The organism is Streptomyces sp. NPDC005820 (genome assembly GCF_040630255.1).
GTDB lineage: Bacteria > Actinomycetota > Actinomycetes > Streptomycetales > Streptomycetaceae > Streptomyces.
The window spans coordinates 1-43,119 of the sequence record NZ_JBEXXE010000067.1; the positions used below are offsets into that span (position 1 = coordinate 1).

At 69.1% G+C, this 43,119-nt stretch carries 38 protein-coding genes and 2 pseudogenes; 20 read left to right on the forward strand and 20 right to left on the reverse strand.

The features are described from left to right. Nucleotides 1-37 precede the first annotated feature (37 nt). On the reverse strand, nucleotides 38-337 hold the full coding sequence (locus tag ABZ464_RS47415; protein ID WP_359288289.1) for a hypothetical protein: 300 nt from the start codon (nucleotides 335-337) through the stop codon (nucleotides 38-40). Between the two features lie 480 nt (nucleotides 338-817). Here ABZ464_RS47415 and ABZ464_RS47420 point away from each other — a divergent pair, with 480 nt between their 5' ends. Further along, entirely contained in the window at nucleotides 818-1,519 is a 702-nt protein-coding gene (locus tag ABZ464_RS47420; RefSeq protein ID WP_359288291.1) for a TetR/AcrR family transcriptional regulator, read from the forward strand. Nucleotides 1,520-1,546: 27 nt separating this feature from the next. On the opposite strand, the gene ABZ464_RS47425 is transcribed toward ABZ464_RS47420, so the two are convergent. Beyond that, on the reverse strand, nucleotides 1,547-2,707 hold the full coding sequence (locus tag ABZ464_RS47425) for a saccharopine dehydrogenase NADP-binding domain-containing protein (protein ID WP_359288293.1): 1,161 nt from the start codon (nucleotides 2,705-2,707) through the stop codon (nucleotides 1,547-1,549). A 314-nt stretch (nucleotides 2,708-3,021) separates the two neighbouring features. Here ABZ464_RS47425 and ABZ464_RS47430 point away from each other — a divergent pair, with 314 nt between their 5' ends. The 9 genes from ABZ464_RS47430 (at nucleotide 3,022) to solA (ending at nucleotide 13,957) form a co-directional block, all read left to right on the forward strand. Continuing rightward, entirely contained in the window at nucleotides 3,022-4,530 is a 1,509-nt protein-coding gene (locus tag ABZ464_RS47430) for an APC family permease (RefSeq protein ID WP_359288295.1), read from the forward strand. 82 nt (nucleotides 4,531-4,612) lie between these two features. Continuing rightward, nucleotides 4,613-6,052, forward strand: a complete 1,440-nt coding sequence (locus ABZ464_RS47435) for an aldehyde dehydrogenase family protein (RefSeq protein WP_359288298.1) — start codon at nucleotides 4,613-4,615, stop codon at nucleotides 6,050-6,052. A gap of 32 nt (nucleotides 6,053-6,084) precedes the next feature. Continuing rightward, on the forward strand, nucleotides 6,085-7,374 hold the full coding sequence (locus ABZ464_RS47440) for an NAD(P)/FAD-dependent oxidoreductase (RefSeq protein ID WP_359288300.1): 1,290 nt from the start codon (nucleotides 6,085-6,087) through the stop codon (nucleotides 7,372-7,374). Nucleotides 7,375-7,439: 65 nt separating this feature from the next. Beyond that, the gene (locus ABZ464_RS47445; protein WP_359288302.1) at nucleotides 7,440-8,486 is read left to right on the forward strand and encodes a 3-keto-5-aminohexanoate cleavage protein; all 1,047 of its coding nucleotides are present in this window, start codon (nucleotides 7,440-7,442) and stop codon (nucleotides 8,484-8,486) included. Between the two features lie 100 nt (nucleotides 8,487-8,586). Then, the gene (locus ABZ464_RS47450; protein WP_359288304.1) at nucleotides 8,587-9,333 is read left to right on the forward strand and encodes a glucose 1-dehydrogenase; all 747 of its coding nucleotides are present in this window, start codon (nucleotides 8,587-8,589) and stop codon (nucleotides 9,331-9,333) included. 40 nt (nucleotides 9,334-9,373) lie between these two features. Beyond that, nucleotides 9,374-10,981: a long-chain-fatty-acid--CoA ligase gene (locus ABZ464_RS47455; RefSeq protein ID WP_359288307.1), complete on the forward strand. Its 1,608-nt coding sequence runs from the start codon at nucleotides 9,374-9,376 to the stop codon at nucleotides 10,979-10,981. Then, complete coding sequence (locus ABZ464_RS47460; protein ID WP_359288309.1) at nucleotides 10,978-11,661, forward strand: TetR/AcrR family transcriptional regulator; 684 nt, start codon at nucleotides 10,978-10,980, stop codon at nucleotides 11,659-11,661. Before ABZ464_RS47455 ends, ABZ464_RS47460 begins: the two co-directional genes overlap by 4 nt. Continuing rightward, entirely contained in the window at nucleotides 11,661-12,833 is a 1,173-nt protein-coding gene (locus ABZ464_RS47465) for a saccharopine dehydrogenase NADP-binding domain-containing protein (RefSeq protein ID WP_359288311.1), read from the forward strand. Before ABZ464_RS47460 ends, ABZ464_RS47465 begins: the two co-directional genes overlap by 1 nt. After that, nucleotides 12,830-13,957, forward strand: a complete 1,128-nt coding sequence (gene solA / locus ABZ464_RS47470; protein ID WP_359288313.1) for an N-methyl-L-tryptophan oxidase — start codon at nucleotides 12,830-12,832, stop codon at nucleotides 13,955-13,957. Before ABZ464_RS47465 ends, solA begins: the two co-directional genes overlap by 4 nt. Before the next feature lie 243 nt (nucleotides 13,958-14,200). Here the strand turns inward: solA and ABZ464_RS47475 are convergent, their stop codons facing one another. The 17 genes from ABZ464_RS47475 to ABZ464_RS47555 form a co-directional block, all read right to left on the reverse strand. Continuing rightward, nucleotides 14,201-14,956, reverse strand: coding sequence for an SDR family oxidoreductase (locus ABZ464_RS47475; protein ID WP_359288315.1), 756 nt, complete (start codon nucleotides 14,954-14,956; stop codon nucleotides 14,201-14,203). Between the two features lie 183 nt (nucleotides 14,957-15,139). Next, the gene (locus ABZ464_RS47480) at nucleotides 15,140-15,664 is read right to left on the reverse strand and encodes a TetR/AcrR family transcriptional regulator (RefSeq protein ID WP_359288317.1); all 525 of its coding nucleotides are present in this window, start codon (nucleotides 15,662-15,664) and stop codon (nucleotides 15,140-15,142) included. Between the two features lie 138 nt (nucleotides 15,665-15,802). Next, nucleotides 15,803-16,765: an electron transfer flavoprotein subunit alpha/FixB family protein gene (locus tag ABZ464_RS47485; RefSeq protein WP_359288319.1), complete on the reverse strand. Its 963-nt coding sequence runs from the start codon at nucleotides 16,763-16,765 to the stop codon at nucleotides 15,803-15,805. A 52-nt stretch (nucleotides 16,766-16,817) separates the two neighbouring features. Beyond that, nucleotides 16,818-17,606: an electron transfer flavoprotein subunit beta/FixA family protein gene (locus tag ABZ464_RS47490; RefSeq protein ID WP_359288321.1), complete on the reverse strand. Its 789-nt coding sequence runs from the start codon at nucleotides 17,604-17,606 to the stop codon at nucleotides 16,818-16,820. A 15-nt stretch (nucleotides 17,607-17,621) separates the two neighbouring features. Next, a complete protein-coding gene (locus tag ABZ464_RS47495; RefSeq protein ID WP_359288323.1) occupies nucleotides 17,622-18,275 on the reverse strand; it encodes a CoA transferase subunit B in 654 nt (217 codons plus the stop codon). Further along, on the reverse strand, nucleotides 18,275-19,030 hold the full coding sequence (locus tag ABZ464_RS47500) for a CoA transferase subunit A (RefSeq protein ID WP_359288325.1): 756 nt from the start codon (nucleotides 19,028-19,030) through the stop codon (nucleotides 18,275-18,277). Before ABZ464_RS47500 ends, ABZ464_RS47495 begins: the two co-directional genes overlap by 1 nt. 37 nt (nucleotides 19,031-19,067) lie before the next feature. Beyond that, nucleotides 19,068-19,853 carry an SDR family NAD(P)-dependent oxidoreductase gene (locus ABZ464_RS47505; protein WP_359288327.1) on the reverse strand — a complete coding sequence of 262 codons (786 nt, stop codon included), beginning with the start codon at nucleotides 19,851-19,853 and terminating at the stop codon, nucleotides 19,068-19,070. A gap of 162 nt (nucleotides 19,854-20,015) precedes the next feature. Beyond that, entirely contained in the window at nucleotides 20,016-21,044 is a 1,029-nt protein-coding gene (locus ABZ464_RS47510; RefSeq protein WP_359288329.1) for a 3-keto-5-aminohexanoate cleavage protein, read from the reverse strand. A 58-nt stretch (nucleotides 21,045-21,102) separates the two neighbouring features. Further along, nucleotides 21,103-21,942 carry an SDR family NAD(P)-dependent oxidoreductase gene (locus ABZ464_RS47515; protein WP_359288331.1) on the reverse strand — a complete coding sequence of 280 codons (840 nt, stop codon included), beginning with the start codon at nucleotides 21,940-21,942 and terminating at the stop codon, nucleotides 21,103-21,105. After that, nucleotides 21,935-22,768, reverse strand: coding sequence for a 5'/3'-nucleotidase SurE (surE, locus tag ABZ464_RS47520; RefSeq protein ID WP_359288334.1), 834 nt, complete (start codon nucleotides 22,766-22,768; stop codon nucleotides 21,935-21,937). The genes ABZ464_RS47515 and surE overlap by 8 nt, the downstream gene beginning before the upstream one ends. Then, nucleotides 22,765-23,940, reverse strand: a complete 1,176-nt coding sequence (locus ABZ464_RS47525) for an FAD-binding oxidoreductase (protein ID WP_359288336.1) — start codon at nucleotides 23,938-23,940, stop codon at nucleotides 22,765-22,767. The genes surE and ABZ464_RS47525 overlap by 4 nt, the downstream gene beginning before the upstream one ends. Then, a complete protein-coding gene (locus tag ABZ464_RS47530) occupies nucleotides 23,937-24,737 on the reverse strand; it encodes an SDR family oxidoreductase (protein WP_359288338.1) in 801 nt (266 codons plus the stop codon). The genes ABZ464_RS47525 and ABZ464_RS47530 overlap by 4 nt, the downstream gene beginning before the upstream one ends. 3 nt (nucleotides 24,738-24,740) lie before the next feature. Further along, complete coding sequence (locus ABZ464_RS47535; RefSeq protein WP_359288340.1) at nucleotides 24,741-25,925, reverse strand: saccharopine dehydrogenase NADP-binding domain-containing protein; 1,185 nt, start codon at nucleotides 25,923-25,925, stop codon at nucleotides 24,741-24,743. After that, nucleotides 25,922-27,478 carry a class I adenylate-forming enzyme family protein gene (locus ABZ464_RS47540; RefSeq protein WP_359288342.1) on the reverse strand — a complete coding sequence of 519 codons (1,557 nt, stop codon included), beginning with the start codon at nucleotides 27,476-27,478 and terminating at the stop codon, nucleotides 25,922-25,924. Before ABZ464_RS47540 ends, ABZ464_RS47535 begins: the two co-directional genes overlap by 4 nt. Beyond that, complete coding sequence (locus tag ABZ464_RS47545; protein WP_359288344.1) at nucleotides 27,472-28,491, reverse strand: phosphotransferase; 1,020 nt, start codon at nucleotides 28,489-28,491, stop codon at nucleotides 27,472-27,474. The genes ABZ464_RS47540 and ABZ464_RS47545 overlap by 7 nt, the downstream gene beginning before the upstream one ends. Beyond that, a complete protein-coding gene (locus tag ABZ464_RS47550; protein WP_359288346.1) occupies nucleotides 28,488-29,930 on the reverse strand; it encodes an aldehyde dehydrogenase family protein in 1,443 nt (480 codons plus the stop codon). Before ABZ464_RS47550 ends, ABZ464_RS47545 begins: the two co-directional genes overlap by 4 nt. Before the next feature lie 19 nt (nucleotides 29,931-29,949). Continuing rightward, a complete protein-coding gene (locus ABZ464_RS47555; protein WP_359288348.1) occupies nucleotides 29,950-31,104 on the reverse strand; it encodes a saccharopine dehydrogenase NADP-binding domain-containing protein in 1,155 nt (384 codons plus the stop codon). Nucleotides 31,105-31,231: 127 nt separating this feature from the next. On the opposite strand from ABZ464_RS47555, the gene ABZ464_RS47560 reads away from it, so the two are divergent. The 3 genes from ABZ464_RS47560 to ABZ464_RS47570 all read left to right on the forward strand — a co-directional run bounded on the left by ABZ464_RS47560 (nucleotide 31,232) and on the right by ABZ464_RS47570 (nucleotide 36,045). After that, on the forward strand, nucleotides 31,232-31,837 hold the full coding sequence (locus ABZ464_RS47560; RefSeq protein WP_359288350.1) for a TetR/AcrR family transcriptional regulator: 606 nt from the start codon (nucleotides 31,232-31,234) through the stop codon (nucleotides 31,835-31,837). 248 nt (nucleotides 31,838-32,085) lie between these two features. Beyond that, a complete protein-coding gene (locus ABZ464_RS47565) occupies nucleotides 32,086-33,552 on the forward strand; it encodes an APC family permease (protein ID WP_359288352.1) in 1,467 nt (488 codons plus the stop codon). 171 nt (nucleotides 33,553-33,723) lie between these two features. After that, the gene (locus tag ABZ464_RS47570; RefSeq protein WP_359288365.1) at nucleotides 33,724-36,045 is read left to right on the forward strand and encodes a SpoIIE family protein phosphatase; all 2,322 of its coding nucleotides are present in this window, start codon (nucleotides 33,724-33,726) and stop codon (nucleotides 36,043-36,045) included. A 57-nt stretch (nucleotides 36,046-36,102) separates the two neighbouring features. Here the strand turns inward: ABZ464_RS47570 and ABZ464_RS47575 are convergent, their stop codons facing one another. Continuing rightward, on the reverse strand, nucleotides 36,103-36,870 hold the full coding sequence (locus ABZ464_RS47575) for a hypothetical protein (RefSeq protein WP_359288354.1): 768 nt from the start codon (nucleotides 36,868-36,870) through the stop codon (nucleotides 36,103-36,105). Between the two features lie 3 nt (nucleotides 36,871-36,873). Between ABZ464_RS47575 and ABZ464_RS47580 the strand changes: the two genes are divergently transcribed. The 7 genes and pseudogenes from ABZ464_RS47580 to ABZ464_RS47610 all read left to right on the forward strand — a co-directional run. Beyond that, on the forward strand, nucleotides 36,874-37,053 hold the full coding sequence (locus ABZ464_RS47580; protein WP_359288355.1) for a hypothetical protein: 180 nt from the start codon (nucleotides 36,874-36,876) through the stop codon (nucleotides 37,051-37,053). Nucleotides 37,054-38,015: 962 nt separating this feature from the next. Beyond that, nucleotides 38,016-38,714: an NAD(P)-binding domain-containing protein gene (locus ABZ464_RS47585; protein WP_359288357.1), complete on the forward strand. Its 699-nt coding sequence runs from the start codon at nucleotides 38,016-38,018 to the stop codon at nucleotides 38,712-38,714. Nucleotides 38,715-38,818: 104 nt separating this feature from the next. Beyond that, a complete protein-coding gene (locus ABZ464_RS47590; protein WP_359288359.1) occupies nucleotides 38,819-39,412 on the forward strand; it encodes a TetR/AcrR family transcriptional regulator C-terminal ligand-binding domain-containing protein in 594 nt (197 codons plus the stop codon). 63 nt (nucleotides 39,413-39,475) lie between these two features. Then, nucleotides 39,476-39,724 carry a hypothetical protein gene (locus ABZ464_RS47595; protein WP_359288361.1) on the forward strand — a complete coding sequence of 83 codons (249 nt, stop codon included), beginning with the start codon at nucleotides 39,476-39,478 and terminating at the stop codon, nucleotides 39,722-39,724. Between the two features lie 103 nt (nucleotides 39,725-39,827). Further along, nucleotides 39,828-40,883: an LLM class flavin-dependent oxidoreductase gene (locus ABZ464_RS47600; RefSeq protein WP_359288363.1), complete on the forward strand. Its 1,056-nt coding sequence runs from the start codon at nucleotides 39,828-39,830 to the stop codon at nucleotides 40,881-40,883. Between the two features lie 228 nt (nucleotides 40,884-41,111). Beyond that, nucleotides 41,112-41,399, forward strand: a pseudogene (locus tag ABZ464_RS47605) (ATP-binding cassette domain-containing protein); the annotation flags it as partial. A gap of 1,101 nt (nucleotides 41,400-42,500) precedes the next feature. Further along, a pseudogene (locus tag ABZ464_RS47610) lies at nucleotides 42,501-43,119 on the forward strand (transcriptional regulator); the annotation flags it as partial.

The following is a 43,119-nucleotide window of genomic DNA, read 5'->3' on the forward strand; positions in this document are numbered from 1 at the left end:
CAGCACCCCCCGGATCATCAAGGACAGGGGCAACGAGTCATACCGGCCCTGAAGGCCACGAGCCCGAACCGGGCTCTACGAGGAAGGTAATGGGCGTCGCACCGCCCTTCTCGAACTGGAAGTGCGCTCCGCTGTTGTCGGCGGAGCAGTTCTGGGCGTGCAGGTGGGCCATGTCGACGGAGCCGAGCTTGAGTCCGGTCAGGGAGACGCTGACCGTGGTGCCCTTGTCACCCTGTGCCAGCCAGGCCGTGCCCTTGACGTCGTCCATGCCCGGCGGGCGGGTGTCCAGCAGCTTGAAGGCACCCTTCACCACGGCGGCTCCGGTCGTGCGCGGCATGGCATCGGGCTCCGGTCTTCGGGTCGTGGCGAGAACGTCGGGACGGGCCCTCGGGGCGCAATACGGCCTCCGTGTCACGAGAGGTCGCCTGGAAGGTCCCGGATGAGAGCCGTGACGCGAGGCACGGCTCTGACTTGGCACTGATTCCTCTGGAACCTCCGTCCCAGTCTCCCGGCATCCTGCCGCAGGGGGTGCTTCATACCCCTTACGACCCACGCCGCGCTTCCTCGGCCGCCGAGTCTCACCCGACCACCGCGCCCCGCGTGTCCAAGATCACCGTCGCGGCGGCCGTAGGGCTGAAGGAGCCGCTGTGGTCGACCTCGGCAGCTGGTCGCACGAAGGAGACGGCAGCTACACCCCGACAGCATCTGCCGCACCGCGTCTCCGGACGGAAGGTGCTGCTGACCTGCCTAGGTAGGTAGCCGCAGGGTCACCGGCTACCCGGAGTCCGTTCGCTGCTGGCAGTATGTGTCTGTCGGAATGTCGGTCGAGGACGGTCAGGGGCGCATGGCGGCGCGAAGTGCACGCAACGGCAGCAGGGTGCGTGCTGCGTCGCGTCCGGATGAGGCGGTGGGGCGGGACAACGTCCTGCGTACTGCGCTCCAGCTCTTCCTGCAGCACGGATATGCCGGCACGAGCATGAAGGCGATCGCCCAGGAGCTGGGGATTTCTGCCCCGGCTCTTTACTGGTACTTCCCGTCCAAGGAAGAGATCTTCGCCAGCGTTCTGGAGAAGGCCCTCGCGGACTTCTGGTCCGCCGTCCGGGACGCGCTCACGGAAGAGGACCCGGTCGTCAGGCTCGGTCAGCTGGTCAGGGCGCACGTGGTGTGGCAGTTGCAGCAGTCCGACGTCGCCCGAGCGTTCGACGTGAATGCCGGTATGCGGCACCTTGTCCGCGAACTCCCCGAAGAGCGAGCCAAGGGCATCATCTCCATCGAGCGCGAGTACGTCACCGAGCTGCGCGGCATCCTCGAGGAGGGCAGGCGTCGAGGGCTGTTCGACTTCGATGACGCCAAGGTCGCGGCTTTCGCCATCACGACGATGTGCGAGTACGTCCACACCTGGTTCAACCCGGCGCGGGAGATGACCGTGCAGGATGTCGCGGCCCGTTACGAGCAGCTGGCGCTGGCCATGGTCGGTGCCCGTCGCGACGGTGGACATCGGGCGGCTACCGAAGCCTGATCGACGTCCACCGCGACGAGACCGCCCTTACCCGGTGGGTCGCTGTAGCGCCTGGCCGTCCAGAGGCGTTTCGCTCTGCACGATCGGGATGCAGTTGCGTTCCTCGAGGGCGGTCAGGAACGGGCCCGGTTCGAAGGCCAGTTCAGGGTCGACCCAGCCTTTGTGCTTGGGCGGCTGGACGGCGAGGAGTTCGGCTCCCACAGCCGCGGACACGCCGGTCACTCGGCCGGTGGTGTCGTGGCCCCACTGGGGGTGCCCGGTCTGGTAGGTACGCACGACCGAGCGGCCGCCACGCAGGCCGACCACTTCGACGGTGCACATGAGGGCCCAGCCGCGGTCGTCGCGCTCTCCGCCCCTGACCTCCCAGATGCGGTCGCGGACGGCCTCACGGATGGTGAGCCCGTCGGCGCCCACGACCTCGGCGTCGTCCAGAAGGCCGTACTTGTTGAGGACCCGGACGTCCTCCATGATCTCGTCGCGCCAGCTCACCCGTGTGGCGCAGAACTTCAGCTGGGGGAAGCTGCGCACCAGCGATGTGGTCTCCGGGTGGGGCACGTAGTAGACGCGGTGGCGTCCGACGGGTTCGAGGAAGTCCACCCAGCGAGAGCCCTCCAGATACGCGGCGCCGTGGAAGCGGCCGTTCTGGAAGTACTGACGGGTCGGTGTCCGGTCCGCCAGCTCCCACAGCACCGTCTCCAGTCCTCCCCGGGAGGGTGCGATGGTGCGCCAGGACACCCCGGACACATGGATCTCGTCCACCTGGTCGAACTCGTCCACAGCGTGCCGGGCGAGCACCTGGGTGACTCCCGGACTGATGCCGAGGCCGGAGACCGCGGTGATCCCGGCCTCGACGGTGGCTGCGCGCTGCTGCGGGGACGGCTCGGAGATCAGGTCGGCGTAGTTCACACGCGCCTCAAGGGCGAGTTCGAAGACCTGGTCGAAGAAGACGTGGCTGGTGCAGTTCATGAGCAGGGAGGCCTCCCGCAGCTCCTCCAGGAGCGGTCCCCGCTGCCGCATGTCCACGGTGATCACCCGAGCCTTCGGGCCCAGCTCGGCCGCCAGGGCGCGCGCACGGTCCAGCGAGACCTCGGCGATCACGACCTCCGAGATCGACGGGCGGGCCGCGAGATCGCGCGTCACCCACTGTCCGACTTCTCCGGCGCCACCGAGAATGACGATCTTTGTCATGGACTCTCCTTACGACGACGCATGCGGAGTCAGTGATTCCCTGGGCGGGTGACGGGCGTGAAGATCGGCGCCCCAGGGGGATTGACGGCCCGAGTGGACCACCTCATACTCGCCCTTAATGAACGTTAAGTAAAGGGCTGGATCGACCCACTCCCGCCCCTCCCTCTGCCCGTCGGAAGACGTCCGACCGGCCGGAGGCCTCTTCGCCCGTCACGCCCGCGGACACCCTGCGGCTCCGCTGCTCAGGCGCACATCCCCAGGCCGGCACTCGACCGGCCTCCACCCTCCCTCCCCGCGTCGAGGAAGGAAGCTCCATGACTCAAGACAGCGAAGCCGCCTCCGGCTTCAACAGGCGAACCGCGGTGGCCCAGTCGAAAGCCGGTTCCGACCAGACGTCCGGTGACCCGGAGACCCGGCTCTCCGGTCACATGAGCACCTTCGACATCGTCTTCACCGTCCTGGCGTTCAACGCCCCGATGTCCGTCTTCGTCGGATTCATCACCGTGATCATCGGCTACGGCAACGGCGTGGGCACACCGGTCACCTACCTGGCCTGTGGGGCCCTGGTGGCGCTCTTCGCCGTCGGTTTCGCCGCGATGAGCCGTCGGCTGCCCAACCCCGGAGCCTTCTACGCCTACATCACCGCCGGGCTGGGCCGGCCGCTGGGGCTCGGTGCCGCGTTCGTCGCGCTCGTGTCGTACCTGTTCATCCTCGTCGGCGGGTACGCCTTCGGCGGCATCTCCTGGCAGGCGCTCGTCCACGACGTGCTCGGCGGACCCGACCTTCCCTGGTACGTCTACACGGCGCTGGCGATGGCAGTCGTCGCCGTACTCGGCTACTTCCGCGTCCAGCTGTCGGCGCGCATCCTCACCGTGTGCATGTGCTGTGAGGTCCTCCTCATGGTCGCCTACGACACCGCCGTGTTCTTCCGGGGCGGCGGTCCGCAAGGCGTCAACATCGAGTCGTTCCAGCCCTCGAACATCGTCTCCGGGTCCGTCGGCCTCGCCGTCCTGTACGGCGTCGTGTGCTTCTCCGGATTCGAGGCGACGGCCATCTTCCGTGAGGAGGCGCGGGACCCGGAACGGACCATCCCGCGGGCGACCTACTACGCCGTCGCCCTGCTGGCGATCCTGTACGCGCTCACCAGCTGGGTCATGATCCTCGGTATCGGCGTCGACCGTGTCGTCGCGAAGTCGGCCGCTGACCCCACGGGCGCGGCACTGGCCACGGCGCTTCAGTACCTCGGCAAGGTAGGCCAGGACGTGATCACCGTCCTGCTGTGCACGAGCATCTTCGCCGCCAACCTAGCCACCCACAACGTCGCGACCCGCTACAAGTACTCGCTCAGCGTCGACCGCATTCTTCCGAAGTTCCTCAGCGCGGTGCACAGGACCGAGATCTCTCCGCACCGGGCCTCCATGGCCACCAGCGTCATCAGTTTCGTGTCGCTGGCGGCCTGCGTCCTCTTCAAGGGCAACGGCGCCACCCTGTACGCCGTACTCGTCGGCATCGGCGGCTACTCGCTGATCATGTTGCTTCTCCTCACCAGCGCGTCCGTCGTCGTCTACTTCCGAAGGGACCCGGACCACGACGTCAACGTCTGGAAGTCACTGGTCGCCCCAGTCCTCGCGTGCGCGGGCCTGCTGGTGGCGTTCGTGCTCGCCACCCAGAACGTGGCCCTGATGATCGGCGGAGATCAGGGCATGGCCGACTTCCTCGTCGGTCTCTTCGTCGGCCTGCTGATCCTGGGCGTCGTCGTGGCCCTGGTGCTGCGCAGCAAGCGCCCGGACGTCTACCGGCGGATCGGGCGCCAGGACCTCTAGCTCCCGAGGCGACCTCCACATCCCGTGCCGGCCGGAGCCGGCCGACACGGAACAAGACCCCACGACAGGAGCCAGGGAAACCATGGGACAGAACACCGCTATCACCGCCCGCTGTCTGATCGGCGGCAGCTGGCGGGAGGGCACCGGCGCGGAGATCACGCGCCGCAGCCCCTACAACGACGAGCTCGTGACCTCCGTGCGAGCCGCGAGCCACGCTGAAGCCGACGAGGCCGTCGCCGCGGCCCGGGCCGCCCGCCGCGCGTGGGCCGCCACTCCTGCCCTGGCCCGTGCCAAGGCTCTGCATCGGGCGGGCGACCTGCTGCACGAGCGCCGGGACGAGCTGGCCCGGCTCATGACCCGGGAGATGGGCAAGACCCTGACCGAGTCCTACGAGGACGTCGAGTACGCCGTCGACGACCTGAAGATGGCCGGTGAGGACGCGCTCCGCCTGCTCGGCCAGTTCGTGCAGGGAACGTCGTCCGACACACAGGACCCCAAGCGCGTCCTGGTCCAGAACGTACCGGTGGGAGTCGTGGGGCTCGCCACCCCCTGGAACTTCCCCGTCGCCATTCCCTGCGAGCTGCTCGGCCCGGCGCTGGCCTGCGGCAACACCATCGTATGGAAGCCGAGCGAGATCACGCCCGGCAGCGGTCACCTGCTGGCCGAGGTGCTGGCAGAGGCCTTCCCGCCGGGTGTCGTCAACGTCCTGCACGGTCGCGGCGATGTCGGTGGGCATCTGGTGACCCATCCGCACGTCGACATGTTCGGATTCGTCGGCAGCACGGCCACGGGCGAGGCGATCGCCCGTTCCGCGGGCGTGAAGAAGCTGCTGCTGGAACTCGGCGGCAACGGACCTGTCGTCGTCATGGAGGACGCCAACATCGACGCGGCGGCCGAGGCGACCGTCTACTCGGCGTACTACGCCGGGGGCCAGGTCTGCACCGCCACCGAGCGCGTCCTCGTCCACGACTCGGTGCATGACCGGTTCGTCGCCCGTGTGGTGGAGCTCTCCAAGGCCGTCACCGGCGGCGACCCGCTCGACGAGGCCACCACCATGGGCCCGATGTGCTTCGCAGGAAGCTTCGCCAAGACCAGGGAGCACATCGACGATGCCGTGGCCAAGGGGGCTCAGATCGTGTTCGGTGGCGGTTTCGACGGCCTCTACCACGAGCCGACGGTGCTCACCGGCGTGACCTCGGACATGGTCATCGCCCAGGACGAGACGTTCGGTCCGGTCGTGCCGATCATGCACTTCTCCTCGCAGGAGGAGGCGATCGAGCTCGCCAACGAGACCGACTACGGCCTGCAGGGCGCCGTGTTCACCAGCTCCATGCCGACCGCCTGGCGCATGGCCGAGGCGATCGAGTGCGGGACCGTGCACGTCAACGGCACCACCAACCACTGGGAGCTGCTCGCACCCTTCGGCGGCATGAAGAAGTCCGGCATCGGCCGCATTCTCGGCGTCGCCTCGCCGTCCTCCTTCACCAACCAGAAGCAGATCACCTTCGACATGGGCCACTGAGCCGCACCCCCTCCCAGGAAGGCACACACTCCATGTACGACGTCATCGTCATCGGAGCCGGCTTCGCCGGACTCACCGCGGCCCGCGACCAGCGCGACGCCGGACGGTCGGTCCTCGTCCTCGAGGCCCGCGACCGCATCGGCGGCCGCACCCACTACGACTACCTCGAAGGCTTCGACCAGAAGGTGGAGTTGGGGGGCACCTGGGTGGTCCCCTCGCACCAGCCGCAGGTCGCCCGGGAGGTCGCACGGTACGGGCTGGAGTACACCACCACCCCCGAGCCCGAGAACTTCGCCTGGCACTTCAACGGGACGCTGACCAAGGGCGGCTTCCCCGTGCCCTTCGAGGAGATCCCCGAACTCGAACGCGCGGTGGCACTGATCATCGACGAGTCACGGCGGATCGAGTTCGGCAGGCCGTTCGAGGAACAAGGCCTGGAAGACCTCGACGTCCCCTTCTCGCAGTGGCTGCGGGACAAGGGCATCGAGGGCACGACCAAGGAACTCTTCAACTCCTACGGCGCCGGACTGTGTTTCGGTATCGGCCCAGACGACGTCTCCGCCCTGCACGTCATCTCCTGGGTGACGGGCTGTGGCAACAGTGCCTGGAACCTGTTCAACGGCCCCACGATCAAGCTCGCGCAGGGCACGGCCAGTCTGTACAACGCCCTGGCGGAGGGGCTCGACGTCAGGCTGTCCTCGCCCGTCGCGCGCATCGAACAGGACGGTGACTCGGTCACCGTCACGACCAAGGCGGGCGAGACCTTCACCGCGCGGGCGGCCGTGGTAGCCGTACCGCTCAACACCTGGGCGAACATCGAGTTCGCACCCGCCCTCGGCGCGGGCAAACAGCAGTTCACCAAGGAGCGGCTGGCCGGTCGTGACGTCAAGCTGTGGGTGCAGGCCCGCAACGTGCCCCCCTACTTCGCGAGCCTCGCATGGAACGCGCCCCTCGAATGGCTTTCCACGGAGTTCGAGCGCGACGAGGGATCGATCATGGTCGGCTTCGGCTACGAGGACGGCGACAAGATCGACCCGACCGACCGGGCTTCGGTGGAGCGGGCCGTCAAGACACTCGTTCCGGAAGCCGAGGTCGTCACCTGGTGGAGCGAGGACTGGAACGGCGACCCGTACTCGCTCGGCACCTGGACCGCGTACCGCCCCGGCCAGATCACCCGGCTGGCGGCGGACAGCCGCAAGCCCGAGGGTCGTCTGGTCTTCGCGAACGCGGACGTGGCCGTCGGATTCTCCGGCTGGATCGAGGGCGCGATCGAATCCGGCAGCGCCGCTGCCCCCGCACTGGCCCCGATCCTCGGCGACTAGGCAGACCTCCCCTCTCCGCATCAACGAGCCGTACACCGGCGCGACATCAAAGGAGCACGCCTCAGATGGCGAACATCGACTGGCAGCGGGTTCAGGCGGGACTGGACCGCGAACAGCACAAGATGGTCTGGAAGCCGTACGGACTGCCGGAGATCATGAACCTGGAGACGTCGTCCTTCCACGACGCCCCGGTCTCGCAGCCGTGGGACGTCCCGCAGAAGATGATCGTCTCCGTAGCGATCACCGGCGCCTTCTTCCAGCACCAGCAGAACCCCGCACAGCCGATCACCCCGGATGAGATCCGTGAGTCCGCTCGTGAGGTGGCCATCGCAGGGGCCAGTGCACTGCACATCCACGTCCGTGACGACAACGGCTACAACGTCCTGTCGCCGAAGCGGTTCCACGACGTCATCGCACCGCTGCACAAGGAATTCCCCACCATGCCGATCGACGGCTGCCTCGTGCCCGCCCTCGCCGGCGAGTGGGAGAAGATGACCGCTGTCATGGAGTCCAAGCTCCTCGACGCGGCGCCCATCAACGCCACCGCCACCTACATCGGCGACTCCCTCTTCGCCAAGCCGGCTCCGGTCATCATGGAGAAGACCCGGCTGATCAACGCCCACGGTGCGACGCCCGAGATTGCCGTCTACACCGATGCCGACGTGGCGATCGCCAAGCGTTTCCTGATCTCCAGCGGACTCGTCGAGACGCCCGCCTTCTGGCTCGTGCTGCCCGCGCTGCCCGGCGGCAGCCCCATGGACAACACCCGCCAGATGATCGAGGGCCTCACCCGGATCGTGGGCTCCATCCGCGACGTCGACCCGGACGGGCTAATCATGGTCTGTGCCGCCGGCCGCGCCTCCACCCATCTGGCCACCCAGGCCGCCCTGATGGGCCTGCACATCCGTGTGGGCATGGAGGACACTTACTACAAGTGGCCCCACCGCGAGGACCGGATCAACTCCAACCTCGAGGCACTGCAGTTGGCGCAGAAGATCGCCGAGGTGACCGGCCGGGACATCGCCACTCCGGAGGAGGCGCGCGCCCTGATGGGTCTGCCTCCCGTCCACGAGTTCAACGGCGACGGCGACACCCTCACCGCCCTCGGCTGATTCCAGACCGTCTCTCCCCTCCCTCCCGAGCGGTGCCAGCGGCGTACGCCCGCCGTGTCGCCGGCACCCGCGGGAAGCCACTGACGAAAGGACCCGACCCATGAGCGGCCGTGTGCGAGGCAAGCGCTTCATCGTGACTGGCGGCGCCCGAGGCATGGGCGCGAGCCATGCCCGCCATCTCGCCGAGGAAGGCGCTGCCGTCGTCATCGGCGACGTCCTGGACAAGGAGGGAATGGACCTGGCCGACGAACTGCAGGCGGACGGGTTGGAGGTCCACTACACCTACCTGGACGTCACCGACGAGGCGAGCTGGAAGGCCGCGGTCGACGGGACCGTCGGCCAGCTGGGAGCCATCGACGGCCTGGTCAACAACGCCGGCGTCACCGGAATCCCGGGCGGTCCCGAGGCCGAGGGCCTCGACGCGTGGAACGCCACGGTGTCCGTCAACCAGACGGGCGCCTATCTCGGCCTTCGTGCCGTGGTCCCACACCTGCGGGCCGCGGGCGGCGGAGCGGTGGTGAACGTCTCCTCGATCCTTGGCTTCATCGGCGACGGCGACTACTTCGCCTACTCGGCGACCAAGGGAGCGCTGCGCCTGATGACCCGCAGCGCCGCCCTGAAGTACGCGCCGGACGGGATCCGGGTCAACAGCGTGTGCCCCGGCATGGTGCGCACCCCCATGAACGACGCCGAGGTCGACGCCGACGGCTACGTCACCAACACCCCCATGCGGCGCATGGCCGAACCCGTCGAGGTGTCGAAGGCGGTGCTGTTCCTGCTCTCGGACGACGCGAGCTACATCACCGGCTCGGACCTCGTCATCGACGGCGGCTACCTGGCTCGCTGAGCCGGCCCGCCCACCATCACGGAAAGAGGTGACCCGCGGCATGCTCACCGGTCTCATGCAGGACGCGCCACTGACCCTGGACCGGCTCATCCGGCGGATGACGGACGTGACCGGCTCCTCCCGCGCGTTCGGCCCTGATGCCGAACACGTCTCCTACGCGGAGGTGGCCGCCCGTGCCCGCCGCCTGGGCGGACTGCTCACGTCGCTCGGCATCAAGCCCGGGGACCGCGTGGCCAGCCTCGCCTTCAACACCCTCGACCATCTGACCGTCTTCCTCGGCGTCCCGGCCCACGGCGTGGTCCTGCAGACCGTCAATCCGCGCTTCACCGCTGAGCAGGTCGAATACGTCCTCGGGCACGGCGGCCCACGAGCGCTGTTCGTCCAGCAGCCGCTGCTGGACCTCGTACGTCCCGCCCTCGCAAAGCTCAGGCGGCCGGCGCACGTCTTCCTGCTGGACGCGACCGCCTCCGCGGCGGGCCACGTCACCCTCACCGACGCTCTCGCAGACGCCGACGAGACCGAACCACAGGTCATCGACGAGCGGCAGGCCTCGGGACTGTGCTACACGTCCGGGACGACCGGCCACCCCAAGGGCGTCCTGTACTCCCACCGGTCCACGGTGCTGCATGCGCTCAGCACCTGCATGACGGACGTCATGGGCGTGTCCTCGCGGGAGACGATCCTGCCGATCGTCCCCATGTTCCACGCCAACGCCTGGGGCCTGCCGCACGCGGCCGCCCTGGTCGGTGCGGACCTCGTCCTGCCGGGCCGCGACCTCGGCGGCCCCGCTGTCGGTGAGCTGATCCGCCGTCACCAGGTCACGATGACCGCCGGAGTACCCACGGTGCTCGGGGACCTGCTGGCGTACGCCGACGCCACGCCGGGAGTTCTGGACAGCCTGCGCCTCGTCATCTCCGGCGGCTCCGCCCTCCAACGCCCGCTGGTCGACGGGTTCGCCCGGCACGGCGTCGAGGTCATCCAGGGCTGGGGGATGACGGAGACCAGCCCGTGCGTGACGATGTCCCGCCCGCCACACGAAGCGGACGACCCCCTCCACTACCGGCTGTCCGCAGGGCGGCTGAACCCGCTCGTGGAAGCGCGCATCGTGGGGGAGGACGGCGGCCCTCTGCCCCGCAACGGCGACGCCGTCGGCGAGATCGAGCTCAGGTGCCCGCATGCCGCGTCGGCCTACTACCGCAACGAGGGGCTTTCCGACGAGAAGTTCGACGACGGCTGGCTACGCACAGGCGACGCCGCGTCCCTCACCTCGGACGGCTACGTCGTCCTCCGCGACCGCATCAAGGACATGATCAAGTCGGGCGGCGAGTGGATCCCCTCCGCCCGGCTCGAGTTCCTCGCCGCGGAGCATCCCGCCGTACGGGAGGTCGCAGTCGTCGCGGTCCCCGACGAGCGGTGGGGCGAGCGGCCGGGAGCCGTGGTGGCTTTGCGGCCCGATCACGGCCTCTCGCTCGACGAACTCTGCGACTTCCTTGCCCCCCACGTGCCCAAGTGGTGGCTCCCGGTGGCCCTGACCGTGGTGCCGGAGGTGCCCAAGACAAGCGTCGGGAAACTGGACAAGAAGGCGCTGCGACTGCCTGGCGCCGGTCTCTCGGACACAGCACCCGGTGCGACCGGAGCCGCGACATGACCGCCACCCGGCCCACGGCCGTCGCCGACGACGGCGGCGACGCCCCCGAGAGCAAGGCGCGCATCCTGCGCTCCGCGCAGGTCCTGTTCGCGCGGAACGGCTACGACGGCACGAGCCTGAAAGCCATCGCCCAGCACGTCGGAGTGTCCACACCCGCCCTGTACTGGCACTTCAGGTCGAAGGACGAAATCTATCTCGCGGCCCTGGAGAGGATGCTGGTGGACTTCGTGGAGGTGGTGCGGGAGGCCGTCCACTCCAGCGAGCCGCTGGCCCGGTTCCGGGAAGCCGTGTCGGCACACATCAGGTTCCAGCTGGAACGGCGTGAGGAGGCCGGACTCTACGCACAGACCGTCGGGATGCGTCGGCTCACCGCCGATCTCCCGAAGCAGCACCGGGAGACCCTTGTCGCCCTGCAACGGTCGTACGTGGACGAACTGCGGGACATCCTCCGCTCGGGCCGGGACGACGGCACGTTCTCCTTCACGGACGTACGTGCCACGGTCTTCGCCGTCGTGACCCTCTGCGAATACGTGCACACCTGGTACAACCCCTCGGGCCCGCTCTCGGTGGACGACGTCGTACGGCAGTACGCCGACCTGGCGACCCGCATGGTGGGCGCCTGTCCCGAAGGCTCTGCCGCCCGCACCCAACCCCCTGTACAGAACGAAGGTGAATGGTGATGTCACAACCGACCGTCCTGGTCGTCGGAGCGGCCGGCATGCAGGCCTCCAGCCTGCTGCGGGGACTGCACCGGTCGCGGATTCCGATGAAGGTCGTCGCGGTCGACCGCAGGACGCCCGCCGGTGAACTGCCCGAGGGCTTTCCGCCGATGCGCTGGGAGCAGGTGGACATCCTCACAGAGGGCGACCGCCTGCGGGACCTGTGCGCCGAGGCCGACGTCGTCGTCAACTGCACCGGTCCCTACTTCCTCCTAGGTGACGCCGTCCTGCGCGCCGCCATCGACGCCGGCACCGACTACCTCGACATCTGCGACGACGCCGACGCCACCGAGGCGCTGCTCGAACAGGACACGGCGGCCAAAGACGCCGGGATCACCGCACTGATCGGCATGGGCTCCGCTCCCGGGACGACGAACATCCTCGTCCGCCTGGCGCTGGACAACCTGCCGGACGGGGACGCCGAGGTCGAGATCAACTGGGCCGTGGACTGCCACGACATGGCCGGAGCCGTCGTACCCCACTTCGTCCACTCCTTCCGCACCGCGATCCCCGGGGCGGGCAGCATGCCGGACTGGGACGAACTCCAGCCCAGAACGGTCGTCTTCCCCGACCCCATCGGCCCCCAGACCGTGGTGATGCTCAGCCACCCCGAACTCCTCACCCTGCCCCGTTTCACCCGGGTGACCCGCGTGCACAATCGCGGGGGCCTCATCCCCGTCGACCACACCATGCTCGGCTGGCTGCTCGCCCGGCTCCCGGAGCACCCGGACCGCGCGACGGACGGCGCCACCCTGTCCCGGCTGTTCGACGGATTCGCGGCCCGCAAGACGACGCACACCCGGCTGGGCTCGGGCCTGGTCGTCGACGTGCGGGTCGGCTCGGAGGGCTACCGGTACTCCTCCGGTGCCACGACCACCCAGGAGGACGCGACCGGGGTGCCCGCGGCGGCGGGTGTCCTGGTGGCGCTGGACGGAAAGCTGCCCGGCCCCGGTGCCATCGCGCCCGAACTGCTGTCCCCGGCGGACTTCTTCGCCGCCCTGCGGCTGGTCTCCGCGGGCGGAGGAGGGCTGAGCGTGACCCGGACCCGGGATGGTCTGGAGACCGAACCGGCCCGCATCCGCGACCTCATCGCGCAGTCCGCCGGACACACCACCCCGCAGGAGACACGATGACCCACCAGCGGCACTACGACGCCATCGTCGTCGGACTCGGAGCCTGGGGCAGCGCGGCCCTGAGCCACCTGGCCGGCCGGGGCCTCTCCGTTCTCGGTATCGACCAGTTCACCCCGCCGCACGTCCGCGGCTCGCACCACGGCAACGGCCGGGTCATCCGCATGGCCAGCCCGGAAGGGGCCTTCTACACCCCGATGATGCGGCGTGCGTACGAGCTGTGGCACGAGCTCGAGGCCGAGACCGGAACCGAGGTCCTCACGACTGTGGGCGGGGTCTACGCGGCACCGCCCGACGACGAGATGATCTGGGGAGCCCTCAAGAGCTACGACGGCACCGACATCCCCCACGAGGTGCTGAACGCAGTCGAGGCCCGCGCACGCTTCCCCTGGCTGCGGGTCGAGGACGGTGAGAGCGTCATCCATGAGCCCGGCACCGGACGACTCCACCCGGAACGAGCCATCCTCGCGCACACCGACCTCGCACGCCGATACGGGGCGGACGTCGTCGTCGGCCAGGGCATGAAGGACTGGGAACAGACGGGTGACAGGGTGGTCGTCACCACCGACGGCGGCACCTTTACCGCCGACCGTCTGGTCCTGACCCTCGGCTCCTGGACTCCGCACCACCTGAAGCTGGACCTCCCGCTCGTCGTGGAGCGCCAGGTCTTCGCCGTGTATGACGTGCGGGACGTCCCCGGCCCGCTCACCATGGTCAGCCTGCCGTCGACGCATTCCGAGGCCTTCTACGGCGTGCCCGAGCAGGGCGACACGTTCAAACTCGCCCTCCATCACGGTGGTCTGACCGGTGCGACCGACGACCTGCCGAGCACCGTCACCGAAGCGGAAAGGAGGCTCCTGAAGTCCTACGTCGCCGACCGGCTGCCCCACTTCCCCGCGGAACCGGTTCGGGTGACGACCTGCAAGTACACCAACACACCCGACCGCCACTTCATCCTGACCCCCCACCCCGAAGCGCCGGCTGTCGTCGTGGGCGCCGGATGCTCGGGGCGCGGATTCAAGTTCGCGACCTTCATCGGCGAAGCCCTGGCCGACCTGGCCACCGGCGTCGAACGGCCGGACCTGGACCACTTCTCGCCCAAGCGCTTCCTACCGTCGTCGGCCTGAACGCTCTGCCGCCGTCGACACCGGGAGCGACGCTGTCACCAGCCCGGCCATGGGCCGCCGACGCGGCTCAGGGTCGTACGCCTGTAGGGTTCCGCGAGGCCGCACAGGAGCCACCGTCGGTAACTAGCGCGGCCTCCTGGGCACCTGGCCCCCGTGGCCGACCGCTACCCAGCGGTGTCGATGACCACGCGCCCCTGGTCCCGTGGGGAGGAGCGAACCGGTCGGGCTTGTGAGGTGCACCGGTCAGGCCAGGCCCGCGCCTCCGTCGATGCTCAGGAACGCGCCGTGGGCGAAGCCGGCGGCGTCGGAGGCGAGGTATGCGACCGCTTCGGCGATCTCGCGCGGCAGGCCGAACCGGCGAGCGGGAAGCGCGTCCGTGACGGCGGCGACCCGAGGGTCACCGGCGATCATGGCCTGGACCTCTTCGGGTACGACGGGGCCGGGGGCGACCGAGTTCACGCGTACGCCTGACGGGCCGTACTCCTTCGCCCACGCCTTGGTGAGGTTGTTCAGCGCGGCCTTGCTGGATGAGTACGCGGCCCTGTCCGGTGCCGCCTTGTCGGCGGCGAAGGAGCTGACGTTCACGATCGCACCGGCGCCTCGTTCGGCCATGGCCGGGACGAGTTCGGCGACCAGGAAGAAGGGCGCCTTGACGTTGGTGTTGTAGACCGCGTCGAAGGCTTCCTCCGTGGTGTCGGTGGTGGCCCCCTCGGGGAAGACGCCCGCGTTGTTCACGAGGACGTCGATCTGCCCGGTGATGGGCCGGGCCTGCCCGGCCAGGGTGCGGGCGCTGTCCGCGGATGTCAGGTCTGCCTGTACGAAGTCCGCCTTTCCACCCGCTTCTCGGATGTCGGCGACAGCTTGTTCGCCGCGCTCGGCGTTGCGGCCGGACAGGATGACATGGGCTCCGCGCTCGGCCAGGACGTCGGCGATGGCGCGGCCTATACCGCTGGTGGATCCGGTGATCAGGGCGGTCTTGCCGCTCAGAAGCGTGGACATCACAACTCCAGACTGACGGATCAAAATTGCGAGCTTCAAGTTCAAGTATGGAACTCAGTGTCAGTATAGCAATCAGAGGTCAGCTCTGACGGTAGACGCGTGCCCTGAAGGAGGGCAGACGAAGCGTGGAAGTGGTAAGGCCAGGTAACGGGTGCGCCCTGGGTGACCGGTGCTACCCGTGCGTCACCGAGGGTTCAGCGCGGCGAAGGCCTCGTCCAGCAGATCGACGAGATCGACGTGGCCGTCGGCAGCGGTCCAGTGGTCGAGGGCGATGTTCAGGCAGTCCAGCGCCGCGGCGGCTTTGACGGAAATGGCCAGCGTAACGGGCTGCGCCGGGTCGGTCCGCTCGGCGAGGGCACTGGTCAGTGCGGGCCACCAGCCGCGCTGCTTCTCCAGTTGCCGGGCGCACAGTGCGGGGGTCTCGAGGACGAGCCGGGTCGTCCTCAGTGCCCGGGCCGGGTCCCGACGGTAGTTTTCCATGACGGCGTCCAGCCCACGCCGCAGCGCCGTCCAGTCGTCCTCGTCGGAGGGGCGGCCGCGCACGGCGTCGGCCACCTGTTCGCCATGCGTGTCGAAGACACTAAGGACTGCTTCTTCCTTGCTGCCGAAGTAACGCAGCAAGGTGCTGCGGGACACTCCGGCCGCCGCAGCGAGGTCATCCAGGGTGACCTTCTCGAACCCGTCGCGAAGGAACAGGTCGAACGCCACCTGGGCCAGTTCTGCCCGAACGGCGGCCCGGGCGATGCTCCGGGTTTTCGTGCGCCCAGCCGCCCCGTCCACCCGAGATCCCCTCCACGCTCACTCAGTCCCGGCATCGGATGCCGGGTGCCAGTATGACACCCGGTGTCACGAGGCGGAGTTCTTGATTTCCTCGGTGAGCTGGGGGACGACGTCGAAGAGGTCGCCGACGATGCCGTAGTCCACGAGGTCGAAGATCGGGGCCTCGGCGTCCTTGTTGACGGCCACGATGGTCTTGGAGGTCTGCATGCCGGCGCGGTGCTGGATGGCGCCGGAGATGCCGTTGGCGATGTAGAGCTGCGGCGAGACGGACTTGCCGGTCTGGCCGACCTGGTTGGTGTGCGGGTACCAGCCGGCGTCCACCGCGGCGCGGGAGGCGCCGACGGCCGCGCCGAGGGAGTCGGCGAGGGCCTCGATGATCGCGAAGTTCTCGGCGCCGTTGACGCCGCGGCCGCCGGAGACGACGATCGCGGCCTCGGTCAGCTCGGGGCGGCCGGTCGACTCGCGCGGGGTGCGGCCGGTGACCTTGGTGCCGGTCGCGGCGGCGGAGAAGGTGACCGCGAGGGCCTCGACCGCACCGGCGGCGGGGGCGGCCTCGACGGCGGCGCTGTTGGGCTTGACGGTGATGACCGGGGTTCCCTTGGCGATGCGGGACCTGGTGGTGAAGGACGCGGCGAACACCGACTGGGTGGCCACCGGGCCCTCGTCGCCGGCCTCGAGGTCGACGGCGTCGGTGATGATGCCGGAGCCGATGCGCAGCGCCAGACGCGCGGCGATCTCCTTGCCCTCCGCGGAGGAGGGGACCAGCACGGCGGCCGGGGACACGGCGGCGACGGCGGCCTGCAGCGCGTCCACCTTGGGTACGACGAGGTAGTCGGCGTACTCGGCGGCGTCGTGCGTGAGGACCTTGACGGCGCCGTGCTCGGCGAGCGCGGCGGCGGTGTTCTCGGCACCGGCGCCGAGCGCGACGGCGACGGGCTCGCCGATGCGGCGGGCCAGCGTCAGCAGCTCCAGGGTCGGCTTGCGGACGGCACCGTCCACGTGGTCGACGTAGACGAGGACTTCAGCCATGGGATTGCTCTCCTGCGAAACGAAGTTGAGGGGGCGGTAGGCGTGTCGAGCCTTAGATGAACTTCTGGCTCGCGAGGTACTCGGCGAGCTGCTTGCCGCCCTCGCCCTCGTCCTTGACGATCGTGCCGGCGGTGCGGGCCGGGCGCGCGGCGGCGTCCTCGACCTTGGTCCAGGCGCCCTCGAGGCCGACCTCTTCCGCCTCGATGTCGAGGTCGGACAGGTCCCAGGCCTGCACCGGCTTCTTCTTGGCCGCCATGATGCCCTTGAAGGACGGGTAACGGGCCTCGCCCGACTGGTCGGTGACCGACACGACCGCCGGGAGGGACGCCTGGAGCTGCTCGCTCGCGGCGTCGCCGTCGCGGCGGCCCTTGACCGTGCCGTCCTCGACCAAGACCTCGGAGAGCAGGGTGACCTGCGGGACGCCCAGGCGTTCGGCGAGCAGGGCCGGGACGATGCCGGCGGTGCCGTCGGTGGAGGCCATGCCGGAGATCACCAGGTCGTAGCCGGCCTTCTCGATGGCCTTGGCCAGCACGAGGGAGGTGCCGATGGCGTCGGTGCCGTGCAGGTCGTCGTCCTCGACGTGGATCGCCTTGTCCGCGCCCATCGACAGCGCCTTGCGCAGCGCGTCCTTGGCGTCCTCGGGGCCCACCGTGAGAACGGTGATCTCCACGTCGTCGTCGGAGTTCTCGGAGATCTGCAGCGCCTGCTCGACGGCGTACTCGTCGAGTTCGGAGAGCAGACCGTCCACGTCGTCCCGGTCGACGGTCAGGTCATCGGCGAAGTGCCGGTCGCCAGTGGCGTCGGGCACGTACTTCACAGTGACAACGATCCTCAAGCTCATGTGCAACTCCTGCTCTCAGGCCGCGACTTCATCGGTGAGGGCGATGACGACGTCGGCCTCGGTGGTGCTGTGTATCTGGTCGGTGGTGATGTCCGGCGCGAGTTCGCGCAGGACGATGGCTCGGCCGGTGACGTCGAAGACGCCCAGGTCGGTAATGATGCGGTGGACGCATGCTTTCCCGGTCAGCGGTAGTGTGCAGTCGCGCACGATCTTGGGGCTGCCGTCCTTCGCGGTGTGCTCCATCAGGACGATCACTCGCCGTGCCCCGTGGACCAGGTCCATGGCGCCGCCCATGCCCTTGACCATCTTGCCGGGCACGCTCCAGTTGGCCAGGTCGCCGGCGGCGGACACCTGCATGGCACCGAGCACGGCGGTGTCGATGTGGCCGCCGCGGATCATGCCGAAGGACAGGGCCGAGTCGAAGTAGGACGCCCCCGGGAGGACGGTGACCGTCTCCTTGCCCGCGTTGATCAGGTCGGGGTCGACCTCTTCCTCCTTCGGGTAGGGGCCGGTCCCCAGGATGCCGTTCTCGGAGTGCAGGACCACGTGGACGTCCGGGGGAAGGTGACCGGGGACGAGGGTGGGCAGGCCGATGCCGAGGTTGACATAGGAGCCGTCGGTCAGTTCCGCGGCGGCTCGGGCGGCCATCTGGTCGCGGTTCCAGGGCATCAGACTCGTACCGTCCTCTTCTCGATGCGCTTGTCGTCGGCCTGCTCCGGCGTGAGGGGCACGACGTGCTGCACGAACACACCTGGCAGGTGGATCTCGTCGGGATCGAGGGTTCCGGGCTCGACCAGTTCCTCGACCTCGGCCACGGTGATGCGGCCGGCCATGGCGGCGAGCGGGTTGAAGTTGCGGGCAGAGCGGTGGAAGACCAGGTTTCCGTGCCGGTCGCCCTTCACCGCCCGTACGAGTGCGAAGTCGGTGGTGATGGCCGTCTCCAGGATGTGCTCGCGGCCGTGGAAGGTACGTCGTTCCTTGGGCGGGGAAGCGACGGCGACGTTCCCGTCCGAGTCGAAACGCCAAGGCAGGCCGCCCTCGGCCACCTGTGTGCCCACGCCTGCGGGGGTGTAGAAGGCGGGGATGCCGCAGCCACCCGCACGCAGCCGTTCGGCGAGGGTCCCCTGGGGGATGAGCTCGACCTCCAGCTCTCCGGCGAGGTACTGGCGGGCGAACTCCTTGTTCTCCCCGACGTAGCTGCCGATGACTCGCGTGATGCGGCGGGCGGCGATCAGGGTGCCGAGCCCGGCACCGTCGACGCCGCAGTTGTTCGACACGACGTGGAGTGCGGAAGCTCCTTGTTCGTACAGGGCGTTGATGAGGACGGACGGGATGCCGCACAGTCCGAATCCGCCCACGGCGAGCGAGGCTCCGTGCGGTATGCCCGCGACGGCCTCCTGCGCGCTCATGCTGACCTTGTCCAACGGTCGTCTGTCCTTTCGCTGTTTTGCTGAGCCGCCGTCAGACGGGCTCGTCGCTGCCCTCGAAGTAGCCCGCGGTGGCGCCGCCGTCGATCACGTACGTCATTCCGTTGGTGTACGAGGCTTCGGCGGACGTGAGGTGCGCTACCACCCCTGCCACCTCCTCCGGTCGCGCGAAGCGGCCGAGAGGCACGGTCGTTGCGTAGTAGCCGCGTGCCTCGGGGCCGGTCCCCGCGAAGATCTGATCGGCCATCGGCGTCTCGACGAAGCCCGGGCAGACCGCGTTGGCGCGCACGCCCTGCGGCCCGTGATCGAGGGCCAGGCAGCGGACCAGTCCCACGACGCCGTGCTTGGACGCGCAGTAGGCGGCGAAACCCTCGGCACCCTGCACGCCGGCGTCCGAGCTGATCGCGGTGAACGCGCCGCCCCCGGCCTTGATCATGTGCGGGATGGTGTGCCTGGCTGTCAGGAAGACGCCCGTAAGGTTCACCTGCAAGGTGCGCTGCCAGTCCGCGAGCGAGATGTCGGCAACCGTGCCCGTGACCGCGATTCCCGCGCACGCCACGGTCGTGGTCAGAGCACCGAGCCGGCTCACCGCCTCGGACACGGCCTGCCCGACGGCATCGTCGTCTCCGACATCGCCGTGCAGAGGTAGGGCACGGCCGCCCTCCGCTTCGATCGAGGCGGCGGTGGCCTCGACCTTGTCTTCGGCGAGGTCGAACAGCGCGACCGCCGCTCCACGGCCCGTCAGTCGGCGAGCGACCGCGGCCCCGATGCCCGAACCGGCTCCCGTGACGAAGGCGACCTCGAGTCCTGGTCCGTTCAAGTGGTCCTCCTGGCGCGCCGGGCCTGGACGGCGGAAGCCGGCGACATGGGTGGTGGTCGTGCTGTGCGCGGGATCCGTCGTGGTGGGCCGGTACGAACTCCCGCCAGGGGAAGGAGACGGGGAGCCCGTACCGGACGCCCACCTAAGAATCGTGACTGTTGATCAGGCCGCCGGCGAAGTGTCGCCGTGGCGCGCGGGAAGGCCCAGCATGGCCCGGTACTCGGCGTGCGTGGCCACGGGGCGTCCGGTCACCGCGGCGATCTGCTGACCGATCTGCAGTGCCTGCAGGTTGCTCTCGATGCGGTCGTCACGGTGCGGCCAGAGGAAGTAGGTGTCCTCCATGCCGACGCGGATGTGCAGGCCCATCAGGGCGGCGAGGGTCGCCACATGGGTGGAGGCGCGGCCGGCGGCACAGACCATGATGAAGGCGTCGGGGTCGACGTCCCTGATCGCCGACACGGTCCGCGTCAGGCTCTCGATCATCTGGCGCGGGTTCTCCATGGGGCTGCAACCCGGGAGCGCGGGGAGGACGAGCCAGGCCGCGCCCTTCTCGATGAGTCCGCTCCTGAACAGGAACCGGTCGGCGTTGGAGACGTCGGCGTCCGTGTACACCGCGATCTCGGGCTTGGCTCCGGCCTCGTTGATCAGCCGGACCTTCTCGATCATGATCGGCGCGGGCTTCACGAACAGCGAGTCACCGATGTAGGTGGCGGTGGTGTTGATCGGGGCGGCGTCGAGTACGCCGGCCTGGAGCACCTCCTTCATGAGGTCCCACTCTCCGTCGAGCGCCGGCACCAGGCAGCCGTCGACGGCGAGTTCCGGGAACTCGTCGCGGAGCGGCTTGATCACTTGGCGGAAGCGATCGGGCGACAGGACGTTGTAGCCCTCGTCGTCACGGACGTGGATGTGCACCGTGCTGGCACCCGCGCGGGCGACCTCGCGGGCCGAGTTGAGGATCGCTTCAGGCGTCAGGGGCTGGTTGGGGTTCTGGTCGTGGCGGAAGAACGCGCCGGTGATGGCGACGGAGACGACCAGCTTCTCGGGGACGTCCCAGCGGTCGGAGATCGCGGCGTCGTGGAACGCGCTGTTCTCCAGGTCCAGGACGGTCGGGATGCCGTAGGGACGCCAGATCATCTTCTCCTGTTCGCGCTGGACGCCCTTGGCGACGCGGTCCCAGTTGACGTTTGCCATGTCGGTGTTCCTTAGATGTGACTTACAGGGGGGAGACTTGTCCTGTGCGACAAGTGGTTCAGCGGGGCTGGTAGTTGGGCAGCCACCGCGGCTCGTGCGGCGTGGAGCGGTCCTGACGCATCCACGCGGGCTGTCCGTAGATGGACTGGCCGCCGTCGACGACGAGGGCGGCGCCGGTGATCCACCGGGCGTCGGGGGAGGCCAGGTACGCGACCGCGGAGGTCACGTCGTCGGGCTTGCCCAGCCGGCCCAGGGGGGTCAGTTGCAGCAGGCCCTCCGTGACGCCGGGCTCGTCGAGCATCTGCCGGGTCATGGCGGTGGCGATCGCGCCGGGCAGAACGGCGTTGACGCGGATGCGGTGCACTCCCAGCTCCGCGGACGCGGACCGTACCAGCGACAGCAGCGCGGCCTTGGTGACGTTGTACGCGCTGACGAAGTCAGTGTGGCTCAGAGCCAGGTTGGAGGAGATCACGGTGATCCAGCCGCCGGTGCGGGCGGCCGCCATGGCCCGGGCCACGCTCTGGCAGACGTGGAACGTACCGCTGAGGTTGACCTCGACGTGCCGGTCCCAGACCTTGGCCGGCATGTCGAGGAAGCTGCCGAACTTGGCATAGCCGGCGTTGGCGACCAGGCCGTCGATACGGCCGAACTCGTCGCGGACGGCTTCCACGGCCTCGTCGACCTGGGGTCGGGACGTCTGGTCCACGACGAAGGTGCGGATCCGGTCCGGGGAGTGCTCCGCGGACCAGGCGTCGGCCGCTCCCTTCAGGGCGTCCTCGGCCCGGTCGAGCGCCACGACCACGGAACCTGCTGCCAGTTGCGAGGAGACGAGTGCCGATCCGAGGTCGCCGGCGGCACCGGTGACCACGACGACGGGCCTGTCGGTGACGTCAGGCATGAGTGATCCTCAGGGCGGTGTCGATACGGGCTGCGGCCTCCTGCGTCCACTGCTCGACCTGCTCGAAGACCTCCGGCCGTCCCCACGCGTAGGAGACAGGGGTGAGGGCGACACGGCCTTCGCTCAGGGCGGCGAAGTCGGTGCCGTCCTCGTCGTGGATGGGAGGGTCCGTGTCGAGGTTGACGTGGAACGTGTAGTAGCCGTGGCCGTGCTCCGTGGTGGCCGTCTCCAGCCCGCCGCGGCGGTAGGCGCGGCGCCCCAGGCGGGTGACCGCCGTGCCGACCGTGGGCGCGGTGCCGGGTGCGTTGGCGTTGACCACGGTCCGGGGCGGCAGCGGAGTGGCCAGGGCGAGTCGGGCCAGTTCGGCGGTGACGGCGCCGGAGGTCTCCCAGTCGTACCCGGTGCGGTCGACCAGGCGGAAGCGCCGGTCGCGGGACTGCTGGGAGATCGCGATGCCCGCGATGCCGAGCAGGGCGCCCTCGACCGCGGCGCCGAAGGTGCTCGAGTACGTTGTGTCGTCGCCGAGGTTGGCACCCTCGTTGATGCCCGAGACCACTACGGCGGCCTCGTGCGCGAGGTCGGACATCAGGCCCACGCGGACGCAGTCGACGGGGGTGCCGTCGCAGGCGTAGATCGGGTTGGTGTCGTCGCCGCCGACGCGGTCGACGCGGACGGGCTTGCGGAAAGTGGCCGCGCGGGAGTTGCCGCTGCGGGGGCCATCGGGGGCCACGGTGATGACGCGCAGGCCCGCCTTCAGCATGGCGTCGCGCGCGGCGGCCAGCCCGTCGGACTGGTAGCCGTCGTCGTTGGTCAGCAGGATGGTCATGCGGGGGCGCCTTCTGTGCTGAGGGTGGGGCGGCCGGGCGCGAGTGCGGTGACGCCCGGCACGGTGGTCGGCTTGCCTTCGACGGCCCATTCCGCGGCGCTCGCACCGGCGATGGCGCCCATCGTGACGCCGACTCCGCCGAGGCCGGCGCAGGTGATGACGGTCGGGTCGCCGGGTTCCGGGCCGAGGATGAACCGGCCGTCGGGGCTCAGCGGGTACAGGCCCGTCCACCCGGGCTTGAAGCCGAGGCCCTCGACGGCGAACCGCTCGGTGAGGGCTCCGGCGACCTCGATGAGGTAGTCCTCCTCCACCTTGGAGCGGTACTTGTCGGGGTCGGCCGCAGGCAGGTCGTCAAGGACGACGTAGGTGTGCATGCCCGCGATGAGGGAGTCGGGGCCGTCCTGCCGGAAGTAGAGGGCTTCGCCTTCCTGGCCGGGCATGTACAGGTTGACCATCGGGACGACGTAGCCCAGGTCGCGGGGGAGCTGGACCTGGATGACCTCGTGGACCTGCGGGATGAGCGGGACCGGCTGCCCCAGCAGCCGGCCGACCTTGGTCGCCCAGGGGCCGGCCGCGTTGATGACGATGTCCGCGACGACCTGTTCGCGCGAGGTCGTCAGGACGTGGCGCCCGTCGGCGCTCACCTCGTGCCCGAGCAGCTTGGCCCTGCTGAGCAGTTCGGCGCCCTTGTCGCGGGCCTCGGCGAGCAGCGCCTCGCACAGCATGTGGCCGTCGAGGTGACCGTCGTTGGGGCCGAGAAGTCCACCGGCCAGGTCATCGGTGCGCAGGTCGGGCACGAGCTTCTGCAGCCCGATACGGTCGAGGAGCTGGGAGTCGTCGGCGCCGAAGCTCTTCTGGATCTCGATCACTTCGGCCAGGCGCGCCATGTCGGACTCGCGGCTGGCCACACGGACGTTGCCGATGCGGGCGAGGTGCAGGTCGCGATCGCGCTCCAGCCGGAAGAACAGCTCCCGGGCGCGGACGCGGATCTCGATGTCCAGCGGGTCGAGGGTCTGGATGTTGTACACGCCGGCGCTTCGGCCCGAGGAGCCGGAGGCGGGGTGGTCCTGCTCGATCACGACGACCCGCTCGGCGCCGAGTTCGGCGGCGCGCAGGGCAGCGCCGCAGCCGGCGGTGCCCGCGCCGATGATCGCTATGGTGGGGCCGGTCATGACTGTGCCTCTCCGCCGGTGTCCGGCAGGGTTTCCAGGATGTAGAGGTTGGCGAGGGTGCCGCCGTCGACGAGGAGGTCGACCCCGGTGATGCCCGAGGCGGCCGGGCCCGCCAGATAGCCGACCGCGTGGGCGACTTCCTCGGTGGTGATGAGCCTGCGCATCGGGACCCGGGCGAAGCTGTTCTGCATGTAGGCGAGCGTCTGCGGGCCGACGGCCTCGGCCGCCATGTCGGTGTGCACCCAGCCGGGGCTGACGGAGTTGACGCGGATTCCGGCGGGGGCGAGTTCGACCGCGGCGGACTTGGTCAGGCCGACGAGTCCGGCCTTGGCGGCGATGTAGCTCGCGAAGGGGCCGTCGGCGCCGTGGGCGTCGATCGAGCTGATGTTGACGACCGACGAGCCGGGCTTCATCACGCTGGCGGCGCGCTGGGTAAGCAGGAACGGCGCGGTGAGGTTGACGGTCAGAACCCGTTCCCACGACTCGCGCGTGATCTCGGCGAAGGCACCTTCCTCGGCGATTCCGGCGTTGTTGACGAGAATGTCGAGCCCGCCTGCCCAGGCGACGACCTCGTCGACGGCGCGGGCGATGTCGGCGTCGGCCGTCACGTCGGCGATGATCCCGAGGACATCGTGCCCGGCGGCCCTCAGTTCCTCGGTGGCCGTTTTGACGGAGTCCGTGCCGCGGCCGACGAGCGCCACGCGGGCGCCGTCCTGCGCGAGACGCCGGCTGATGGAGAGCCCGATGCCGCGGGTGCCGCCGGTGACGAGGGCCGTCCTGCCGTTGAGGTGTGCCATGAGTCAGCTCTCCGTCGCGGTGTCGAGGCGGATCAGGTCGCGGATGCGCAGGCGTTCGCCGGTCTTTCCGTCCTCGAGCCGGTACAGACCCAGTCCACCGCCACCGGTGCTGACGCGTCGCAGCGTGGTGAAGAACTCGGCCGGGGAAAGAACTTCGGGGGCGATGACGCCGACCTCGGGAACCCTGCCCTCCCGGAGCATCAGCAGCCCGGCGGCGGCCGGGATGCCGGTGGCGTCCTCCATGGGCGTCGGAGCGCCGGAGGCAAAGCGCAGACCATTGCCGCCGGTGTGCACGTCGATCTGCAGACCGCTGCCCAGCCGGGAGGTCGCCGGGCGGGTATCGCGGTAATGGGAGAACACGGCCACGGCGGCGTCGAGGGTCCCCTCGGAGACCTCGGTGCGCTGCGGGTCGACGGCGTGTGCCAGGCCCCAGGCGGTGACCATGGACTCGTACGGGGTGACCGCGCCGAAGTTCCCGCACTGTTTCACGGGCAGGAAGCGGGGAATGGTCAGCGGCTCGGGGTGGGCGAGCCGGACGACGACCTGGCTGCCGACGGTGCCGGGGAAGTCGACCCTGCGCTGCTCCAGGTCCTCCCAGGTCGACACCGGATGAGTGGTGCCGTCCGGGTCGACGAGGTTGAAGCAGTGCCAGAAGTGCCGCAACGCGGCGTTGGCGACGTCGTCCACGTCGACGGTCCAGCTGATGTCCACGTTCTCGACCGGCCCCAGGTGGTCCACGGCGGCACGGATGAGGATGTTGGTGGTGCCCGGTGAGGAGCCCATGCCGGTCAGGGCTGTCACCCCGGCCTCCTCGGCAGCGGCCCTGCGGGCCGGGTCGAGCATCGGCAGCGTCGCGTCGGCGTCGTCGCAGATGTCGAGGTAGTGGGTGCGGGTGTCGATCGCGGCGTCGAGGACGAGGGTGCCGGTGCGGTAGTAGGGGCCGGCGAAATTGGCCACGATCTCGGCGCCGGAGGTGAGTTCGCGCAGCTTGGCGGGGTCGGCGAGCGCGTCCTCCTCGATCGTGCTGATGCCGAGCGCCTGGGTGGCGGCCCTCGCCTCGGTTCGCCAGCGGAGGTCGACGGCGAGCCAGCCGCTGACGTCCGTACCGCGGGCGGCTCCGGCCAGCATGGCCTGGGCCTGGGCGCCTCCGGCGCCGATGACGACTACTTTCCAACGACGCTCGGTCACTGTTCCTCCCGGGACCCGGCTGTCACTTGTGTCATGAACTGTCTGAGAACTTCTCGGCGGTCGACTTTTCCGGAGGCCGTACGCGGCAACTCCGCGCGTACCACCCAGCGTTCGGGCATCGCGTAGTCCGGGAGCCGGCTCGCCAGATGGGCGCGGGCGGCGTCCTCGTCGAAGACGTGGCCCGGTCTGAGCAGGACGGCGGCGGCCACGCGGTACTGCAGGACGGGGTCGGGGGCGCCGAACACCGAGGACTCCGCCACCGAAGGCAGCTCGGCGATGCAAGCCTCGACGAAGGCGGGCAGTACCTTCTCCCCGCCCCGGTTGATCACGTCGTCGACCCGGCCGTCCAGCCAGAGCAGGCTCCGCTCGTCCAGGTGTCCCAGGTCGCCGGTCCGCAGCCACTCACCGGACAGCTTGGTGGCTGTCAGCTCCGGGTTGGCCCAGTAGCCGAGCATGCGGGTGGCGCCCGCCACTTGCACCTCGCCGGTGACGCCGACAGGCACCGGCCGTTCCTCCTCGTCCACGAGGCGCATGTGTACGCCCGGCGCGGGGAAGCCCACCGACTCACCGCATTCGGAGACCATTTCGGGCGGCAGCAGGGTGCACGCAGAGGTGAACTCTGTCAGCCCGTAGCCGTGGACCAGGCGCAGCTGCGGCCAGCGGGAGCGCAGTTCCGCGCTCCACGCCTCCGGCATCGGGCTGCCGCCGAACAGGACGGTCCGCGCGGTGCCGTACACGTGGTCGGCCCCGTCGGCCACCATCAGCAGCCGCAGGATGCTCGGTACGGCGGTGATGAAGGTGGTCGGCCGCTGGGCGAACTCGCCTACTGCTGCTTCCGTCTTGTAGCGGGTGAGCAGGTTGGTGCAGCCGCCCACGACCAGCATGTGGCCCAGCTGGTCGACGAAGCCGGTGTTGTGGAACAACGGGACCAGGACGGTGGTGCTGTCGTCCTGCGTCGACTCCATGTACTGGGCGAAGACAGCGGAGCCCCGTAGCAGCGCCTCATGGGTGAGCATCGCTCCCTTGGGAGCACCGGTCGTGCCCGAGGTGAAACTGATCAGCGCGGTGTCGGAGGGAACCGGCGGTTCACCGACCGGCTTGGCGGGCTGCGTCAGCGCGGCGTCGACGAAGGCCTGCGCCTCGGCGACGGAGAACACCAGGCCGTTCAACTCGGACACGAGCGAGTGGTGCTCCGCATCGTGCAGTACCAGGGCAGCGCCGAGGAGTTCGCACTGTTCCCGGAACTGGCTGGGGTTGAGCCGGTTGTTGGCCGGGGCGATGATCGCACCCGCGCGCAGGCTGGCGAGGTAGAGGATCACCCAGGCAGTGCCGTTGTGCCCCACGAGCACTACGCGGTCGCCGGGGCTGACTCCCATGGCCTGCACGGTGCCGGCGACGCGCGTCACGGCGTCATCGAGACGGGCGTAGGACCACTCCTCGGTGGCGTGCCGCAGCGCCAGGCGGTCGGGGGTCCGCTCCGCCCAGCCCCGCAGGGCCCCATCGAGGGTGGTGGCTCCGTTGGGGATGTGCCACGCAGTGTCCTGGCTCAGCACAGCGCCCCCTCCCTCACGGTTCTGGCCCGGGCGAGGTAGACCTCGAAGGCGCCGCTGTCGACGACCTGGGCCGCCTGCCGGATGTTGCGGGCGGCGTGGTCCTGGTACGACCAGCCGTCGAGTGTGGCCGTCTTGGCCTTGAGGATCGGCTCGGCCATCAGCGCCCACGCCGCCTCACGCACTCCGGCCACGAACCGCATCAGCTCCACGCGGGCCCGCTGGCCCTCGTCCGCGTCGGGGTCGTACGCCTTGAGCAGGGTGGTGGTGCGGTCGTCGTCCAGTTCGGCCTGACAGCACAGGGAGGCAAGCTCGAAAGCCGTCCAGCCGTAGCCCGCGTAGTCGAAGTCGACCAGCTGGATGCGTTCGTCGGTGACGAGGTAGTTCTGGGGAACCGAGTCGCTGTGACAGAAGCCGCGCGGCACGTCATGGGTCACGAACAGGGCCTCGACGCGCAGCAACCGCGCCAGCATCTCGTCGTAGCGGTCGGGGCGGGGCGCCTTCTCTGCGTCGGCGTGCTCGATGAAGATCCGAGCATCGTTGAAGGGCGAGAAGTCCTGGGAGGTGGTTGCGCCCGCGTTCAGTGTGCGCAGGGTCCGCGCGACTCTGGCCACGAGGGCATCGTCGGCGAGCATCGCCGCGGTCATCTGGACGCCGTCGGCGTACTCGGCGAGGAAGTCGCCGCAGGGCAGCTCCGACGCGAGGATCCGCGGCGCCAGGCCGAGGGCGGCGGCGTCCTGCTGGGCCTGGATCGACGCGGCCCGGTCCACACCCCACCTCCGGGCCTCAGGGGCGCACAGCCGCAGGGCATAGCGACGACCGCCGGCGATCAGACGCAGGTTGATGTTGCTCGCCCCGCCCTGGAGCCGTTCGATCTTGACGATGCCGTCGCCCAGGAGATCCGAAGCCTTCCGGTCGAGGAACGACACTGCTCGCTCGCGGACGTCGGACTCGATGCCGTCGGCGAAGGCGTAACGGTCGGTGGCGGAGAGGTCCGCGGCGCCCGCCGTGGTCATCGGGGGCTCCGGAGGGTGACGGCGACGTGCTTCAGCTGCATGTGGTCCTCGACGGCGTGAACCGACAGGTCGCGGCCGACGCCGGACTGCTTGTAGCCACCGAAGGGCATCTCCGCGGCCGTCGGGCCGTGGTCGTTGATCCACACCGTGCCCGCCTGGATCCGCTGGGCCGCGTCGAGCGCGCGGTCGATGTCCCGGGTCCACACGGAGGCGGCCAGGCCGTAGGCGATGTCGTTGGCCTTGGCGACGGCGTCCTCGTGCCCGTTGTGGGTGAGCACGGTGACCACCGGACCGAAGATCTCCTCCTGGACGATCTCGGAGGACTGCTCCGCGCCCACGATCACGGTCGGATCGACGTACGAGCCCGGCAGGTCCGGGGTACCGCCGCCGGCCGCGGCGCGCGCGCCGCTCGCCAGGGCTCGCTCCACGAAACCGACCACGTTCTTGCGGTGGCGCTCCGAGACGACGGGCCCCATCTCCACGGATTCGTCCACGAAGCCGTTGCCGACGTTGATGTCCTTGGCCGCCGTCGTGAGGATGTCGACGACCTCGTCACGCAGCTTCGGCGACGTGTACACACGGGTGGCCGCGGTGCAGTCCTGACCGCTGTTGCGGAACACCGCCCCACGTACGACGGCCGCGAACGCGTCCAGGTCGGCGTCGTCGTACACCAGGACGGGGGCCTTGCCACCGAGTTCGAGATGCATCTTCTTGACCGTCGGCGCGGCCAGGGCCATCAGACGGCGGCCCGTGTCGGTGCCGCCGGTCAGCGAGACCATGGCGACGTCCGGGTGGGTCGCCAGTGCCGCTCCCACGCCGGGGCCACTGCCGGTGACGACGTTCAGCACGCCCGGCGGCAGGATGTCGTTCGCGATCTCGGCGAGCAGCAGGGCAGTGAGCGAGGTGTCGAGCGCCGGCTTGAGGACGACGGTGTTGCCGCCGGCGAGCGCCGGACCGATCTTCCAGCTCGTCAGGCCCATGGGGTAGTTCCACGGGGCGATCGCCGCTACGACGCCCAGCGGTTCGCGGCGCACGATGCTGGTGATACCGGGTTTGTACTCGGCCGATGCCGCCGTGGTAAGGGTGCGGGCCGCGCCGGCGAAGAAGCGGTACTTGTCGGCAGCCGAGGCGATCTCGCCGCGCGCCGCGGCCAGCGGCTTGCCGACGTCCCGCGCTTCCAGCTCGGCGAACTCGTCGATACGGGCCTCCATCGCGTCCGCGATGGCCAGCAGGGCCGCTGCCCGGTCCTTCGGCAGCGTCGCCGCCCACTTGGGTGCGGCTTCCTTCGCCGCCTGGACGGCGGCCGCGGCACCCTCGGCGCCGACGTCCGGCACTCGGCCGATCAGCTGGCCGGTGGCGGGCTCGACCACGGAGGCCGCCTCACCCTGCGTATACGGTCGACCGCCCACGTAGGGCGTCAGGTCCGCGATGGTGGCCATGAAGAACTCCAATTCAGGATCAGGCGGAACAAGAGGAGGCGGAGTGCGCCATCCGGGCTACACCGGCAGTGAAACCACCACGTTGTGTAGCAATTTTCTCAAAAAGGGCCAATGAGTCCTTCCAGGGAAGGACCTCTACGCCCCATGCGCCGGGGGCGGCCCCGTGCTGGAGGAGAACCGTGGCCGCGACGGCGGCACCGATGCCCGTGCCACGCGCCATGACTTCGTCGTCGGTGATGGCCAGAGCGCCGAGAACCTCTTCGTCGCGCAAGGCCTGGACCAGCACGCTGGTGTGGGCCGAGCGCCGACGCTGCGGGCGCCGGTGGTAGCGGGCCCACATGAGCTTCCAGAGGAACTCGGCCGGTTCGACCTCCGTGCCGGCGATCTCGACCGGCACGTCGGAATAGCCGAAGCCGATCCGGCCGAGGGTGGAGAACGCCGAGTTCGCCCAGGCCGGCTGCAGGGCGCCCTTGCATCCGGCGTTGCGCAGCTTCCGGAAGTGCCGGGCCAGGGTCACCGGCTCGGGGTGCGCGGTGTCGTACGCCTCGATCTCCCCGAGAGGCTCGGGAAAGCGGAAGACGGCCGCGGTGTCCGGGACGAAGCCTGAAGAGTGGCCCCAGACTCCGTCCCGCAGGACGGGACAGGGGCTGACGGCCATGTGCAGCATGTGACGCAGCGGGGCCAGGCCTCCGGGGTCGCTCTCGTGCACCGCCCAGGCGACCTGGATGCCGTCGGCCTCTGGGTGCTCGTCGAGCAGACGGCAGGCCATCCAGTTCGAGACGCCGGGCGACAGGCCCGCTCCCGTCACAAGGGGAACACCGGCACTCTTGGCTTCGGCATCCAGCGCGAGGATCGCGGTGGTGCCCTCGACGTCGTCGCAGATGTCGACATACGCCGCCCGGGCCGCGACGGCCTGCCGGGCGACCCGGTCGGACCCGGTGAAGAAGGGTCCGGCGAGATTCAGCACCAGGTCCACGCCGGTCAGGTCCAGGGCGGCAGTGGCGTCTGCTGTTCGTCCCCGGATCCGGTCGGGTGCCTGCTCCACCGCCGTGGTGACGGCCCGCTCGTCACGATCGACGGCCAGGAACCGCGCGCCGGGAAGTGAGTCGAGCAGGATGGCGAGGGCGCTGCGGCCCATCTGCCCCAGGCCGACGACAGCGATGTGTTGACTCATGGCCACCTCCGCTTACGAATATTTGTTAGTCGACACCGCTAGTCTCAGGGCTGTCAAGAGTCGGCGGCCGAAGTGGCCGTATGAATGTTTGTTAGCATCGCCGAAACACAGCAGGTGGGAGGGGTTCATGTCCCTGATCGACGAGACCGCGGACACGCGGGAGCGCTTGATGCAGGCCGCGATCCAGCAGTTCGGTGCGCGAGGTTTCGGCTCGACCACGCTGCGGGACATCGCGAGGGGGGCGGGCCTCAAGGCCCCCTCCATCTACAACCACTTCTCCTCCAAGGAGGAGTTGCTGATCGCGGCGACGACATGGGGCCTGGAGGTCTTTCAACGCAGCGTCCTGGCGGGCGACGACCCGGCCGCGCCGCCGCTGCACCGGCTGGAACAGATCGTGCGGCGCCATGTGCTGTTCCAGCTCGACCATGTGGAGATCGCGCAGGCGAACGACCTGCTGCTGGAGGCGGCGGCTCTGCAGGGCATCATGCCGTCCGAAACCGTGGATGACCTGCGTAAACGTATGCGCAGGCATCTGGACCTCGTGACCGGGATTCTGGAAAACCTGCACACGGCTCGGACCGTCGCGGGCGCCCCGAACCCCCGGATCACCTCACTGGCCATCATCAGCCTCTGCGACCGAGTCGTGACCTGGTACCGCCCGCAGGGCGAGTTCTCCCACGATGAGGTCGCAAATGCCTACTGGTTCCTCGTGTGCGGCATGCTGCGCCTCTGAACGCACACCGGGGAACAGTCGCAATCGTGCGCATCACCCCTGACGGGGGACAATTGTCCAATAGGTGGTCGGGTCGCTGAAGTCCCTGGTCAGCGGGATTTTCGGTCAGGGTGGGTCGTCCTGTCCGGCAAAGTCGACGTCGCACCCTCTTGACACGGAGGCAGGCCCCCCGCTTACTGGGCCACTAACGAATATTCGTTAATTCGACGGTTGGTCGTCCTCTCCTGTCCCCCTGATGAGGTGCGCACATGAGTTCTCCCGTTACCGCCAACGACCCCGCAAGATCGCCCTCGCCGCCGCCCGAAGCGGGTCTCCAAGGCTCCCTCGGCACGGCCGACCTGGTCTTCACCGTGCTGGCCTTCAACGCACCCCTGGCCACGGCGGTCGGATTCGTGCCGGTGGTCATCGGCCTCGGCAATGAACTGGGAGCGCCGATGGCGTTCCTGGCCGCCGGCGCCATCCTCGGACTCTTCGCGGTGGGCTTCACGGCGATGGGGCGGCATCTGCCGAACCCGGGCGCGTTCTACGCGTACATCACCGCCGGACTCGGCCGCCCTGCCGGGCTGGGCGCCTCGTTCCTCGCCCTGTTCTCGTACTACTTCGTCCTCATCGGCGGATACGCCTTCGGCGGCATCTCTCTGCAAAGTCTCGTGCGGGACACCTTCAACGGGCCCGACGTCGCCTGGTGGATCTGGGTGCTGGTGCTACAGGCCGGGGCCGGCGTGCTCGGCTACCTCAAGATCGATCTGTCGGCCCGCGTGTTGACTGTTCTTCTGGGCCTCGAAGTCCTGATGGTGCTGGTTTACGACGCGGCGGTCGTGTTCACCGGCGGCCCGCAGGGCACCTCGTTCGAGTCCTTCACCCCGTCGGCCGTCACGTCCGGCTCGGTCGGGCTCGCCCTCCTGTTCGGCATCACCTGCTTCTCGGGCTTCGAGGCAACCGCGATCTTCCGTGAGGAGGTCCGGTCCCCCGAACGCACCATCCCGCGGGCCACGTACATCGCCATCGGCTTCATGGCGACCCTGTACGCGCTGGGCGCCTGGGTGATGATCCAGGCGTACGGCCCCGACCACGTGGTGCAGGCGACTGCCGCGGACCCGACCGGCTCCTTCAACCACAGCCTGCAGCTCTTCGTCGGCAAGGCAGCCGTGGACATCGTCAGCGTCCTGCTCTGCACGAGCATCTTCGCGGCCAACCTGTCCACCCACAACGTGACCACGCGCTACCTGTACAACCTCAGCGTGGACGGCATCTTCCCCCGAGTCCTCAGTGGTGTGCACGGGCGCCACGGCTCGCCGTACCGAGCCTCGTTCACCACCAGCGTGCTGGCCCTGATCGGCATTGTCTCCCTGGCCGTGGCCGGGGTCGCACCGGCCACTTTGTACGCCACGCTCATCGGCATCGGAGGCTACGCGCTGATCGTCCTTGTGCTGGCCACCGCCGTCGCCGTGCTCGTCTATCTGAACCGGCACCGGGAGATCGGCCTGGGCGTCTGGCACAGCAAGGTCGCGCCGGTCCTCGCCATCGCGGGCCTCGTCCTGGCGACCGTCCTTGCCACACAGAACCTCGACGTGCTGATCGGCGGTTCGAGGACGAGCGCGAACATCCTGCTCGCCGTCGCCTACGGGCTCGCGGCACTCGGCTTCGTGCTGGCCCTCGTGTACCGGCGGACCAAGCCGGACGTGTACGCCCGGATCGGGCGCCAGGATCTGTGACGGACTTACCGCCGGGCCGGCCCGGCGTCCCGGCAGGCGAGCCCGGCCCTCCTACTGAAAGGGTCGGGCTCGCCCCCGGTCGGTCACACCGCGCCCGTCGTAACCTGCGGCGCTATGCTTTCCGCGTCGGACACTCCTTGGGCAGTCCCTATGACGACGATGCAGCCGCAGATGGAGACCGGTCAGGTATCCCCCTTTGACACGACGACCGCAGCGACCATCGTGATCGATCCACAGGGGCTGGTGATCGGTTGGAACCGCGCGGCCGAAACACTCTTCGGCCCCGCTGCCGGAGACGTCCTCGGGCGGCCGATCGACGAGATCCTGCACGATGCCACAGGACGGCGGTCGGCTTCACTTCTCGGAGCCGACCTGCCCCGCTGCCCGTGGTCAGAGATCCGAAAGGTCCGCCGCCCGGACGGCACGCCGGTCACTGTCGTTCTCCAGTTCAGTACTTTCGACCATCAGGCCGGCGGAGCGGCATGTGTGATCGTGGCAGCCACGGCCAGCCAGACGCAGAAGTGGATGACCGACCAGTCCATGCTCCAGGGGCTGTCCACCCAGTCGCCCATCGCCCTCACCGTCTACGGACCGGACCTGCGTGTCCGTTGGATCAACGACGTGCTCCAGGAGCAGATGGGCCTGACCCGCAGCGAGTGCATCGGCCGATACAACACCGAACTCCTCCCACAGGGCATGATCCTCTCACCGGAGTACACCGGCGTCCTCGAAGACGTCATCGCCGAGGTTCGTGACACCGGGGAACCCGTCTTCGACCTGCTCTACAACAGTCCCACCCCGGCCGACCTCAACCACCAGCGCATCTGGTCCTGTTCGTACTTCGGGCTGGCGGACACGGACGGGAGCACTCTCGGAGTGTGCGAGTCCGCCTTCGACATCACGAACCGCTATGAGGCGCGCCTGCGCGTCGAGCTTCTCGGTCGTGCCAGCAGGATCGGCACCAGTCTCGATGTCGTGCGCACGGCGCAGGATGTGGCGTCGGTGGCCGTGCCCGACTTCGCGGACCGCGCTGAAGTGGACCTCGCGGAACTCGTCATCGCCGGCGACCAGCCTTCCCCCGCCCACGACAGGAGCGGTACGTCGCTACGGCGGGTCGCGGAGCGCAGCGCACAGTCGCCCCCCGACGCCTTGCCGAGACTGGGGCTGCTCGTCTCCGCCGAGACCGACGGACCGCGTCGCATGGTCCTGCCCCTCGCCGCCCGTGACGCCGTCCTCGGCTCGGTGACCTTCGTCCGCACAGTGCCGCGGCACCCCTTCACGGCTCAGGACGTCACGCTGGCACAGGAGTTGGTGTCCCGCGCAGCCGTGTGCATCGACAACGCATGCCGCTACACACGCGAGCACACGACCGCGCTCACCCTGCAACGCAGTCTGTTGCCCCAGGTCGTGCCGCAACCCACGGCCGTCGAGGTGGCCCACAGGTATGTGCCCACGGCCGGTCCGCTCGGTGTCGGAGGCGACTGGTACGACGTCATCCCTCTCTCCGGGGCGCGGGTGGGCCTCGTAGTGGGGGACGTGGTGGGCCACGGCCTCAACGCCGCGGCCACCATGGGGCGTCTGCGTACCACCGTCCGCGCCCTTGCTGCACTGGACCTGGCCCCCGACGAACTCCTCGCCAGGCTCGACGACCTGGTCGGGCAGGCCCGGGTGGGCATCCACCGAGCGAACAGCGATGCTCCGGAGGACCAGGCGCTCGGTACAACCTGTCTCTACGCCGTCTACGACTCCGTCACCGGCACCTGTACCGTCGCGAGCGCCGGCCACCCGGCGCCCGTCGTCACCATGCCTGGGCACCCGCCGGAACCGCTGGATATGTCGGCAGGGCCACCACTCGGGATCGGAGGTCTGCCCTTCGAGTGTGCCGAGATCCACCTTCCTGAAGGGAGCGTGCTGGCGCTCTACACCGATGGACTGATCGCGTCCCGGCTCGAGGGAATGGACAGCGGCATGGCGAGTCTGCGCCAGGCCCTCGTCGACCCCGCACAGGACCTCGACGTCCTGTGCGACACGATCACGGCGCCGGTCTCCGACGGGTCGGCCGAGGACGATGTGACGCTGCTCCTCGTGCGCGTACAGACACTGCCCGGCGAGAACACCGCGAGTTGGCGAGTCACCCGTGACCCTTCAGCCGTCGCGGGCGCACGGGAAAGCGCCCGGGGCCAACTGGCGCAGTGGGGACTGAAGGAGTTGGCCTTCGTCACCGAACTGGTGGTCAGCGAGTTGGTGACGAACGCGATCCGCTACGGCAGCGACCCGGTCACTCTCCGGATGCTTCGCGATCAGAACAGAACCCTGATCTGCGAAGTCAGCGACGGAGCGCATACCTCTCCGTATCTTCGGCGCGCGGCCAACGACGACGAAGGCGGCCGCGGACTGTTCCTGGTGGCCCAGTGCACGGATCGTTGGGGCACGCGCTACACCCGTGAAGGCAAGACGATCTGGGCGGAAGTCACCCTCGCCCTGTCCGGCTGAACGGTGTCGCGGCAGGGCGGGCGGGACAACGAGAGCGTCCATGCGCCCTCGGGGTGCTCACCGTGTGGCCCGGACGGCCTGGTTCTGCGCCGACAGGAACGCCGACACGGGATCCGCGCCCCCTCGGTTCCACGGGAAGGCAGTGACCTTGCCACCCACCGCCGCGAACACGTCCGCCGCCGAGGCATGCTTCCGGGCTTCACTCAGCGCGTGGACGAGCAGGTTGAGGTCGGCGAGCCGAGCCGCATGTGTCAGGTGGCCGGGGCGCAGCCAGGTGGCGGTCGCCTCATCGAGGATGTGGGCGGCCTCACCGTGTTCCCAGAGGTGCACGGCGGTGAGAGCGCCCACGCCTCCCTGGCCCAGCGCCGCGCGATACCGCTCGACCAGGGACCAGAGGGGCATCGCCGCCGTGGGAGCGGACGCGGGCGCGACCGCGCGCACGTCGTCGACGAAGTCCAGCAACTGTCCACGCGTACCGCACTCCTGCGGGGACAGGTAACCGAACATCTGCAGGTGGGCCTCGCGGTTCCACGGATCGCGTGCCGTGATCTCGTCCCAAAGCGTGAACACTTCGTCGTTGGGGCGACGCCGTTGCCTCAGCAGGCCGAGCTGCACGATCCAGGGATTAGGGTCGGTGGGTCGTAGCCGAGAGGCCTCGCTGGAAGCGTACCAGGCCAACTGGAACTCGTCCGACGGCGGAGGCGTGTGGCGGCCACGGGCCATGACGCCCCAGGCGAAGAGCGTCAGCGCGTCCGGATGATCCGGCCGCCGCTCCATCCACAGACGTTGCACACCCGGCAGGGACACCTCGGCCAGTACGGCCAACCGGTGACAGCGGCGGTCCCAGTCCCCGCCGGTGCTGTCAAGCAGCTTCTCGATGACCGCGACGGCGAGAGCGCGAGGGTTGCCGACGCCTCGCTCGGCGAGACGCCGGCACACATGGCCGAGCTCGGTGTCGTCGAGCTCAGGGGTGAGACGTGGAGTCGCTTTGCGACGACCGAGCAATGACATGGGGAGCAGGCTAATACTCGTTAGTTGCATCGGCCATGCCCGCCCGAGGTCGGATGCCGAACCGATACCCCTTCGACGTTGTCGTGCGGAGCGAACCCCACGACGAGAGCGACCGGTGCGCACGCGGTGGGCGGACCGACGGCAAGGGGTTAGAGGCCTTGACCGTGCAGGAAAGCGTCGCGCCGATACAGAGGTTGCCGTGGTTTCAGGAGATCGTGTGGGCAGGCTTCAGCTTGATCCTGGGGGCTCAGGCGGGAATTCGGTTCGTCGGTGAGGCGGCTGACGGTGTGGAGGGTCGGCTCCGGCCTCAAGCAGTCCTGGTCCGGGCGTCCGACGGACGACGCAGCGCCACTATGGCCTTGATCGGTCTGCTCGCTCACCTGATAGTTGCAGTGGGCGTGCCCACCGCAATCGCGGCCGAGCGTACGTCCTTCGTGGTGGACCCGAGCAGTCTTCGGCTGCGCTACGCACGAGGTGACTGCGCGCTTCGGCAACGACGGGATCGCCTACCCGCCCGTCCCTCTACTCCTATGTCGACGGTGTGAAGAGTGAGCCGCTGGTGGTGGGCGGCGAGCCGTTCGGGTTCCTGCTGGGGACGACCGCGAGTGAGTCGATCCGCCGGGCGGTGACAGCTCACGGGGCCGCGAGCTAGCACGGATCTGGCCGGCATGCATCCACGACAGGAAGCAAACGCCGACCCGCGCGACGCCGACTGCCGCCTGTTCTGCCTGCCTCGTGTCGGAGCTGCCTGGCCGACCGCCCGACAGCATCACCTGCCCCGGCATCACCGCCGGGGCGCCAAATCGCTTCGGCCCTGACGGCGCGCCGCTGCCGACGTGGCTGCGTGTCAAGCACTCTGCGGCAGCCACTTGCAATACCGAACCGCTCGGTTTAGATTCTCCGACATGTCCTGCGGGCGCAGCAATGCGCTCGCTTCGTGATGGGAAGGATCCCCAGTCATGCGTTACGCAGTTCTCGGCACCGGCGTCGTCGGTCGGACGATCGCCGACAAGGTCGCGTCTCTCGGCCATGAGGTGGTCGTCGGTACGAGCGACCCGCAAGCCACCCTCGCCCGCACCGAGCCCGACGGCTACGGCAACCCGCCGTTCTCCGATTGGCAGGCCCAGCACGCCGATGTCCGCCTGCTCGCTTTCGCCGAGGCGGCGGCTTTCGCGGAGACGATGATCAACTGCACGGCCGGTTCCGGCAGTCTGGAGGCGCTGCGGGCCGCCGGTGCCGCCAACCTGGCGGGCAAGGTGCTCATCGACATCGCCAACCCCCTGGACTTCTCCCAGGGCATGCCTCCGTCGCTTGATCCCGTCAACACCGACAGCCTCGGCGAGAAGATCCAGCGCAGCTTCCCCGACGCGAAGGTCGTCAAGACCCTCAACACCATGAACGCCCAGGTCATGGTCGATCCCGCGCGGGTGCCGGGCGAGCACACGGTATTCGTCTCGGGTGACGACGCCGAAGCCAAGAAGGCTGTCAGTGAACTCCTGGCCTCCTTCGGCTGGCCGGCCGCAGACATACTCGACCTGGGCGACATCACCACCGCTCGCGGCGCCGAGATGCTGATGCCCATCTGGCTGCGCCTGTGGGGCGCTCTCGGGCACGGTGACTTCAACTTCCACATTGTGAAAGCCCACCCGGACGCGTGAGCCCGGGACGGTACGCCGAGGCCAGCGAAGGCGATCAATCCGTCAGTGCGATACCCAGAAGGCATACCGAACCGCTCGGTGTGGATATCGCCTATCCTGCGGGGGTGAGTGAGACGGAGATCAGAAGCACGGGCCGACCGCGGTCGGCAGAGAAGGATGCGGCGATCCTTCAGGCCGCCTTGGAGCTGCTGGCTTCCCATGGATACACCCGGATGAGCCTGGCCCAGGTCGCCGCCGCCGCGCAGGTCAGCAAGTCCACCATTCACCTTCGCTGGAAGACCAAGGCGGATTTGGTGACAGCCGCCCTCGGGGCCGCGCGCATGGTCGGTGCGCCAGCCACATCGGGGGAGGTGCGCGGCGATCTGGTGGCGATCCTCGAGCACTTCGCGGAGACGGTGGCACGAGTACGGGGCATGCCCCTGATCGGCACCTGCCTTGCCGAAGAGGCGCATACCCCGGAACTGCTGGATCTGCTGCGCGAACGCACCGTACTGCCTCGACGCGAGCTGTTGCGCGACGTGCTTGAGCGGGCACAGGATCGCGGCGAGGTCCGTGTCGACGTCGACCTCGAGGCTGTGGTCTCCGCTCTGCTCGGGACCTTCTACGCCGATTACATGGCGGGCCGCGGGGGCCATCAGGGTTGGGCGGAGAATGCCGTGGACCTCGTCCTCTCGGGCTTGCGCCCAGCACGCGGCTGAGGTCGCCGCCAGTTCCCACTCTGCTGGCCCCCGCCTGCGCGGAGGCGAGGGGGAGGCGATCGAGTGAGCCACCTCCTCGGCCGTCACCAGCCGCCCCAACAGCTGTGCGCGCAGGGCCTCGGCTGCCGACACCGGGTCCTCCGCGTCATCGAGCAGACGGCTCGCGCCTACCTGAACAATCCCGACCTGGTCGAACGACTCCGTCGAGGGCTGCCACTGCGCCGCGACGACCCCGCCGCCTGGTACGAGGGCGGCGATGCCGGCTACATCGACGTGCTCGACGACCGGCTGGTCCTGCACCAGCTCAGCTGAACCATGGTCGGGCGGCCTCTGCGTGCAGTCCGCCCGGCCTTACCGCAACCACCACTCGCCGGCACGTTCCCGTGCCCGCGAGAGCGACTACCGAAGGACAACGATGAGAATCTCCATCGTGGAACAAGCCACCGTACCCGCGGGCCGCACCGCCTTCGACGCGTTCGAGGAGGTGCTGACCACCGCCCGGCACGCTGAGGCACACGGCTTCCATCGGATGTGGCTCGCCGAGCACCATGCCGTCGACTCGGTGGCCTCTCACGCCCCGGAGGTGCTGATGGGCGTGGTTGCACGGGAGACCGAACGGCTCCGGATCGGATCGGGAGCCATCCTGCTCAACCACTACAGCTCGCTGAAGGTTGCGGAGCTGTTCCTCCAGCTCGAGGTCCTTGCTCCCGGCCGCTTCGACATGGGCCTGGGACGCGCAACCGCCGGTCCCGTCGTGGACGCCGCACTGCGACGAGACCGGGGGGCGCACCCGACCGACGACTTCGCCGAGCAAGTCCAGGAAGTCCTGGCTTTTCTGCACCGCCAGTTCCCCGACCGGCACCCGTTCAGCCAGATCCGGATGATGCCCACCGTCACCGCGCGGCCCGACCCCTGGCTCCTCGGCTCCTCGGGCAGCAGCGCGGAGTTGGCCGGCACGCTCGGCCTCGGGTACTCCTTCGCCGGGTTCATCAACCCGAACGGTGCCGTGCGCGCGCTGCGGAACTACCGGCGCACGTTCGTGCCGACCCTGTTCGGGCCCGAGACCCCACAGGCGATGCTCGGTGTCACTGTCTTCGCGGCCGACACCGACGAGGAGGCCCTGCGGATGACCTGGCCGCAGCGGGCGATCTTCGCCAACCTCGGCCGTACCGGCACGTCGGTCGTTGTGCCGAGCATCGATGACGCAGCCCGCATGCTCACCCGGTCGCAACGCGAAGAGCCCGCCCGCATCGTCGACGGCCGCTACCCGGCGCAGGTGGCAGGACGGCCCGAGACCGTCCGTGACCAACTGCTCCAGATGGTCGAGGAGACCGGCGCGACCGAGCTCATCGTGCAGAGCATCAGCCCCGACCAGGAAGCGCGTCGGCACTCACACGCACTCGTGGCCGAGGCCCTCGGCGTCCGGCCCCAGACGTCTGTACCAGCCTTGAGCACAGGTGGAGCAGCCTGATCCGATTGCTTCGCGTTCGCGGCCGGCCCAGCTTGCGGGCCGGTGTGGTGGCGGCCGCGTCATGCCAACGCTGCAAGGCGACAGCATCAGGGCCATGAGGTTCCTCCGGCTCCTCGGTACTGAGACCGTCCCCGTCGCGCATCACCCCAGGCAGCGCGCACGGTCAGAACGAGGCCCCAGAGGGCTGCCCGCACGTCTCGCCTAAGGCCAGAAGCACGCACGAAGGGCATGAACGCCCTCGATTCGACCTGCACCCCCGACAGACGCCCCCACGAGGTCAGCGACGGCCAACTCCAACGCGCCTGCCTCGCCCGCGCCCTCGTCCTGCGTCCGCGTTGGCTGATCTGCGACGAGATGACCGCGATGCTCGACGCGTCGACAACTGCCGCACTGGTCAGAGCAGTCGAGGACTACCGACGGTCGACCGGCGCGGGCCTGCTCGCCGTAGGGCATGACCACACCCTCCTCAACCGCTGGTGCGACCGCACCAGCCACTGGGAGACAGTCCGAGGCTGACATGCGCCGCCGGGGCCAACCCGACCTCAGCCGCACCCCCACCGCCTGCGCTGTTGAGCCTCCCCAGGTCGGCCCAGCCTTGGACGCCACGCTGTTGCCGACCGCACTCGCACAGCCCGGACACCGACACCGTCCAGGCTGCCCGGATGCGGCACCTCCCAGACCCTCTGGAGGGCCTCTCCTCAAGGCCGGAGTCCACTCGGACACCGTGCAGGACCCCGTACCCACCGTCGTCGCCTCTGATCACCCAGCTGACCTGCAGCAATCCACTGCTTGCGACGAAAGGAAGGTGAATTCGACCCGGATTCGCCCCCGCCCCTTCCCCACGCAGGCATCGACCGGCTTTGATCTGCAGCGATACAACTTGTGCTGCTGTACCGGCCGTATGCCGCCTGGGAATCGCCAGAGGCGCATCACAAAAGCAACAATAAGGATATGTCTCGCAATTGAATGGTCGGGGATCAACACCGACCGACACCGCAGGCGCACGACCTGATGGCTATCCCGTTGTCGGCGGGCAGCGGAACGACGCCTCACATCACTGCTCTCACCTGGGACTTTCCAAGCACTCTTCCGTGACACGGAAGCCGTATTGCGCCCCCGCACAACCCTTCCCGACGATGTCGCCACGACCCAACGACGGGAGCCGAACACCATGCCGCACACGACCGCCTTCGCCAGGAACCAGTGGTACAGCTAGCGCATCTTTCTGACCTGCGCTTATGCGAGGCGATGAGGCTGTGACCTGCTAGGACGGGTTGCAGAGGCGTTCGGAGGCAGTCAGAGGAAACCGCTCTGATTCGACCCCGGTTCGACCCGGGTCACTCGGAGGCAGTCAGAGGCATCAGCCCCTGGAACTGGCCTTTGAGGGACCTGAGTTGGCCGGTGTGGATCACGGGTGAGCGACTTCGGCGGCGCTCTGTATCGACCTCGGTCGAGCTGCGATGGGGACGCCTGCCTCCGCTCGGGGCCGGGCTTGCGAGGGCCTCCAGGACGGCCATCCTGGGGACCTTGCCGGCGCCGACGGAGGTCGGTTCCGGATGCCGCCCGTGGTTTTAGCGGGCCTGGGTGGCGTCCACGTCTTTGCGAGACGACCCCACCGTGCCAGAAAGCACCCACCAGCCACTCCCCCAACCACACGTCACCCATCTCCGCGGCCCGCTGGGCCTGTCCCGACTGCCGTCAGCTGCGGCCGATCTGATCCTGCTCGGCGACCTCACCGGCCGCTACGCCACCGGCAGTTACAGCCGACTCGCCTCTGACAGGCGGACCGTGGTCCTGCGCGGGGACCGCCAGGGCGCGGCCGAGCACGGTCACCGGATCACCGCGGCCATCGCCTGCCACGTCGCCCGCGCCGGCGGCAGCGCCGACCAGCTCACGCAACTCCTGCTGCACCCCGAGCACGAAGGCGGACAGCACACCCGTAGCATCGCGCTGCGGTCCGGGCAGAGCAGCGCCCTGGACTACATCCGCCGGGTCTGGGCCAACGCCTCAGCCGCGGTCGGAACGACCTTGGCACTGGGTTCCCGGCACGACGCATTCGAGGTGCTCGCCGCGCTGCGGGACCGCGTCGAGACCACGCCCTGGCGCGGGGAACGGGGACGGACCGCGCTACGGGTGCTACGCGCGCATCTGAACTTCGCCGAGATCGCCGGCGGCCCTCTGCACCACGCGAGCGAGCGCCAGACCGCCGAAGAGGCGGGCATCTCCCGCACGACAC

Bases quoted from the DNA above. Each gene is read 5' to 3' on its own strand.
- ABZ464_RS47430 (WP_359288295.1), top strand. From the start codon at position 3,022: ATGACTCAAGACAGCGAAGCCGCCTCCGGCTTCAACAGGCGAACCGCG.
- ABZ464_RS47525 (WP_359288336.1), bottom strand. From the start codon at position 23,940: ATGACCGGCCCCACCATAGCGATCATCGGCGCGGGCACCGCCGGCTGC.
- ABZ464_RS47555 (WP_359288348.1), bottom strand. From the start codon at position 31,104: ATGAGTCAACACATCGCTGTCGTCGGCCTGGGGCAGATGGGCCGCAGC.
- ABZ464_RS47530 (WP_359288338.1), bottom strand. From the start codon at position 24,737: ATGGCACACCTCAACGGCAGGACGGCCCTCGTCACCGGCGGCACCCGC.
- ABZ464_RS47510 (WP_359288329.1), bottom strand. From the start codon at position 21,044: ATGGCAAACGTCAACTGGGACCGCGTCGCCAAGGGCGTCCAGCGCGAA.
- ABZ464_RS47440 (WP_359288300.1), top strand. From the start codon at position 6,085: ATGTACGACGTCATCGTCATCGGAGCCGGCTTCGCCGGACTCACCGCG.
- ABZ464_RS47435 (WP_359288298.1), top strand. From the start codon at position 4,613: ATGGGACAGAACACCGCTATCACCGCCCGCTGTCTGATCGGCGGCAGC.
- ABZ464_RS47445 (WP_359288302.1), top strand. From the start codon at position 7,440: ATGGCGAACATCGACTGGCAGCGGGTTCAGGCGGGACTGGACCGCGAA.
- ABZ464_RS47570 (WP_359288365.1), top strand. From the start codon at position 33,724: ATGGAGACCGGTCAGGTATCCCCCTTTGACACGACGACCGCAGCGACC.
- ABZ464_RS47465 (WP_359288311.1), top strand. From the start codon at position 11,661: ATGTCACAACCGACCGTCCTGGTCGTCGGAGCGGCCGGCATGCAGGCC.
- ABZ464_RS47495 (WP_359288323.1), bottom strand. From the start codon at position 18,275: ATGCCCTGGAACCGCGACCAGATGGCCGCCCGAGCCGCCGCGGAACTG.
- ABZ464_RS47415 (WP_359288289.1), bottom strand. From the start codon at position 337: ATGCCGCGCACGACCGGAGCCGCCGTGGTGAAGGGTGCCTTCAAGCTG.
- ABZ464_RS47455 (WP_359288307.1), top strand. From the start codon at position 9,374: ATGCTCACCGGTCTCATGCAGGACGCGCCACTGACCCTGGACCGGCTC.
- ABZ464_RS47565 (WP_359288352.1), top strand. From the start codon at position 32,086: ATGAGTTCTCCCGTTACCGCCAACGACCCCGCAAGATCGCCCTCGCCG.
- ABZ464_RS47490 (WP_359288321.1), bottom strand. From the start codon at position 17,606: ATGAGCTTGAGGATCGTTGTCACTGTGAAGTACGTGCCCGACGCCACT.
- ABZ464_RS47600 (WP_359288363.1), top strand. From the start codon at position 39,828: ATGAGAATCTCCATCGTGGAACAAGCCACCGTACCCGCGGGCCGCACC.
- ABZ464_RS47550 (WP_359288346.1), bottom strand. From the start codon at position 29,930: ATGGCCACCATCGCGGACCTGACGCCCTACGTGGGCGGTCGACCGTAT.
- ABZ464_RS47485 (WP_359288319.1), bottom strand. From the start codon at position 16,765: ATGGCTGAAGTCCTCGTCTACGTCGACCACGTGGACGGTGCCGTCCGC.
- ABZ464_RS47515 (WP_359288331.1), bottom strand. From the start codon at position 21,942: ATGCCTGACGTCACCGACAGGCCCGTCGTCGTGGTCACCGGTGCCGCC.
- ABZ464_RS47560 (WP_359288350.1), top strand. From the start codon at position 31,232: ATGTCCCTGATCGACGAGACCGCGGACACGCGGGAGCGCTTGATGCAG.
- ABZ464_RS47425 (WP_359288293.1), bottom strand. From the start codon at position 2,707: ATGACAAAGATCGTCATTCTCGGTGGCGCCGGAGAAGTCGGACAGTGG.
- solA (WP_359288313.1), top strand. From the start codon at position 12,830: ATGACCCACCAGCGGCACTACGACGCCATCGTCGTCGGACTCGGAGCC.
- surE (WP_359288334.1), bottom strand. From the start codon at position 22,768: ATGACCATCCTGCTGACCAACGACGACGGCTACCAGTCCGACGGGCTG.
- ABZ464_RS47585 (WP_359288357.1), top strand. From the start codon at position 38,016: ATGCGTTACGCAGTTCTCGGCACCGGCGTCGTCGGTCGGACGATCGCC.
- ABZ464_RS47420 (WP_359288291.1), top strand. From the start codon at position 818: ATGTCGGTCGAGGACGGTCAGGGGCGCATGGCGGCGCGAAGTGCACGC.
- ABZ464_RS47475 (WP_359288315.1), bottom strand. From the start codon at position 14,956: ATGTCCACGCTTCTGAGCGGCAAGACCGCCCTGATCACCGGATCCACC.
- ABZ464_RS47460 (WP_359288309.1), top strand. From the start codon at position 10,978: ATGACCGCCACCCGGCCCACGGCCGTCGCCGACGACGGCGGCGACGCC.
- ABZ464_RS47545 (WP_359288344.1), bottom strand. From the start codon at position 28,491: ATGACCACGGCGGGCGCCGCGGACCTCTCCGCCACCGACCGTTACGCC.
- ABZ464_RS47450 (WP_359288304.1), top strand. From the start codon at position 8,587: ATGAGCGGCCGTGTGCGAGGCAAGCGCTTCATCGTGACTGGCGGCGCC.